Here is a 54,191-nt window from a genome sequence, read left to right as displayed (position 1 = left end):
GGCCTGGGCCAGCTCCTGAAACACCTCGGCGGCATGCTTCGCACCGACGTTGCCCTCACCCAGTTCACCGCCCATCTCTACAACAGCAGCACCGAACCGCCCGCGGCAGACACCTGGGCCTCCTTCCCGATTCCCACCGGCCGCCGCGATGCCTGCACCCTGTGGGTCCGCCAGCCCTTCGAGGATTCCGGCATCATCGGCTACGCCCAGAACCTGATCAGCGTGGAGCTGAACAACATGGGCAAACAGCGCCAGGCCCGGCGCGCCCTGTGCGGCCAGGTCCTGGAGGACGTCATCCACGGCGCTCTGGAGACCAGCGAGGCCCAGCGCCGGCTGGCGGGCGTAGGCCTGAACAGCACCCGCAGGAACGTGGTGTTGCTGGCGGTTTCCGCCGCGCATCACAAGGCCCTGGTGACCACCTCCGTGCCGCAGGTTCTGGAGAACGCGGCGGCCGCCGTCGTCGGGCAGGACCTGGTGGTTGTGGTGCACGACGACGGCGGCGCGGCGCCTGCGCTGGCGCGGCAACTCAGCGACCACCTGGCCGAGGCGGGGATCCACGCGACGATCGGCATCGGCGGCGCGTACATGAAGCCGAACGGCCTGCGCTGGAGCTATTTCGAGGCCCGGGACGCGGCCAGCCATGGCCTGCCGGTGAACGAACCGGAACGCCTGAGTTTGACGTCGCTGCTGCTGGCCAGCGAAGACGTCCCCCTGGCTGACATGGCCAACGAATCCCTGAGTCCGCTGCGTACCTTTGATGCGGCCCACGGCTCGGAGCTGATGACCACGCTGGAAAGCTACCTCACCAACAACGGGTCAGTGGCCGCCGTCGCCGAAGCCCTGACCCTGCACCGGAACACCGTCCGCTACAGGCTGGCACAGATCACCGAACTGACCGGCTACGACCCCGCCGTCACGGCGGACCGGGTGCAGCTGTGGCTCGCCCTGGCCGTGGCCAGGCTCGGCGCCCGGCAAGGCGGCTGACCTCCCTAACTACCTAACCAACTGCAACGCGGGGTCACTCCACGCCCAACAATGCCCCTCCAGGCGGCGTTATCTGACCCCGCGTTGCAGGAGGTGGCGGGACTCTTTGCGGGCTTTCCAATACTTGGCTTCGGCCTCAGCTGCCAGCTGGACCTGCCGGGCGTGGAGCGTGACGTAGGCCGAGGCGATGTCGTTGGAGAGGTCCGGGGCCGCGGTGAGCCTGGCGAGCAGGTCGCGGGCCACCACACTGTCCTGAAAATCGCCGAGGATCTTCTGCTGGCGCTGCGCGGCTTTGGCAATCTTCCTGGCGCGTTTGCCGTGCACGGGGACTACGGATTCCGCCACGTGCCGCAGCCGTTTGGCATCCTTGCGGACCTGGTGGAGGGCGGTCTCGTGCTGGGTTCCCCGGCGGGCACGCTTGGCCGTCCGGGCCGCGCGCTGCAACCGTTTGGCGGCTTTGCCTGCGATTTTGCCCGAAGCTGTGCGGGCCGGTGCTGCGGCGTCCGGCCGGACCGGAGGATGATCCCGGAACGCTTCGAGGTCATCCAGGAGCCGGAAGTACCGTTCGGAAAGCAGCGCTTTCTGGAGTTTCCGGTAGGCGGTGTCCAGGGCATTGCCGAGTTCCTGTTCCAGCCTGTCCGCCGCAGCCTTCGAGGCAGGCTCCGGGTGTAGCTCCGCCGCGTGCCCGCGGAGCCGGCCAAGCATCACTTCGGCGTCGCGCGGCGATCCCAGCACCTGCCCGAGCCATTTCAGTTCCTCGCGGAGCCGCCGCACGGTGACGGCGCTGTAGAGCCGCCGGTAGGCCGCGAGCACAGACCGGGCGCGGCGGGCGGCCGAGCGAAGGTTATGCACCGCTTCGGGCCCCTCCAGCCGCACGCCGGGATCGTGCGCCAGGATTTCGCTGATCTGCGCTGCCAGGTAGGCGATAGCAAGGTCCGAAACCGGTCCCTTCCTGCTTGGCGGTTTGGACGCCGGGCCGGGGGCCTGGGCTTCAGGGCCGGCCGCCGTGACCGCTCCCCGCAGGGCTTTCGCCAGCTTGGAACCGTGCCCGGCCGGGCGGGCCCCCGCGGCGGCCAGGATCTCCCCGGCGGCTGGGAACAGGTCCTGGCTGCCGTGCACCAGTTCGAGTTCCCACTCCCGCCACTGCTGTGGCTGGCGTTCCGCACCGGGCTCGGCGGTGCTTCCGAGGATCTGGGCGCTGACGCGGTCATCGGCCAGGTCCGCGAGGTGGACACCGTCGTCACCATAGAGCGGGTAGGTGGTGCGCCTGGTTTCCAGCCGGACCACCGGCGCAGGGGCGTCGCCACGGAGGTACGCCAGCACGTGTGCCAGCAGGCTGTCAGGCACGACGCCGGGCTGGCCCAGCGGGGCATGAAGCTCGCGGCGGCGCTGGGGTCCTGAAGCCGAGCCGGCGCTGCCCGAACCCTCGAAGTTCTCCAGAGGCAGCTTCAGGTGCCAGCCGGCGTCGGACCCTCCAGTGCGGCGGCGGAGCGTGATGCCGCGGGCTGCGAGGGCATGGCGCTCCGTGTCGAAGTAGACAGCTTCCAGGGTATCCTCGTGTGGTTCCCCCACGCGGGCCACACCTGGGACTTCCGCGAGGTCCGGCACTCCGGCGTCATCGCCGACGACGTACTTCTTTTCGACCTCAACTTCCCGGGAAGACATGCTCAGCCGTCCTTCCTTTTGGCTGGGGCCCACGGCTTAAGTTGGGCTGGCCCGAGTCTAATGCCCACATGAACAGCCGGGAGAGGTTCGCCACAGAACCCTAGACATCAAACGTCTAACGTCTAACCTTATGTAATGCCCGCCGCCGTTTCCGCAACCCCTGCCCTGGAATCCTCACCGCCCAAGCCGCGGTCCGCCGTCGTCCTCGGGGTCCTTGCGCTGGTGCTCATCGGATTGAACCTGCGCGCCGGGATTGCCGGCGCGTCTGCCCTCCTGCACGATCTGCAGCAGGTCCTGGGCTACGGACCGCTGGTGGCGGCCATCATTCCGTCCATCCCAACCCTCTGTTTTGCGGTGGCGGGGGCGGCAACTTCCTGGCTGACCGGACGGCTGGGTGTTGAGAAGGCCATCCTGCTGGCACTGGCATTCCTGGCCGGCGGGCTGCTGCTGCGCGGCATCCCTGCGACGGGCATGCTGCTGGCGGGCACGGTGATTGGGATGTCCGGCCTGGCGGTCTGCAACGTGGCGATGCCGTCGTTCATCCGCGAGCACTTTGCCCACCACACCTCGATGATGACGGCGCTGTACACCGTGACCATGACCACCGGCGCCACTGTCACAGCCGTGGCGGTGGTCCCGATGGCGCTGGCGCTCGGCTCACCCTCCTCAGCGATTGGCACGATCGGATTCCTGGCAGTGGCGGCGTTCCTGGGTTTCCTCCCCATGGTGCTGCACACGCACCGGAACCGCGTCCGCAGCACGGCAGCCCACATCTCGCCGTGGCCCCTGCTGCGCACCCGGAAAGGCCAACTGCTAACCGCGATCTTCACCCTGCAGGCGCTGCTCGCCTATGCGCTCATCAGCTGGTTCCCCTCGATGCTGATCAGCATGGGCCTCAATGCGGCGGACAGCGGCCTGCTGTACGCGCTGATGCAGCTGGTTTCAGCGCCCGCCGGCATGGTGATCATCGCCATCGGCTCGCGGCCCGGGATGCTGCGGCCGGCTCTGTACATTGTCAGCCTGATCATGGTGGCCGGCCTGGCGTCGCTGCTGTTCCTGCCCGTGGGCCTGGCCGTCATCCCCACTGTCCTGCTCGGCTTTGGCCTGGGCATTTTCCCGCTGGTGATGGTGATGATCAGCCGCAGCGGGACAAGCACCGCCGAAACGACGGCCCTGTCCACGCTGGCGCAGTCCACCGGCTACCTGCTGGCCACGGCGGGCCCCTTCGGCGCCGGCCTGCTGTACGGCAGCACCGGGAGCTGGACCCTGCCGGTGGCACTGCTCCTGGGCCTCGCGGTGGTCCAGGTTATGGTGGCCCACCTGATCTCGCGCAGCCCCATCGCCGCCCGGAAAAGGTAGGATTCCATGACCCTGAGCACTTCGCACCGCCAGCCCCTCGCCGACGAGGTCACGGCCAAACTCCGGCTGATGATCCACTCGGGCGAATGGCCGCTGGACCAGCGCATTCCCTCAGAGACTGAACTGGTCCAGGGCCTGGGCGTCTCCCGCGGCACGCTCCGCGAAGCCATCAAGGCCCTGGCCCACAGCGGGATGCTGGAAGTCCGCCGCGGCGACGGCACGTACGTCCGGGCCACCAGCGAAATCTCCGGCGCCGCCCGCCGGATTTATCAGGACCACACCGACGAACACATTCTCGAAGTCAGGCTCGGCCTGGACACGCAGGCCGCCCGCCTCGCCGCCAGGAATGCAACGGCCGACGACGTCTCCGCCCTGCGTGCCGTGCTCGCCACCCGGGAGGTCGCCTGGAACGCGGCCGACTTCGAGGGGTGGGCCCGGGCGGACTGGGACTTCCACGCGCATGTGGCCCAGGCGTCCGCGAACCCGCTGCTGCACGAGCTCTACGTCAGCTTCGGCGACGTGTTCCACCAGGATATGCTCAATCAGCAACGCAGGGGCCGCCTGGATGGACTGACGAACGAGGGCCACGGCGCCCTGGTGGATGCCATTGAGGCCCACGACGCCGCCGCCGCCGTGGCCAGCGTCAGCCAGAACCTCAACTCCTGCGCGGAGTGGCTGCGGGCGTAGTCCAGCCTTTTGCTTCGGCCCCAGCCAGGTTGCGCGCCGAGCCCGCCTGACGGCCTCGCGGATTTCGCGCCGGCTCTTCAATGTCGACGCGCACATTCCCGGGCGCACTGGCTATATCAGGTGCGCCGGCGAATCTGCGCATCTCAGGCACATCTGTGCATCCCAGGCAACACGCACGACGGCGGCCCGGCACCCACGTGCCGGACCGCCGTCGCGCCTTATCGCGTTGAGAGCTGCTGCGGGTGCGCCGTAAAACGCTACGGGCGCAGCCCCGCGAACACATTTTTGGGCCGCTGCATCTCGCCGTGCTTGGCGCCGAGGATGATCACGGCGCCGGCGAAGGCGGGGATGGCCCACTGAAGGATTTTGAGCTGCTGCTGTGCCGTCTTCAGCTCATCGGACGCCTGCGGGCTGGGCTCAGTGGCGCCCCGCGCACCCTCGTCCGCGAGCTTCTCCACCTTCTTGCCGAGGATGCCCGCGTACAGTGTCACGGCCGCGCCCGCCACCGTGACTGCCGTCTTGACCACAGTGTCGCGGGCCACGCCGTCCTGCTTGGCGATACGGTCCTTGTTCTCCCAGGCAATGGCGAGGTCGGCCGCCAGATGGGAGGCGAAGGCCGCCGTCTGGACCGGGGCCCACTTCATCCAGCCTTCACTGGAGAGACGGGTACGTTCGGCCGGGTCCTTGGCCTCCGCAGCCGCCCCATTCAGCCCGATAGCGCCCATCAGTGACCCGCCGAACCACGCCGCAGCCGTCAGGTCGTGGACGGAGCGGGCAATAAGATTTCCTGCCATGGTGTATTCCTCACGTTGTACTGGTTCCGAAATGCCGCTGGTGCGGTCTAACTGGTCCCTTGTAGGTCAAGCTCATGCCATCGTAAGCACACTTACTAATGTTACGAAACCCTGTCTTCAGCAGCGGATACGCGTAACATCGTCGCCATGGGAACAGGGACGTTGTTCGGCTGGGCGTTTGGCGACCCCGTCCGGGAAAATGACGGCGGTGACTTGGCAGGCCTGGAACGCGAAGCCTCGGAGAACGCCAGGGCGACGGCCCAGGCCAAGGGGGTCGCCGTGGTCTCGGGCTCTGAAGTCCTCTCCGCACTGAGTGCGGACGACAGCCTCGCGGAACTGGATCACGCCCCGGGCAAGCTGGTGGTACGCTGCACAATCCATGTTGAGGGTCCCGGCGCCGGCAAGCTGCACGCAGAGGGGCCCATGAACGGCTAGGCCATGGCAGACGGGGAATCCAGCATCAGGGAGGCGGCAGACGCCGTCGAGGAAGCGTCGGATACCAAGGCGCTGGACATTGTGGCGCGCTCAGGATTCGCGGTGATGGCCCTGCTGCACATCATCGTCGGTGCCATTGCCATCTCCCTTGCCTTCGGGCAGCCGGGCCAGGCGGAAGCTACCGGGGCCATCGGGCAGCTGGCCGCAAACCCGTGGGGACCGGCTGTGCTGTGGTCGTGTGTGGTGGGTTGCTCCGGTCTGGCGTTGTGGCAGCTGAGCGAAGCCACTGTCCGTGCCCGGCACTTGCCCCGGGCGAAACGGCTCGGGAAGCTGGTCTCCTCCGGATTTCTGGCCGTTGCCTACGGGAGCGTGGGGCTCAGCTTCGCGGGGTTCGCCGTCGGCATGCGAGGCGATTCGGGCGACACCACACGTGATTTCAGCACCGCAATCCTGAACACGCCATTCGGGCTGCCTGTGCTGGTGGCACTCGGCCTGACCATCATGGGCGTGGGCATCTACTTCGTGATCAAGGGGCTGCGGCGCGGGTTCAAGGAAGAACTTTTCCGCTTTGAGGGCACCCGCCGCGGAAAACTGATCGATTCCCTGGGTGTCACAGGGCACGTGGCCAAAGGCATCGCGCTCAACTTGGCCGGGCTGCTCTTTGTCATCGCCGCCGCGAAGCACACCCCTGAAGAATCCACCGGGCTTGACGGCAGCCTGAAGGCACTCCGCGACCACCCGTTCGGCCCGTATCTGCTCGTCGCGATCGGGGCCGGCTTCATCTGCTACGGCCTCTTCGCACTGGTCCGGGCCCGGTTCGGGCGGATGTGACCACGGATGTGGCCGGCGCGGCTGCGTGCAGGCCCTGCCGGGCGTGCCAAGTCCCACCACCGAACGAAGGAACGCAAATGTCCACCGTGAACCGTTTATTCAACTCCCCGGCCGAGGATGTCTGGAACGTGATCGCCGCCGGGTGGCTGTACTCGGGCTGGGTGGTGGGCGCGTCACGGATCCGGGCCGTCGACGCGCACTGGCCCGGACCCGGCTCAAGGCTCCACCACTCCGTGGGCGCCTGGCCGCTGGTGATCAACGACAGCACCCGGGTGTCCGCCGTCGAATCCGGCCGCTCGCTCGAACTGGTGGCGCGGGGGTGGCCATTGGGCGAGGCCAAAGTGGTGATCACTTTGGAGGACCTGGGCACCCAATGCCGCGTCACCATCGCCGAGGACGCCATCCGCGGACCCGGCAAGCTGGTGCCGAAAGCGGTCCGAAACCCCCTGATCGACCTTCGGAACCGCGAGACGCTCAAGCGGCTGGAACTGATGGCCGCAGGCGGGGCGGGACGCTCAGCCGGGCGTTGAACGCCACGCCGCTTTAAAGCAACGCGGCGTCACTTACGGCCCAATAAACCCCCTTCGGGTGGGCAGGAAGTGACCCTCCCCACCCGCACCCTAGCCTCGCGAGCTCGGCCAGGGAACCCTGCGGGCGTGGGCCCCGTTGCACTGTTTTGTCCGGAACGGCGCAGGCTTTAGACGGAGGCAGCTACGCCGTCCCGGGAGATGGCAACCATGTCCTCGCGCGGCACCACCTTGATGCGCTCACGCTTGACCTCAACGCCGTGCGATCCGCCAGCCTCGGTGGCTGCGGCACCCAGCGCCAGCTCATGGGCGTCCAGGGCCAGCCAGCCTTCCCAGCTGGTGAACATCACGCCGCGGGCGTCCAATAGTTCGACGACGGCGTCCGCCTCGGGTGCCTCGGCCACCGGAAGGTTTTCGCGGTCTTCCAGCAGGTAGGTCACGGTTTCGAGTGCGTCGCCCTTCGTGTGGCCGATGAGACCGACAGGTCCGCGCTTGATCCAGCCGGTGGCGTAGATGCCCGGCACATGGGTGCCGGCGGCATCCAGGACGCGGCCGCCGTCGTTCGGGACAACACCCTTCTTGTGGTCGAATTCGATCTCCGGCAGGGCGGAACCGAAGTAGCCGATGGCCCGGTACACGGCCTGGACCGGGTAGTCCACGAACTCGCCGGTGCCGCGGGCGTTGCCGGTGCCGTCCAGCTCGGTGCGCTCGAACTTCATGCCCGCAACGCGGCCGGGGGTGTCGGCGTCGTCGTAAATTTCAACGGGGCTGTGCAGGAAGTGCAGGTGCAGGCGGCGGGAAGCCGTGAGCTCGGAAAGGTCCTCGGGCTGCTCGGCGATCCAGTTGGTGAGGGTGCCCACCATGGTTTTGGTCTGGTTGTTGCTCTGGATCTGGCGGTCCGATTCCTCGTCGAACTCGAAGTCCTCGGCGTAGAGGATGATGTCCACGTCCTTGGAATGGGACAGCTCGCGGAGCTCCAGCGGGGTGAACTTCACTTGAGCGGGGCCGCGGCGGCCGAAGACGTGGACGTCCGTGACGGGCGAGTCCTTCAGGCCGGCGTAAACGTTGTCCGGAATTTCCGAAACCAGCAGGTCATCGGCGTGCTTGGACAGGACACGGGCCACGTCCAGGGCCACATTGCCGTTGCCGATCACGGCGATTTCCTTGGCGTCCAGCGGCCAATCGCGGGACACGTCCGGGTGTCCGTCGTACCAGGAAACAAAATCCGCGCCGCCGTATGAGCCGTCCAGCTCGATGCCGGGGATGTTCAGGTCCGCGTCCTTGATGGCGCCGGTGGCGAAGATGACGGCGTCGTAGTGGGTGCGGAGGTCCTCGATGGAGAGGTCCGTGCCGTAGTCCACGTTGCCGAAGAACCGGATGTCGCCGCGGTCCAGGACCTTGTGCAGGGCGTTGACGATGCCCTTGATGCGCGGGTGGTCCGGGGCCACGCCGTAGCGGATCAGGCCGTAGGGTGCCGGGTAACGGTCAAAGAGGTCGATGCTCACGGTCAGCTCGCCGCTCTTGACGGCTTCGCTCTTGGTGAGGATGTCCGCGGCGTAGACGCCGGCCGGGCCGGAGCCCACAACGGCAACGCGCAGCGGACGCTCGGCAGATCCTACGGAGGTGCTTGATGACACGGCTGTGTTCCTTTTGTTCGTTCCGGCCCGACTAGGTGGTCAGGACTCGGGGGCTGTTCGGGGCGATGGTGCTGTAATTGGCGGTCCTGAAGTGCGACGGCGCGAACGGGCTGACGCGGACGACGTCGCCAATCACAATCACGGCAGGATTTGCGACGCCGGCGGCTTCCGCCTGGTCAGCGATGGAACCGAGGGTGCCAATCGTCACGCGCTGATTAGGCAAATAGCCGTTTTCAACAATACCAACCGGGGTGTCCGCGGGCAGACCGGCTGTGCCCAGGGCGGACGCCGACTCCCGCAACTGGCCCACACCCATCAGCAGCACAATGGTGTGGTCCGCCCGGGCCGGGACCTCGGAGAGTTCCTCGTGGCCGGTGACCACACTGAAGCCCTTGGCCAGGCCGCGGTGGGTCACGGGGATGCCGGCCGCCGCGGGAACGGAGATCGCGGACGTAACGCCGGAGACCACTTCCACTTCGACGCCGTGCTGGCGGCAGTATTCGGCTTCCTCGCCGCCGCGGCCCAGCACAAACGGGTCGCCACCTTTGAGCCGGACCACGCGGTGGCCTTTGAGCGCCTCGTCCACCAGGATCCGGTTGATCTCAGCCTGCGGTACAGGGTGATGGCCGGGGGTCTTGCCTACTTCGACCACGCGGACGTCCGGTGCGAGATCGTTAAGCAACTCGCGTGGGCCGAGGCGGTCCGCGACCACAACGTCGGCCTGGCCCAGGAGCCGGCGGCCTCGGACGGTGATGAGGCCGGTGTCGCCGGGGCCGCCGCCTACGAGGGCGACGGACCCACGGTGGGCCCGACGTCGACGCAGCGGGAGGTCGCCGGTTTCCAGCGCGGTAGCGACGGCATCGCGCAGGGCCATGGCGCGGCGCGGGTCTCCCCCGGCGTTCACGGCGATGTGCACATCATCAACTACAGCGACGGCGGGAGTCCACGCGGCGGAGGCTTCGTGGTCGGAGGCGTTGACGCACCAAACCCGCTGCGCCTCGGCGTCGGCCGCTACCTGGGTGTCCACTGCGGAATCCCCGGTGGCCGTCTGGGCGAACCAGACGCCGTCGATGTCGGTGCAGAGGTAAGTGCGCTGCGTCCAGGTGAGGAGGCCGGCGTCGGCCAGTTCGCGGAGCGCGGCCGAGGCAGCGGGAGCCACGACGGTGACCTGTGCGCCGGCGTCGAGCAGGCCCTTGGCGCGGCGCGAAGCCACGGGGCCGCCGCCCACCACCAGCACGGGACGGCCGAGCAGCCGCAGCGCCGTGGGGTAAATATCCTGGATTGCCATGGATCAACGGTAGGGCCGCGGCACATTCACTAACAACGACGCGGAAACACCAGTTCACGCGGGGTAATCCTGCGTCACATTGCGAGCTGGCGTGGCAGGGGTGCCGTCGTGGGGCACATTGAAGGTGACTGAACCCCGCAGCGGCTCGAGGTGCGGCGTGTCCGTGTCAAAGCGCCCCGGTTAGGCGCATTATGAGGCGGGCGGCGGTCCTTGCGTCAAAGCCTGATTAAGGAGAGCGTTGGCCGACCATCGCATCGATGCGACGGCATCCGCCCTGCTCAGTCCGCCCACATCGGTCAGCCAGACCAAGGATTCGATTCCGATGGCGCTGCGCACCGCCAGCACTAGCCGATGAATCTCATCGTCGGACAGGTCTCCCTGCAGCGGGGCCAACGCCTCGGTAATCCACGCGATGGCCCGTCCCTGACGCAACGGCAGGCTCCGCTCCTGTCCATCGGCCGGCTCCAGCGACAGTCGAAGCATGGTCCGCTGCTGGGCCTCGGTTTCCAGGATCATGCCAGTGAATTCGACAACCACGGCGTCCAGCCGTTCCGCCACCCCTTCAGGCGGATCAGCCGGAAGCATCGATGTACGCGCGGTTTCCGGGTGGGCGGCAGCCAGCAGTTCCCGCTGGCCGGGAAAGTAGCGGTAGGCCGTGCTTCGGGCGATCCCAGCTGCCTGTGCCGCCTCATCAACAGTGGGTGAGATCCCGGCGGCGACGAGGCTTCGGGCAGCGTTCACCAGAGCGTCGCGTGTGCGGTGCTTCTGGCTGGTTCTCCCGCCGTCGGTATAAGGCCTTGACACGGTTCTCATGGTACATCAGTCTTGTTATGGGACATCAATCCCACGAGTCTAAATTATCGGGGCGATCAGCATGGATTCGACGAATGAGCCAGTAGTTCGCCAGCCTGGCGAAGGCGATAAACGGTGGTTTTTCGGCGGCGGCGTGCACACGTGGAAGGCAACGCGTGACGAGACAGCGGGCGCGTTCCTGCTTTTCGAGGACGCGATGGCCCTCAACAAGGTCACCCCGCTGCATACCCATCCGCACTCCGACGAGACACTGTACATCTTGGCCGGGGAGATCCTGCTGAACATGGACGGGACCGAGCACCGGCTGGCCGCAGGCGGGATGGCCATGGCTCCGCGGGGTGTTCCGCATGCCTTCAAAGTGCTGCAGGACGGTACGCGGATGCTGTGCCTGCAAACCCCAGGTGCGGCCCAGTCCTTCTATGACGGCGCCAGCGAGCCACTCGGCGACCATGACGCCGCCGGTGTCGTTGACTTTGACCGGATCCGTGAATCAGGGCGGCTGAACGGCGGCATCGAGATCTTGGGACCACCGCCGTTCCCCTCACCTTGGCCCGTTGGGACCTGACCTTTGGTGGCGGGCCACGGTCGGACGCCGTCGCGGGGCACATTGAGGGTGATCGGCCGCCGCAGCGGCCCGAGCTGCGGCGTGTCCGAGTCAAAGTGCCCCGGTTCGGCAGCCGGAAGACAGCAGAGCCCGACGGCGGGACTAGCCGTTGGGCTCTGCGTGAAGCTGGTGTGCCGAAAGGGTTAGCGGGTGCTGCCGGCGAGGAGGCCGCGGCTGCGGAGGAGGCGCTTCTCGATCGGCGCGAACACCAGAAGCTCGATCAGGATACCGACGGCCAGGATCAGCAGGATCGCGGCCATCACGATGGTCATGTCCGACAGGTCGCGGCCCTGGTTTAGCATGGAGCCCAGGCCGAAGCCGATGGTCCCGCCGACTGCGATGATTTCCGCGGCCATAAGGGACCGCCACGAGAACGCCCAGCCCTGCTTGAGGCCACCGAGATACCCGGGCAGCGCGGCCGGCAGGACGATCTGCAGGGCCATCTGCAGCCGGTTCGCACCCAGGACTGTGCCCACGCGGCGGTACTGCGGCGGGATCTGGTCCACGCCGGAGATCAGGCCGTTGATGATGGACGGAATCGCACCCATAAACACCACGAAGTAGACAGTGGCGTCGGTCAGGCCGAACCAAATGATCGCGGCCGGCACCCAGGCCACGGATGGCAGGACCTGCAGTCCTGAAATCAGGGGTCCGAAGGCGCGGCGCAGCGGGGCAACCTGGGCGAGCAACAGCCCGACAGGAGTGGCGATGGCCACGCTGATCAGGAACCCCACGATCCCGCGTTCCAGCGAAGTCCACACAGCGTCCTGCAGTTTGGCGTCGCCCCAGAGGACACCGAGCTGGCCGAGCACGTCGAGCGGCCCGGGGATCTGGTCGCGCCGTTTCAGGCCAAGAGAGACGTAGAACTGCCAGATCAGGATCAGGACAGCCAGTGCGCCCACCGGCAGGAGCACGCGGCTCCAGTCGATCCGGTGCTTGCGGGCAGCGTCAGACTGGAGCGAATCGAGCCCGGCCTCCAGCTCACGCAGGTCCTCATGCCCGGTGGAGGTTCGGGTCAGTGCCGCAGTGATGTGCCTGGTCTCGACAAGCTCAACCACCGGCTTGGTCTCGACCGGTTCAACCACCGGATTGGGGAACTTACTTGGCATGGCGGCGAATCTCCTCACGCAGCCGGGCGGTGATGACCCCGGTCAGCTGTCCGGCCAGGCCGGCGTCGGTTCGGTGTTCCTCGGTGACGGCCCACTCCTGGACCACCCGGCCGGGGCGGGACGACAGCAGCAGCACGCGCTGGCCGAGCCGGACAGCCTCACGGACGTTGTGCGTGACAAAGACGATGGTGCGCCCTGTTTCCTTCCAGATGCGTTCCAGCTCGTCGTGGAGGAGGTCGCGGGTGATGGCGTCGAGGGCAGCGAAGGGCTCGTCCATCAGCAGCAACTGCCGGTCCTGCGACAGCGCCCGGGCGAGGGCCACGCGCTGGCGCATGCCGCCGGAGAGTTCATGCGGACGTTTGTCCCCTGCCTCGCCAAGGTGCACCAGGTCCAGCAGTTCACCGGCTTTACTCCGGCGTTCAGCCTTCCCCACCCCGCGCATTTTCAGGGCCAGCTCGATGTTCTCCCGCGCGGTCAGCCACGGGAAGAGCGCGGCGTCCTGGAACATAAACGCGGCACCGTCGCTGGGTACTTCGAGGGCGCCCGACGTCGGGACCTCCAGTCCCGCCATGATGTTCAGAAGCGTGGATTTCCCGCAGCCGGAGGCGCCGAGGAGCGCGACGAACTCGCCCGCGCCGATGGTGGCGTTGACATCCTCCAGCACCGGGGCGCCGTCGCCGAAGCGCTTGCCCAGCTGTTCCAGTACGACTGGCATGGTCCCGTCCTTAAATAAGGGGTGATGCGGTGGCTGCGCGGTCAGTCCTGGCCGAGGTCAGCGGCGGAGATGGAACCCCCGGTGACTTCGTTCAGGGCGCGGAGGTCGAACAGTCCGGTGATGTCGGCCTGCTTGGTGGTGCCGGCGTCTGCGCCGTCCTTAAGCAATTTGGGATAGGTTCCGGCGAGCGGGTCCACGGTGAAGATGACGTTCTGCAGCGAGCGTTCCAGGACATCGGCGGGAAGTGCTGCGCCCGCCGATTCCTGCAGGGCGGAGTTGATGACGCTGGACTTTTCCCCGGCGGGAGCTGTGTTCAGCCACGCCACTGACTCGGCGTGGCCGCGCAGCAGTGCTTTCACGGTGTCCGGGTGTGCGGCGGCGAACTGCTTGTTCACGATCAGGATGGTGGTGGGGAACTCGCCGGCGTTGCCGGACAGCGAACCGTCCCAGAGATCCTTTTCATCCACCAGGACCTTGGCTCCGGCCTGGAGCACCAAACGGGACGCCCACGGCTCAGGCAACCATGCGCCGTCGAGCTTTCCGTCCTGGAACAGCTTCAGCGTCTGCGCGTTCTCCGTGGGGTTGATGGCCACGTCCCCGCTGCCATCAACATTGGTTTTGTAGCCCTGCGCGGACAGCCACGCCCGCAGTGCCACATCCTGCGTCCCGCCAAGCTGCGGCGACGCCAGGATCTTGCCCCTCAGATCCGCGGCGGAACTAATCTCCGGGCGCACCACCAACTGCGCGCCGCCCGCGGCCGCACCGGCGATGATGCTCACCGATTCGCCTCGGCTCTTGACGAACGAGTTGATCGCCGGGTTCGGGCCGATATAGGTGGCGTCGATGGCGCCGGCATTCAGGGCCTCGATCGCGGCAGGCCCGGCATTAAAAGTCTCGGTGCTGAGCTTGGTGTTCCCCAGGTTGCGGGCAAGTATCCCCTGCTTGACCCCCACCAGTGCCGGCGCGTGGGTCAGGTTTCCGAAGTAGCCCAATTTCAATTCTGCGGCCGGCGTGGGCGCCGGAATCGCAGCCTCTGCCGACGCGTCCCGGGAAATATTGGAGGCCACCACGGCACCAACGGCAATCAGTAAGACGAGTCCGATGGCCAGGGCAGCCTCGATGGCACGCTTGCGACGGGGTACTGCGCTTTCGCCTGCCACGATGCGGGTCATCCCGGGCTTGGAACTTGTCATGGTTTCACCATAGGGAGTGGCATAAACCCATTCAATGAAGCAGAAACGGGGGGTCACGCGGGTTCACGCGGCGTCACATTGCCGACGCCGGAGGACGCGGCCAACAGCCGGGTCAGTCCCGCTTCGACGGTGATGAGCTGCCACAGTTTGTGGCGAACCTTGACGGGGTGCGCGGCTTCTCGTCCAGGATCAAGGCGAAGAGACCCCATGGCACTGTTCCACCGGCTTCAGGTGGAGTAGGTTGCACGGATGGAACACACATACCAGGTCATCGTGGTCGGGGGCGGCTTCGCAGGCAAAACGGCCGCCAAAACACTGGGTCGCAAGGGCGTGAACGTCCTGCTTGTCGACGCCAACAACTACCACCAGTTCCAGCCGCTCCTCTATCAGGTGGCGACATCCCAGATCGGGGTGTCGGCTATTGCCCGGCCGCTTCGGTCCGTCTTCCGGCGCGTCCGGAAGGTGCGGGTGCTGACCGCGGAAGTGGCAGGGATTGATGCAGCCAACCGAACCGTGAGCACCGTCGATGGTGACACGTTCGAGGCGCAGATTCTGGTCATCGCGCCAGGCGCAGTCCCGAACTTCTTCAATACCCCGGGCGCCGAGGAACATGCCTTTCCGCTGTATTCGGTCACCGACGCGACCCGGCTGGGAACCAGGCTCACCCACCTGCTGGACGTCGCGGATCGGGAGTCAGGAGGCTCCGTCGACGTCGTCGTCGTCGGCGGCGGCCCCACGGGTGTGGAAACCGCCGGTGCCATGGCGGAAACCGTAAAGTTCGTGGTGCCGAAATACTTTTCGCCGGAGCTCGCAGGCCGGTGCCGCGTCCACTTGGTAGACATGGTTCCGACTGTCTTGAGTGCCTTTTCGGTGAAGTCGCAGGAGTACACCAAGAAACGCTTGACTAAGATGGGCGTCCAGCTCCACTTGGGGGTCGGCGTGACAGAGGTCAGGGCCGACGGCGTGACGCTGGCCGACGGGACGGCCATACCAACCCGTGTGGTGGTGTGGGCCGGTGGCCTGAAGGCCGGCGACATCATTGCCCGCTCGGGCGTGCCGCAGGGCAAGGGCGGACGCGTCGACGTCAAACCGGACCTGACTGCGCCCGGCGTCGAGGGCGTGTACGTCCTCGGTGACGCCGCCAACATGACCGATTCCACCGGGACAAGATTGCCGCAGCTGGGTTCCGTCGCGCAGCAGGCAGGGAAATGGGCTGCGGGCAACATCTATGCCGACCTCACGGGCGGTACCCGGCGGCCTTTCAAATATCTTGACAAGGGGTACATGGCGATGATCGGCAGGGGCGCGGCGGTTGCTGAAATCGGGCGCCAGCGAATCCAACTTCAGGGTCCGCTCGCCTTCGTGTCCTGGCTCTTGGTCCACCTGGCGCTCCTGTCCGGATTCCAGCAGAAGGTGCGGGCACTGTCTTCCTGGCTGACCGGTTATATCACCCACAGTCCCGCACAAGTGGTGGTCGGCCGGCCGGATTAACTGGTAGCCGCCCCAACCCTGAAGCACGCAAGAACGGCTCTGCCCCGCATAATCGGTGCTGGGCAGCACCAGTTATGCGGGGCAGGGCAGTTCAAGCTGGACTCAGATGGAGTAGCGCTCGTCCTCGTGGTCGCCCGGGTGGTCCTTGACCAGGCCGGCAGCCAGCGTGTTGCCGTCCTGCGGGTCGATCACCAGGAACGCGCCCGTGCGGCGGTGGTGCAGGTAGTTCTCCAGCGGCAGCGGCGCGGCCAGCCGGAGCTGCGCGTGGCCGATGTCGTTGAGCTCCAGGCTGGACGCGCCCTCAAGCTTGAAGGAGGCCAGGTCCAGCTTGCCGCTGACGCTGCGGACCAGCGCCTGGACCGTGCGGGTGCCGTGCTTCACGAGCACCTTGGCGCCTTCCCGCAACGGCTTGGGCGAAAGCCAGCACAGTGCGGCATACAGGTCAGCGGAGGCTTCGCGGACAGTGCCGGCGGCAGCAATCGTGTCACCTCGGGCGACGTCGAACTCTTCGGCCAGGCGGATCGCCACCGACTGCGGCGCAAACGCTTCCTCCAGCGATTCCCCCGCGAAATCGATGCCGATGACCGTCGTGGTCCGCGGCGACTGGCCCGGCGTCAGCACGGAGACCTTGTCGCCCACCTTCACGGAACCTTCGGTGATCTGGCCGGCGTAGGCGCGGTAGTCGCGGTAGGCCTCGACGTTCAGGCCGGCGGCCAGGGCGTCGGGAGCCAGCGCACCCTGCGGCCGGATGACCAGCTGCACGGGGAAGCGGAAGCTCTCCAGTTGCGTGTCGATCTCGTCCGCGGCGGGCAGGGTTTCGAGGACCTCCAGCAGGGCCGGCCCGTCGTACCAGGGAGTGCGCTCGGAACGGTCCACCACGTTGTCGCCGTCGAGGGCGGACACCGGGATGACCAGCAGGTCGTCGAGGTGGTCCGCGGTGCCCAGTTCGGCGGAGCCAATGCCCAGTTCCCGGGCCACCTGCTGCACGTCTGCCTGGATTTCACGGAATACGGACTCGCTGAAGTCCACCAGGTCGATCTTGTTCACGGCCACAATCACGTGCGCCACGCGCAGCAGCTGCAGCACGGACAGGTGCCGGCGGGTCTGCTCCAAGACACCCTTGCGGGCGTCAATAAGTACGACGACGGCATCCGCCGTGGACGCGCCGGTCACCGTGTTTTTGGTGTACTGAACGTGCCCGGGGCAGTCCGCGAGGATGAAGCTGCGCTGGTCCGTGGCGAAGTAGCGGTAGGCCACGTCGATGGTGATGCCCTGCTCGCGCTCGGCACGCAGGCCGTCCGTCAGGAGGGCCAGGTCGATCGCTTTCGTGCCCGTGGCTCCAGCCCCGCCAAAGCCGCGGTCCGCGGAGGTGCGGGCAACGGCGTCGAGCTGGTCTGCGAGGATCGCTTTGGAGTCGTGCAGGAGGCGGCCCACCAAAGTGGACTTCCCGTCGTCGACCGATCCTGCGGTGGCGAACCGGAAGAGGGTGGTGGGCAGTGCTGCCTCGAGCTCGGTGATTGAGCTGGTCGAAATCGTGGACGTCATTAGAAGTACCCATCCTTCTTGCGGTCTTCCATGGCGGCCTCGGAGATGCGGTCATCTGCGCGGGTGGCGCCACGTTCGGTGATGGTGGAGGCGGCAACTTCGACGACGACGTCGCTCACCGTTGCGGCGTCTGATTCGACGGCGCCGGTGCAGGACATGTCGCCCACAGTGCGGTAGCGGACAGTTTTGATGATGACCTCTTCGTGCGGCAGAGGCTGGGAAACGTCGCCCACCGCCCGCCACATGCCGTCGCGGGAGAATACTTCGCGGTCGTGGGCGTAGTACAGGCCCGGCAGCTCGATGTTCTCGCGTTCGATATAGCGCCAGATGTCCAGCTCGGTCCAGTTGCTGATGGGGAACGCGCGGACGTGCTGGCCCACGGTGTGGCGGCCGTTGTAGAGGTTCCACAGTTCGGGGCGCTGGTTGCGTGGGTCCCACTGGCCGAATTCGTCCCGCAGGCTCAGGATGCGCTCCTTGGCGCGGGCCTTGTCCTCGTCCCGGCGGCCGCCGCCAAACACGGCGTCGAATTTGTTCTGCTGGATGGCGTCCAGCAGCGGGACGGTCTGCAGCGGGTTGCGGGTGCCGTCGGCGCGTTCGGCCAGTTCGCCGCGGTCAATGAACTCCTGGACGGAGCCGACAACCAGCTTCAGGCCCAGGCGCTCCACCGTGCGGTCGCGGAACTCGATGACCTCGGGAAAGTTGTGGCCGGTGTCCACGTGCAGCACGGGGAACGGGACCTTGCCCGGCCAGAACGCTTTGGTGGCCAGGTGCAGCATCACCACGGAATCCTTGCCGCCGGAGAAGAGCAGCGCAGGCTTCTCGAACTCGGCAACAACCTCGCGGATGATGTGGATGGCTTCGGATTCGAGGGTGTCCAGGCTGGAGAGGCGCGTGGGGATCTCGATGGTTGAGCCTGTCGAAACCGAGCCTGTCGATACCAGAGTGTCGTTAAGGGTGCTCATACGTGTAGTCCGCATTCTGTCTTGTCGGAACCGGCCCAGCGGCCGGCGCGGGGGTCATCGCCGGGCGCCACCTTGCGGGTGCAGGGCTGGCAGCCGATCGAGGGGTAACCCTGGGAAAGCAGCGGGTTGACGGGCAGGAGGTTGTCTTCGGAGTACTGGACCAGCTGGTCGAACGTCCAGGCGGCCACCGGGTTGACCTTGACCAGCCCGTTCTTTTCATCCCAGCCGACCAGCGGGGTGTTGGTGCGGGTGGGAGCCTCGTCGCGGCGGACGCCCGTGAACCAGATCTCGTAGCCGGCCAGGGTGCGCTGCAGCGGGGCCACCTTGCGGAGGGCACAGCACTGGGCGGCGTCGCGGGCGAAGAGGTCCTTGCCCAGGAGCCGGTCCTGCTCTTCAACCGTGTTCTCGGGGAGCACGTCCACCACGTTGACGCGGAGGTTCGCGGCCACTTCATCGCGCGTGGCGTACGTTTCCTTGAAGTGGTAGCCGGTTTCCAGGAACAGGACGTCGACGCCGGGCATCTGGTCCGCGACGAGGGCCGGCAGGACGGCGTCGGCCATGGAGCAGGCAACCGCGACGGCGGGCAGGTCGAAGTTGCGCCCGACCCAGGCGATCACGTCCCGGGCGGGGGCGTCCCAGCCGAGCTCGGCGGCGCCGGCTTCGGCGAGTGCCTTGAGTTCGTCGTGGGTGCGGAGGGCGGCCTTGGTTTCGACGGTCGCACCCACCGGGGTCAGCTCAACCACCGGGTCGACGCCGAGGGCGTGCTTGCTCACTGGAGGGCCTCCTCTTCTGCTGCGTGGGCCCATTCGGCGAAGGTCTGGCCTTCGACGCGCTGGGCAACGAAGGTGCGGACGACGCGCTCCACATACTCCGGCAGGTCCTCGACGTACACCTTGAGGCCGCGGACGGTGCGTCCCAGGCCAGCCTCTTCGCGGTCGGACGAAGCCAGCCCGCCGCCCAGGTGGACCTGGAAACCCGGGGAGGGATCGCCGTCGGGCGTTGGCAGCATCATGCCCTTAAGTCCGATGTCCGCGGTCTGGATGCGGGCGCAGGAGTTGGGGCAGCCGTTGATGTGGAGGGACAGTGCGTGCGGCAGTTCACCGGAGGCGGCGAGGTCTGCCAGGCGGCGTTCGAGGTCGGCCACGGCGGTCGCGGCGGTGACCTTCGTTTCCACGATGGCCAGCTTGCAGTATTCGATGCCGGTGCAGGCGATGGTCCCGCGCCGGAACACGGACGGGCGGGCGGAGAGGCCCAGCGCATCCAGCTCGGCAACCAGCGGCTCAACCTGGTCCTTGGCAACGTCCAGGACCACCAGCTTCTGGTGCGGCGTGGTGCGCAGGCGGTAGGAGCCGGCGGCCTCGAGGGTGTCCGCGAGCTTCACCAGCTGCGCGCCGGAAAGGCGGCCGGCCAGCGGGGTGGCGCCGATGAAGAACTTGCCGTCCTTCTGTTCGTGCACGCCGATGTGGTCGCCCGGGGAGGTGGGCTTGGGTGCGGCGGGACCGTCGGCCAGCTTATAGCCCAAGTATTCGTCCTCCAGGATCTGGCGGAACTTCACCGGGCCCCAGTCGGCCAGCAGGAACTTCAGGCGCGCCTTGGTGCGCATGCGGCGGTACCCGTAGTCACGGAAAATGCTGGTGACGCCGAGCCACACGTCGGCTGCTTCCTCCGGCCGGACAAACGCGCCGAGACGCTTGGCCAGCATCGGATTGGTGGACAGCGCACCGCCCACCCAGAGGTCATAGCCGGCGCCCAGTTCGGGATGGACCATGCCCACCAGGCCGAAGTCGTTGATCTCGTGGACCACGTCCTGGCTGGGGTGGCCGGTGATGGCCGTTTTGTACTTGCGCGGCAGGTTGGACAACAGGGGGTTGCCGATAAACCGCTCCCCCAGTTCCGCGATCAGCGGCGTGGGGTCGATGATCTCGTCCTTGGCGATGCCGGCCACGGGCGAGCCGAGGATGACACGGGGAACGTCGCCGCAGGCCTCGGTGGTGGACAGGCCAACACCTTCCAGCCGGGCCCAGATCTCAGGGATGTCCTCCACCCGGATCCAGTGCAGCTGGATGTTCTGCCGGTCAGTGAGGTCGGCGGAGTCACGGGCGAAATCAACGGAAATCTGGCCGATGACGCGCAGCTGCTCGGTGGTGAGCGCGCCGCCGTCGATCCTCACGCGCAGCATGAAGTACTTGTCCTCCAGCTCGTGCGGCTCGAGCGTTGCGGTCTTGCCGCCGTCGATCCCGGGCTTGCGCTGCGTGTACAGGCCCCACCAGCGGAAGCGTCCGTGGAGGTCCTCGCCGGGGATGGCGTCGAAGCCGTCCTTGGAGTAGATGGTCTCGATACGCTCGCGGACGTTGAGGCCGTCGTCTTCCTGCTTCCAGGTTTCGTTGGCGTTCAGGGGGGTTTTGCCGTCCACTTTCCACTGCCCGTGCGGCTTTGCGGCGGGTCGGGAGGGGCGTGCAGGGCGCTTGGCGGCTGCGGGGTCCGCGGACGCTCCGGCTAGAGCTGTATCAGTCATGCATCGACTGTAGGTGCCCCCGAATTGCGTCACAAAGGGTCGGGAAACGCTGAGTCACCTAGGGAAACATTTCGTCACGAACCACCGGCGAGCCTTGAAGAAGCCCTACTCCTGTGATTCGCCGCACCGTTGTTTTCAGGGGCGCCCGGGGCCCCGTTACTGACCGCGTGCGACGGCGAAGTCGAACCGTTCCAGCGCAATCTCCGCGAGCACGTCCGACGGCAGCAGTGGTTCCGTCACGAGGTCCGCGCCCGCCTTGGCGAGCTGGTTGTGGAAGAACCCCGGCGCGAGGAGGTAGGAGGCGATGACCACGCGGCCGCCGTCGTCCACGGCTCCTGCGGACTCTCCTGCCCCGGCACCTCCGGCCGCTTCCTCGCGGAGCATGGCGACGGCGTCGGGCACTGAGGGTTTGGCCGAGGCACCATAGGCGGCCACAGTCCGGTTCCGCCGCAGTTCCCCGAGCTGGGCAGCGAGTTCTTCCACGCTGACCGCGGCATTGGGGTTGGAGGACCCGGCGGCGGCGAGGACGATCGCGTCGCGGTCGGTGACGCCGGCCTCACGGAGTCGCTCGTCGAGCAGGGCGGCGAGGCGGGGATCGGGCCCGAGCGGCGCGGCTGCGAGGCTCCCCGGCCTGCTCTTCACGGCCCGTGCGATGTCCACTTTGACGTGGTACCCCACGCTCAGCAGCAAAGGCACCACCACGGCTTCGGCGCCGTCAGGCAGGCCTGCCACGACGTCCACGAGGTCCGGCTGCTGGACGTCCACGTAGGCCTCCCGCACATCAAGGCCCGGGCGCAGCGCGGCGATCGCGGCACGCAGGGCGTTGACCTCAGCGGCGCCCTGGCTGCTGGACGTCCCGTGGGCACAGGCGATCATGATCGGGTTGTTCATAGGAGCTAGCGTAGCGTTGGAGCCGCCCTGTCCGCCCACTTTAAGAAGCCGGGATGCCCATGACATTCGCCTTTAACAACGTTCCTGTGTGGCTGGACCTGGTGGGCGTTTTCTTCTTCGCGGTATCCGGCTCCCTCCTGGCGGCGCGGAAGAACATCGACATTGTGGGATCGCTGCTCCTGGCATCCCTCGTGGGCCTGGGCGGCGGTCTGATCCGCGACCTGATTCTCGACGACGGCCCGCCGGCAGCGTTCAGCAACCCTGCCTACCTATTCCCGCCGTTGCTGGCCACCGTCCTGGTGTACTTCCTCTATACCAGCGTCCGACGGTACACCTCGCTGCTGCTCCTGTTCGACGCCGGCGGGCTGGCGCTGTTCTGCATGACGGGGACAGTCAAGGCCCTAGCGGCAGGCATGAACCCTGTAGCGGCGGTACTTCTGGGAGTGATGACGGCGGTGGGAGGCGGCCTGCTGCGCGACGTCACCGCCAATGAGGTGCCCGAGCTCTTCAACCCGAAGGACATCTATGCCCTCCCGGCTTTCCTGGGGGCGGCGCTGACCGCCGTCCTGTGGGTTGCGGGCGCCTTTAATGTCCTGACGGCTGTCGCAATCGCCGCCGTGGTGTTCACCTTCCGCGTCGTGGCGTGGCGCCGTTCCTGGCAGGCCCCGCTTGCCGTGCGCGGCTGGCACCGGCGGGGTGTGGGGGGCGGCTCTGGAGGCGGCCGCGATTAGCTAGGATTGGGACCATGACTGACATGTTCCTCGAGAAGTTCCGCTCGCTTGTTCCGAAATATCTCGAGGACGAATGGCAGGAAGAAGACGGCCTGGCCACGGACGAACTGGACGCGGCCCTCGCCGAACACCAGTTCCAGGTTCCGCTGGTGCTGAAGGAGTTCTACCAGGCCGTTGGCGGCTGCGAGGACCTCATGGAGGCCTACCACTACTTCTGGGACCCCGAAGAGCTGGAAGTTGATGACGAAGGCTTCCTGATGTTCCTCGAAGATGAAGAGGAACAGTTCACCTGGGGCTTCCGCGTGGGCGACCTCAGCGTTCCCGATCCCATCGTGTACCGCCGCAACAACGCCCGGGCCCAGTGGAAGAGCGAAGAAGGGACATTCTCGGAGTTCGTCTTCGACATGTTCGAGTGGGCCTTCAACGACGAAGAGGACTGATTTGTTCGGCTGGTCCTAGGCCGGCCCGCCCCCCGGCCGGGTTTGGCAGTGTCTACCGGCCTAATCGGGGCACTTCGACACGAACCCGCCGCAATCCAACCCCATTTCTGCGGCTATGAGGCCCGGAGTGCCCCACGACGGCGGCCCTAACTGCTGCCGAATGCTCCCCGCCGGGACTGCTCCAGTACTGCCAATACCTCGCCTACCATCCGCTCGGGGTGATGGACGACGTCGTCATAGCCGAATCTGAGGACGAGACGTCCGCCGCTGACCGTGGCGTTGTTGCGCTTGCGATCCTTCTTAACTTGCCGTGGTTCCAAATGAGTACTTCCGTCGGTTTCCACCACCAGGCACTCCTCAATGAAGAAGTCCACTTCGCCCACGCCTGGAATCGGGACATGCCGGCGGACATGCAGCCCGGCCCGCCGGAAGTGGTAATTGGCCAGCACCTCAAGCAGGGAATCCGCCCGCGGGATCACGCTGTCCAGGACCGACCTGGCGCGGGCGTTTCGGTTTCCGGGCAGCTTGCGCCGCAGGAAATCCACCGTCACGTCCCCCCGCTGGGCAGCGCACTGGACCATGACGAGCGCCTCTACCTCGGGCAGGCAGCGCAACGCGTGTATGAGGACGTCCGCCAGCCCGGCGATCGGCAGCCAAGGGTGGACTGGGTGGGGGCAGCGGCCGTGGGTCAGCGTCCCCGGCGGTGTCCTCTTGTGACCCGGGCTCAGGTGCACGGCGCCGGCCTTATGCACCGTCCACAACTGGTACATCGGCGCGGCCGATAGACACGTCAGCAGAGAGTTGTGCCGCAGGGCCAATCCCAGCACGCCGGCCTGCTTGGGCAAGCTGTAGATGCCTCGCCGGATGCGAACAATTCGCCCGGCGGTCAAGGCTTTGTCGAGGGAAGTCCGGGAAAACCCGGCTCGGCGCAAAGAACCTGCCCGGGCCACTCCCGCGCGAAGGTTGAGGAAAGTCTCAATATCCATGGGCCCAACGGTGCCCCTGAACTACGCTAGGCGGCAGATCCGGGCTGCGCCATGTGGACAACCCCGCCGTCGTGGGGCACTTCGACACGCACACGCCGCTCCCCTGTCCGGGAAGGCGCATACCCGCCCGCGATCTGCCCCACGAAGGCGTGGGTGCATATGACACGGGCAATAACATCAGGCTTGCATTCTGTGACAGATCTGTCATATGCTGTTCATGGATCCGCTAAACGCCTCCGGCGGGTCTGATGCGAACGGAGATATAGCCCCGGTTCTCAGCAACGTATGACTCGTAACGTTGCTGAGAACCGGGGCTATTGCATTTAAGCCAAAGGCCGGCCGTTGCTGAGCAGACGCAAGGAAGCCCGGCACCTTTTCATTCGAGGAGCCGGGCTTCGGGGCATCCAAAAAATCAGCTGGCGCGGTCCACCACGGCCAGCGCGAAGTTGGACAGCGAGGCCTTCACCACACCCTCAGGAAGCGGCGCCAGGGCGGCGATGGCTTCGTCCGCCCAGCGGCGCGCAACCACCCAGGATTCGGCGGTGACCGGGTGTTCGCGCAAACCGGCCACGGCAGCGGCCAGCGCGGAATCAGAGGTCAGGTCCCCGTCAATAAGCTTCAAAAGTTCGACGGCGGACTGGTCGCCTGCGGCGGCATCCCGGCGCAGGAACAGGACCGGCAGCGTGGGGACGCCTTCACGGAGGTCGGTACCCGGGGACTTGCCGGACTTGACCTTGACGCCGGTGACATCGATGACGTCGTCGGCCAGCTGGAACGCCACGCCCACCTTCTCGCCATATTCCACCAGCAAATCCTCGTAGGCCTCATCGGCGCCGGCGAAGATCGCACCGAGCTGGCCGGAAGCAGCAACCAGCGAACCGGTCTTATCCGCGATGACGGACAGGTAATGCTCCACCGGGTCCTCGTCCGGGCGCGGCCCTACGGTTTCGTGCAGCTGGCCCAGGCACAGGCGCTCGAAAGTACGGGCCTGGATGCCCAGCGCACGGGAACCCAGCTCGGACACCAGGATGGACGCGCGGGCAAAGATGAGGTCGCCGGTAAGGACGGCCACGGAGTTGCCCCAGACCTCGTGGGCCGTGGGGGCGCCGCGGCGGAAGGGAGCAGAGTCCATCACGTCGTCGTGGTAGAGCGTTGCCAGGTGGGTCAGCTCCACCACCACGGCCGCCTGAACAACAGCAGGGCGGGATGCGTCGCCGAGATGGGCGCACAGCAGGGTCAGCAACGGCCGGACGCGCTTGCCGCCTGCTTCCACGAGGTGGCGCGACGTTGCGTCAGCCAGTGGATCGGAGTTGGCAATGGCCTCGCGGAGCTTCTTCTCCACGCGGGCCAGGTTGGTGGTGATGGCGGGGCCCAGCTCGGCGTCCTCCGCGATGGCCGCGAACCCGGCGGGAAGCTGCAGTCCCGTGGCGATCGCGGTGGTGTTGAGGCTCGGTTCGGAGTCCTGCAGGCCGTGCCCGGCGTGCGTCCAGCTGTGGTCTGCGGAGTTAGTCACTGGTTAACCCTAACTTTATGTTGCGGATACCGCTGGTTCGAAGCCGAATGGGTGTTGGATGTGGCCGGAACCAACGATTCCAAAACACGGATCACCCGGTCCTCAAAGCCCTTCGCGGCCGGATCGGTCAGGTTGGCGAGCAGCCGCACCACAAAGCGCATCAGCACGGGGATAGGCATCCCGGTCCGCAGCGCGAGTTTCATGACGGCAGGTTTTCCGATCAGCGCGGCAAAGGCCCGTCCCAGTGTGAAGTGCGATCCCCACTGGCCCCGCACATAGTCCGCGTACCCGGCGAGGTGCGCGTCGGCGTCGTACGGTGACCCCGCCGCGAAGGACCGCGCGGACGCATCAATGATGAACTCCGCCGCGAACCGCGCCGACTCCATCGCGTAGGAGATGCCCTCGCCGTTGAACGGGGACACCATGCCGCCGGCGTCGCCCAGGAGCAGGAGTCCGGGCGAGTAGTGCGGTGTGCGGTTGAAGCCCATGGGCAGCGCGGCGCCGCGGATCTCCCCCACCTGGTTCTCCGGCGTGAAACCCCACTCGGCCGGCATGGCCGCGGTCCATTCGCGCAGGACCTGCTTGTAGTCCAGCTTGCCGAATTCCTTGGACGAGTTCAGGATGCCCAGGCCCACGTTTGAGGTACCGTCGCCCACGCCGAACACCCAGCCGTAACCGGGGAGCAGCTTCCCGTCGCGGCCGGGGAGCTCCAGCCAGCCTTCCATCCAGTCGTCATCGCTGCGTAGGGACGTGAAGTAGGTGCGCACGGCGACGCCGAGGGGGCGGTCATCACGTTTCTGGATGCCGAGGGACACGGCGGTTCGCGTGGAGTTTCCGTCTGCTGCGAGTACGACGTCGGCGCTGAAGTCGCGCGTCTCCCCCGTCTTGCGTCCGGACTCGTCCAGGAGCGCTGCGCGGACACCGGTCACGCGGCCGTCGTCGTTACGGAGGGCTTCGGTGACGCTGTGCCGTTCCAGGATCTCGGCGCCGGCGGCCTTCGCGTGCCGGGCCAGTTCCTCGTCGAAGCCCAGGCGGGTGCGGATCAGGCCGTACTGAGGGAAGTCGGACACCTCGGGCCAGGGCAGTTCGATGGTCCGGCCGCCGGCGATAAGCCGCAGACCCTTGTTGCGGCGCCAGCCGTCCGCTTCAGGGTGCGGCAGTCCCAGCTTCTGGATTTCGCGGACCGCGCGCGGGGTAAGGCCGTCGCCGCAGACCTTCTCGCGCGGGAAGCTGGTTTTCTCCAGGACGGTCACTTCGAGGCCGGCTTTGGCAAGGTAGTACGCGGCGGTGGAGCCGGCCGGCCCCGCGCCGACGATCAATACATTCACAGGTATCAGCGGGTGATGTTGCGGCGGAGCTTGGCCACGGGTCCCTTGTGCGCGGCAATTGCGGCCGCACCGCCGTCCGGGGTTGATTCGAGGGGCTTAGTGGCCCGGTGAACGGCCACAATCCCGCCGGTCAGGTTGCGGTAGGTGACGTTTTCCCAGCCCGATTCCTGCAGCCACGCGGCCAGGTGGTCCTGGTCCGGCCAGGCGCGGATGGACTCGGCGAGATAGACATAGGCGTCGGGGTTGGACGCGACCTTCACGGCGATGGCCGGGAGGGCACGCATAAGGTATTCGGTATACATCGTGCGCCACAGCGGCACAACCGGCGCGGAGAACTCGGCGATGACCAGCTTGCCGCCGGGCTTGGTGACGCGGAGCATCTCGGCCAGCGCCTTCTTCGGTTCGTTGACGTTCCGCAGCCCGAACGAGATGGTGCTGGCGTCAAAGCTGTTGTCCGCGAAGGGCAGGTTGGTGGCGTCACCGGCAACAAAGTTGATGTCCGGGCGGCGGCGCTTGCCCACCTTCAGCATGCCGAGGGAGAAATCGCAGGCCACCACCTCTATGCCTGCATCGGCATATGGCTCGCTGGAGGTACCTGTTCCGGCAGCGAGGTCGAGCACCCGCTGGCCCCGCTTCATGTCCATGGCGTCCACCACGATCCTGCGCCAACGGCGGGTTTGCCCCATAGAGAGGACATCGTTGACGACGTCGTACTTAGGTGCGACGTCGTCAAACATCGTGGCTACTTCGTCCGGACGCTTTTCCAAGGATGCTCGGTTCACCATGCAATTGTCTCAGACAAACTTGAGAAGGACTTTCGACGACCCCGTCCCCCGGTCCGAAGCCACGGCAAACGCCTCAGCCACGTCACCGGCGTCGAACGTGTGCGTCAGCAGCGGCTCAACGTCCAGCCCGTCCGCCAGGTAAGCGAGGGCGTCATCCAGCTCGTCCGCGAAGCGGAAGGTCCCGCGGTAATCAATCTCCCGGAAAACAAGTGCGGCGAGCTCGGCCGTCACCGGCCCCGCCGGCAGGTTGCCCACCTGGACCACGATGCCGCCGCGACGCACGGCCGCGAGGACACCGCCCAGCGCGCGGGCAGCGCCGGAGGCCTCGAACGCAACATCCACCTCGGGAAGCTGCGCGCCGGAACCCACCAGCACGACGTCGTCGGCTCCCATTCGCTTGGCGATCGCCAGCGAAGTCTCCGAGAGATCGCTGGCGACGACGCTGGCAGCGCCGGCACGGCGGGCGGCGGCCACCAATAGCGCGCCGATGGGCCCGGCGCCGTTGACCAGAACGTCCTTGCCGGCGAGGCTGCCGGCCCGGCCGACGGCATGGATCGCCACCGCGAGCGGTTCGGCGACGGCGGCCTGGCGGGTGGTGACGCCGTCGGGCAGGCGGCGGAGCTGGCCCGCCGGGACGGCCTTGCGGGAGGCGAAAGCGCCGTCCGTGTGGGGCCGGTGCGCGGCGCTGCCGTAGTAGGTGACCTGCGGGCAGAGGTTGGTGCGCCCGGCAAGGCAGTCGGTGCATTTGCCGCAGGACACGGCCGGGTGGACGGTCACGGCGTCGCCCACCGCGAAGCCCTCCACGCCTTCGCCGAGCTTGGAGATCCGGCCGGCCACCTCGTGGCCCAGCACCATGGGATCGGCCAGGACGCTCAACCCGGAAGCGCCGTGAGTGACATAGTGGAGGTCCGAGCCACAGATCCCGCCGTATTCGACGTCGACGATCACCGAGCCGGCCGGGCAGGCCGGATCCGGACGGTCCTCGAGCCGCAGGTCTCCAGCGGAATGGACAACCACGGCTTTCATACTGCGTCCTCCACGAGGGTCAGGTCGCGTCCCTTGGTTTCAGGGGCGAAGAAGGTGGCTACAAAGGCGACGGCGGAATAGAGGACCATCATTCCGGCGACCGGCCACCACGAGTTGGTGAAGAGGGCCAGCAGGCCTGCGGCGATGATGGGGGCCAGTCCACCGGACAGCACGCCGCCGATTTCCTTGGCCATGGCCAGCTGCGTGTAGCGGTTGCGGGAGCCGAAGAGTTCGTTCACGTAGGCGGACTGGACGGAGAACATGCCCAGCACGGAGACGGACAGGCCGATGATCAGGGCCAGCGAGACCAGGAACGGATCGCGGGACTGCATCATCAGGAGGGCCGGGATGGCGAAGAGCATCTGGAAGCCGGACAGTGCGCGGTACATGGTGCGGCGGCCGAGCTTGTCGGAGAGCCAGCCGGCCAGCGGGACCGTGGCGAAGCCGAGGAACGAGCCGATCAGCAGGGCAAACGTACCCACGCTCTTGTCCATGCTCAGGCCGGTGACGATGTAACCGATGAGGAAGGTCTGGATCATTGCCGAGTTGCCGGATTCGCCGATCCGCAGGGCCATCGCCAGGAAGAAAGCCTTGCCCTTGCGCTTGGCCTTGACGGCCGGCGCGGGCTGTCCGACGGCGGTGCCGGACTCAGCGGCGAAGGCGGCAGCAGCGGCGTCGGCGATTTCCTGCTCACGGGCGGCCTCGAAAACCGGGCTCTCCTTCAGGTTGCGGCGCATCCAGAGGGCGTACAGCGTGATGCCGATGCTGGCGATGAACGGCAGGCGCCAGCCCCAGCTCATGAGCGCTTCTTCGGGCAGGAGGGTCAGCAGGACCCACAGGCCGGAGGCCAGCAGCGTGCCGGAGTTGGTGCCAAGGCAGACGAAGGAGGCGATCAGGCCGCGCTTTTTGGGCGGGGCGTATTCGGCCAGCATGACCGACGCTCCGGAGAGTTCGGCGCCGGCGCCGAAGCCCTGGGCGAGGCGGAGGAGCACCAGGATGATCGGCGCGGCCAGGCCGATCTGGGCGTAGCCGGGCAGGAAGCCGATGAGCATGGTGGACACGCCCATCATCATGATGGTGATGACCAGGACCTTCTTGCGGCCTACACGGTCACCCATGCGGCCGAAGAACCAGGCGCCGACCGGGCGGGCCAGGAAGCCCACGCCGTAGGTGATGAAGGCGATCAGCAGGCCCACAACGGGGTCGAAGTTGGGGAAGAAAATTTTGGGGAAGATGATGGCTGCTGCCAGCGAATAGAGCTGGAAGTCCATGTATTCCATGGCCGTTCCGAGCCATCCGGATACTGCAGTTCTGATCAGGTCTTGGGATGAGCGCTGGGTGGCGCCTGCCTTGATTGTTGCCGTCATGAACCCCTCTGTTCTACGGGTCTGGGATGCACAGCTTCAATGATGCGGCATGGCCAGACGTCTTTCTTGTCCCTTCATCGGAACAACGACTGCCATTCAAGCACTGCCATACCAGTGTGTCAAGAGCTGGCGTAACTCTGTTTTGGAGCCCCGGGCTGACGGTGCCGGCACTCGGCGGCACCGCTACTGTGGAAGCATGGCAGCCCCCGACACCACCCCGCGCACTTCCGCCCGGATGATGGCGTATGCGCAGATCCGTGAGCGCATCATCTCCGGCGAGGACGCGCCGGGGACCCTTCTTTCCGAGAACGAGCTCGCGCACCATCTGGGCACCAGCCGCCAGCCCATCCGCGAGGCACTGCTGCTCATCGCGCAGGAAGGGCTCGTGGAGATCCGCCCGCAGAGCGGCACTTACGTGACCTACCTCGACCCGCACATCGTGGCGCAGGCCCAGTTCATCCGCGAGGCCATCGAGGTCGCGTCGCTGGCCGACTGCGCCCGCAACATCACCCCGGAAACCGCAGCCGCGCTCTACGAACTCCTGGACCGACAGGACGCATGCACCACCCGCGAGGAGTTCTACCCGCTGGACGAGGACTTCCACCGCACGCTGCTGGCCATCGCCGGCCACGAAACAGCCTGGGCCACTGTGTCTAACGCCAAGGGCCACCTGGACCGCGCCCGCTACCTGGGGCTCAGCGGCTACCGCGGCATTACGGAGTACGCCGCCGATCACCGCCACATAATGGACGCTATTCTCGCCGGCGACCTTTCGGCTGCGGAAGACGGCCTTCGCAGCCACCTGCGCTTCATCCTGGACGACGTCGCGAGCATGCGTGCACTTCGGCCGGAACTGTTCACGGCCCCTTCCGGGCCCGAGCGACGCACCGGCCGGCCGGCCCGGGTCTGAGCCCGGGGACGCCCCGGCACCGCCCAGCGCGGCCGCACGCACCCGCGGGAGTACTGTTGTCTCATCATGACGAGCACGTTCCGCACCCTCACAGTCCCCCTGGACGGCAACGGATATGCCGGCGGACTGCCGCAGTTTCTGGTCCGGGCCGACGTCCTCTGCTGGACCCGCCGCGAAGCCGGCCTGGTGGGTTTCGGCGAACTTAAGCGCTTCACCGCAACCGGCCCGGACCGCTTCCTCGAGGCCGACATCTGGTGGCGGCACCTCGTCCTCGAAGCGGACATCACCGACTCTGTGGAACTGCCCGGCACCGGTCCCGTGGCCTTCGGCTCCTTCGCCTTCTCCAAGAAGTCCGCGCACGAATCGCGCCTGATTGTGCCCGAAATCGTGGTGGGCGTCCGCGACGGCCAGTATTGGCTCACCCAGTTAACGTTCGACGACGGCGACCTCACCGAAGCGGGCGCCCTCGCCGCCCTGGAGGGCTGGCTGAGCGGGGGCAGCATTCACAGCGACGTCGCCGAAGAACCGGACGCCGCCGTCGTCCGTCCTTTGCCTGCTGCTCCCGGAGCAACATTGCACACGGGGTCGCTCAGCGAGGAGGACTGGATGGCTGCCGTCGCCGCGGGGGTGGCAGAGATCCGCACCGGGGCGCTGGAGAAGCTGGTGCTGGCCCGGGACATAGTGGCCACGGTGCCGTCGGGCGTGAACGCAGCGAACGTGCTGCGTGAGCTGGCCATCCGGTACCGCGAATGCTGGACTTATGGTGTGGACGGACTGGTGGGTGCCACCCCAGAGATGCTGATCCAGGTGGAGGGCCGCACTGCCCAGGCGCGCGTGCTGGCGGGGACACTGGACCGCCGCGACGCCCACGGCCAGGACGGGATCCCGATGGACTACGCCGAGCGTGTGCTGGCCGGGTCCGAGAAGCAGCGGCACGAACACGAAATCGCCATTCAGTCGCTGACCTCGCAGCTGGCGCCGTTTTCCGAGGCTATGAACGCGCACGACGAGCCCTTTATTCTGGAGTTGCCCAACGTGTGGCACCTGGCATCGGACGTTAAGGCGGAGCTGGCCGAGGTGGAGGGCCACGTGCCCACGTGCCTGGCGCTCATCAACGCGTTGCACCCCACGGCCGCCGTTTGTGGCACGCCCACGCTGGTGGCCGGAGCCCTCATCCGGAAGCTGGAGCACCTGGACCGCGGCCCATACGCGGGTCCGGTGGGCTGGCTGGACGCGGCCGGCAACGGCGAGTGGGGCATTGCTTTGCGCGGCGCGGTCATCGAGGATGCTCACACCGTGCGGTTATATGCCGGCTGCGGAATCGTGGACGGGTCGCAGCCCGAGGCTGAGCTGGCTGAGACCTGGGCGAAGTTCCGCCCCATGCTGGAATCGCTGGGCTTCGGCAACTAGAACACAGGTTTTGGGCGCTCCATCCACCATTAACGCTGCGGGCCATGCGCCGTCCGGGATTCCGGACACTGCGTGGCCCTAGACTCTTGTCTAAAGCGGAGCGTTTGTTATCCAATAGTGAAACTAAGTTTCGTGTGATGCACATCTCTTATTCGGCGATACACTATGAACCGATTTAGTACCGCATACCCCTGCAACAAAAGGTAAAAAACATGCAGCTCAAGTCCCTGGCCCAGGCCAAGATCGCCGCCAAGGCAGCAGCAATCCTTGCCGCCGGCGCACTCACCCTCACTGCCTGCGGCGGTACGTCCACCCCGGCAGCATCCGAGGGCGGCGTCCAGCTCATCAATGCAGGCAAGCTCACCGTCTGCTCGGACGTCCCCTACGAGCCCTTCGAATTCCAGAAGGACGGCAAGATCGTGGGCTTCGACATGGACATCGCCAACGAAGTTGCCAAGGACCTCAAGGCAGAACTCAGCGTGGTGGACAGCTCCTTCGAAGCCATCGAGACCGGCACCGCCCTGACCGGCTGCGATCTCTCCATCTCTTCGGTTTCCATCACGGACGTCCGCAAGTCCGTGATGGACTTCTCCAACCCGTACCTGGACGATGACCTGACGCTCGTAGCCACCACTGCGTCCGGAATCTCCGACATCAACAGCGCCAAGGGCAAGAAGGTTGGCGTCCAGCAGGCCACCACCGGCGCCAAGTACGCCTCCGAGCACGGCATCGACGCCCAGCAGTTCGAGGACAGCGGCCTCCTGGTCCAGGCCATCCAGGCCGGCACCATCGACGCCGCCCTGGGCAACCAGTCCATCCTGGCCTACGCCATCAAGGATGACCCCAAGTTCAAGCGCGTGGAGGACTACACGTCCGGCGAGAAGCTGGGCATCTCCATCAAGAAGGGGAATACCGCCATGGCCGAGAAGGTCAACGCAACCCTGAAGCGCATCACCGACGACGGCAGCCTGAAAAAGTTCCAAACCACCTGGTTCGGCGAGGCCGCCAAGTAAAGCATTTTCGGACTGAGACTTTCACAGCCCTGAGAATTACGCCGCTGGGGCCCTTGACGAACTGCACCGCCTCTTTGCACCGCAGTACGTCCGGGGCCTCAGCCACGCAAATGAATGTGAGCACTCCATGGCAATGACCGCACGTCAACGGGCCAGAGTAAGCCTGTATGTCCAAATCGGCATCTTCGTTGTGGCCGTGGCCGCGCTGATCCTGGCCACGGACTGGAAGACTATCGGCAACAGTGTCTTCAACTTCGGCAAGATCGGCCCGATGTTCCCGGACATCTTTCTGGTGGGCCTCAAAAACACCCTCGTTTATACGTTCCTAGGCTTCGTGGTGGGCCTTTCCGGTGGTTTGCTGCTGGCCCTGATGAAGCTCTCCAGCTTTCCGCTGTACCGCTGGATCGCCACCGGCTATGTCGAATTCTTCCGCGGCGTCCCCGCACTGCTGGTCTTCATCGCGTTCGGCTACGGTGTCCCGCTCGCCTTTGGGGTCCAGTGGAACGTCACCCTGATCGTGATGATCTCGCTGGGTATGGTGGCTTCGGCATATATCGCTGAAACGCTCCGGGCCGGCCTGCAGGCTGTGCCCAAGGGACAGCTCGAGGCCGCCCGATCGCTGGGCATGCCGCAGTGGCGGGCCATGGTGTCCATCGTGATCCCGCAGGCTTTCAAAATTGTGCTGCCGCCGCTGACCAACGAGGTCATCCTGCTCACCAAGGACTCCTCGCTGATCTACGTCCTGGGCCTGACCGCCTCGCAGTACGAGCTCACCAAGTTCGGCCGTGACGGCATCTCCAGCCTGGGCGCCGGCCTCACTCCGCTCCTCGTGGCCGGTGCCTTCTACCTGGTCATCACCATCCCGCTGAGCCTCCTGGCCCGGAAGTTCGAAAGCCGCTCCGCGCGGACCAAGCGATAGGCAGGGAAGCCATGAACGACGTCGTAAATTCCTCCGCCGGCAACCCCGGCACCACCGGCACCATCAACGCCGCCGGCGTGTCCATCAAGGACCTGCGCAAGTCCTACGGCTCCAACGAGGTCCTCAAAGGCATCAGCCTGGACGTCGCACCGGGTGAAGTGGTTTGCCTGATCGGCCCCTCCGGCTCCGGCAAGTCCACCCTCCTGCGCTGCGTCAACCTGCTCGAGCAGCCCAACGAGGGTGCCATCCACGTGGGCGGTTTCGAGGCCACGGACCCGGACGTGGACATCGACAAAATGCGCCGCAAAGTGGGCATGGTGTTCCAGCAGTTCAACCTGTTCCCGCACCTGGACGCCAAGCGGAACTGCACCATCGCCCAGACGAAGGTCCTGAAGCGGTCCCAGGAAGAGGCCGACAAGGTGGCCGAGCACAACCTGGAGCGCGTGGGTCTGGGGCACCTGTCTGACCGTTTCCCGGACCAGCTGTCCGGCGGCCAGCAGCAGCGCGTTGCCATTGCCCGTGCGCTCAGCATGGACCCGGAACTGATGCTCTTCGACGAGCCAACCTCAGCGCTGGACCCCGAGACCGTTGGCGATGTCCTCTCGGTCATGCGGAACCTGGCCAAGGAAGGCATGACCATGCTGGTAGTGACGCACGAGATGGGCTTCGCCCGCGAAGTGGCCGACCGCGTGGTGTTCATGGACGGCGGCGTGGTGGTGGAGGAAGGTGTGGCCGAGCAGGTCATTTCCGCACCCACGCAGGGCCGCACCAAGGAATTCCTGCGCCGAGTCCTGGACCCGACCCACATCGACATCGAGGAATAGGCCGGGCCCGCTGCCTTCGACGCCCACTCGGCTCTGACGCGCATCTGGTTCCAGGACACGCAAACGGTCCGGTGACACCTGTTAACTGGTGTCGCCGGGCCGTCATGGCGTCCCCGGCCGTTGTCGCGTCCCACGGAAGGCCGACGGCGGCGCGGAACCCCGGCATCGGACAGCTTGCGTTCAAGTTCGCCGGCCGTCCACAGATCCGACCAAACCCAGCGCACCACATTGCGGCCGGTCGCCCGGATGTTGTCCTCCCGCATCTTCTCGGCCACCACAACCTGCCCGGGTGTTCTGCCCTTGAGATATTCGGCCTTCTCGTACTTCGCGAACCCGTCGAATTCGCCGACAGTGCGGCTGTGCTCCCAGTAGAAGTCCGACCAGCCGATCCGGCCACGGCTGTTGCGGATTTCGTACTGAAGGGTTGGTGCCGCGAACCCCGCCAAGTGAATGAGTCCGCGGCTGTACGACTCACCAGCAGAGCCCGACTCCGGGCTGGCGAATTCTATGGCTGCCCGGACCCGCCTCTCCGCCGCCGGCGTGTACCTAGCCGGCAGGGCGTCGAGCAGTTCCTCCTTGCTAAGAGGCGGCAGGCTACGGCCTGGATCGGGTTTTAAAACGTGGTCGAGGGGTACCAAGGCCTCGGCGAAGGGGACGAATGCCGCGAGGTCCAGGACTGTCTGGATCCGTGAGGTGATCAGCAGCCCGTCAGCTTCGTGGGCATCTATGGTTCCGGCATCAACTAGGTGCCGGCGGATTCCGGCCCGCGACCTTCCACCTCCTCTGAAAGTGGTCAGTGCGTGTACAGGTTGGCCCCGTTCAATAGTGGGAATGCCCATGGTGGTGGCAGCAGAGTGATGGGAAAAGATCGTGGGCGAATGACAGGTTTCCCCTGCGGCCACCACCCTGAGCCTGTACTGTTCCCACGGCTTCAACCCGTTCCAGGCGGCCGCGTCGACATACACGCCTTGGCGGACCCGAACGAGCACACCGGCCCTGACTGCCGCGGGCAACTGGCGGGTGCCGGCGCCGATCGAGGCCAGATCCCGCGTCAAAACGAGCTTGGGGAGTGCCGTCATGAACCCAAGATTGCACTCGCACGCCGCGCAGTGAAGGCCGCCAACAGGCTATGTGGACAACACCGTCTCCGGCCTGAGGACACGGGTTCGGCCCGCAGACCCGCGATCGGCACCGGGACACGCGGAAACGGGTGTCCCGGCGCCGAAAGTGCGTCCGCCAGCCGAAGCCGCGTCGGGAATCAGCCGCCGAGCACACCTACCACCGCTGCAGCCACGGCGGCCACAATGCGGGCATGCAGGTCCCGCAGGCCAACCCGGTCGGTACGGACCTCCACGATGGTGCGGCCCGCAACAGGTGCGGCAAGCGCTTCGGCAAGCCCCGCCGTCGTACTGACTGAGCAATGCCCGACGCCGTACGCTGCGGCGAGTGCCGCGAGGTCCACTGAGTGGGGGGTGCCGAAGAGGCGCTCGACGGCGTCCGCGTAGCCGCCGGCTTGGCGCACCGCACCGTGTTCCAGCAGGTCAAAGATGGCGCCGCCGGCGTCGTTGAGCACCACGATCCTGAGGTCCGGTGTGCTCTCGCCGGCACCGAGGAGCAGGCCGCCGGCGTCGTGCAGGAACGTGACGTCGCCCAGCAGCAGGGTGGTTTCCTGCCGGCCGCCGAGGGTGATTCCGGTGGCAGTGGAGATGGTGCCGTCTATCCCCGCGAGGCCGCGGTTGGCGTAGACGGTGGCTGCGGGTTCGGCGGCAGGCAGGCCGGCCAGGTCAACGTCGCGGATGCCGTTCGAGGAGCCCAGCATCAACTGGCTGCGGGCATTGCGCCACACGAGCGCAGCCACGGCCGGACCGGTGGCGGCGGGCTCTGCGGCGAGGACGACGTCCAAGGCGTGCTGCCCAGCGGACCCGGCCAGGAGCCACGTGTCCAGCCAGTCGGACGGACCGCGGCCGGCGAATTCGGCGAGGTCGGCCAGGCTTGCCAGCGGCAATTCGGTGCGCCGGCCGGGCTCATACCAGGCCACGGGAACCGGCTGGTACAGGGCGGAGGGCACGTCGGCACGGGCCAGCAGGGACGCTACCGGCCGGGAAAGTGTGGGCCGGCCGAAGAGCACTACCCGCTCGATGGGCTGCGCCGAGGCAGGACCAAAATGCGAGAGCAGCAGCCGGTACGGGCCCACGGCATTGGGTCCGAATCGGGAGTTGGACGACGGCTCGGCGAGCAGCGGCAGGCCGTGGGCGCGGGCGAACGCCTCGGCGACAGGCCCGGCGTCGTGCCCTGCCAGCACCACCGTGCGTCGCTCGTCCAGCCCCGAAGCGGCGGGGGGCAGGTTCATGGTGAGCGGCTCGGTGCCGATGCGGAATTTCGGCCGGCCGGCCGCCGTCGGAAGCGCCTCCCCCGCCGCCGGCACCAGCGGATCGCGGAACGCAAGGTTCAGCTGCACGGGACCGGGCGCGAGGTCGGAGAACGCGCCGGTAGCTGCGGACAACGCCGTTTCCACGGCCCGGCGCGGGCTGTTGCCAGCCGGAACATCGGCCGCGAACCTGACGTGCTCGCCGAACAGGTCCAGCTGGATGGTGGTCTGGTTGGCCCCGGTCCCCAGCAGTTCCTCGGGCCGATCGGCGGACAGCACCACCAGCGGGACGGCAGCGTGGTTCGCCTCCATTACAGCCGGCATAAGGTTGCCGACTGCGGTGCCGGACGTGGTGAGCACGGCCGCCGGTGAGCCGGTGGACAGAGCCAGGCCCAGGGCGGTGAAGCCGGCGGACCGCTCGTCGATCCTGACCAGCAGCTCCACCCGTCCCGCCGCGGACGCCTCGGCCAGTGCGTACGCCATCGGGGCCGAACGGGATCCGGGCGAGACCACCACATACTCCACGCCGCCGCCGATGAGGGCCTCGACGGCGATCCGCGCGGCCGCAATGGCGGTCAGGGGTGTGGCCGGGGAGTTGGTTTCGGGGTCCGGGTCATCCAGGGAAGTCACCGGTCCAGTCTGCCACGGACACGGGAAAGGCCCTGAGACACAGAATCGGCCGGCGGACTCCCGAAAACGGGTGTCCCCCGGCCGATTGCGTGGCGCCGGACCTGTCAGGTGTCCTGGAAAACCTGGACCACGGATGGACGGGGCGCGCGCGCCTGGCCGGGTGCCGGCGTCGTACCTGCCGGGACGTAGTCCGGGAAGTATGAGTGCGGCGCCTCGAAGGTGCCTTCCTCGCCCGGGTGCTGGACGGCAACAAACACAGTGCGTTCGTCATCGTGGATGATGGGGCCGCAGGTCTCGGCGTCGCGCGGGACGGCGAGGAACTGCTCCACTTTGCCGCGCTCTGCACCGTCCAGGGTGACCTTGAACAGGCCGTCCGCGTAACCGATGCCGGAGGGGGCGCCGTCGGTGGAGATCCAGAGGTTGCCTACGGAGTCGAAAGCCACGTTGTCCGGGCAGGAGATGGGCGAGACCTTGTCCACCGGGTAGCCGGAGAAGTAGGTGACGTCGCCCTGGGCCGGATCGCCACAGACCATCAGCAGGTTCCAGGCGAACTTCGTGGAGGTCTGGTCCCCGGTCTCGGTGATTTCCACGATGTGGCCGTCCCGGTTCTCGTTGCGCGGGTTGACCTCGGTGGCGCCTACCTTGCCAACCTTGCCGCGGTCGGAGTTGTTCGTGCAGACCACGTAGACCTTGCCGGTGTGGAGGCTGGGCTGGACGTCCTCGCAGCGGTCCATCTTGGTGGGACCAACCTTGTCGGCGGCGAGGCGGGTGTAAACCAGTACCTCCTCGACGGACATACCTGCCACGGCGGACTTGCCGCCAACCACCAAGGGCAGCCATTCGCCGGAGCCGTCGAAGGCGCCGTCGGACGGGAGCTTGCCGGAACCGTCGATCTCTGCCGCCGGCGAATCCCCGGTGAACTTGGCTACATAGAGGTCGCCCTGGGAAAGGAGTCCCATGTTGTGCTTGCGGTCGCCCTCGCGGTACTTGTCCGCAGAAACAAACTTGTAAAGGTAATCGAACTTCTCGTCGTCGCCCATGTAAGCCACCACGTGCCCGGACTCTGCAACGATCACGTTGGCGCCCTCGTGTTTGAAGCGGCCCATGGCGGAATGCTTGCGCGGGGTGGACAGGGGATCGAACGGGTCAACTTCCACGATCCAGCCGAAGCGGTTCGCCTCGTTCTCGTACCCGGCGTTCCGGGTGTCGAAGCGCGGATCGTCAAGCTCCCACTTGCGGGCGGTGGCCTTGGAGGTCAGGCCGTAGCGCTTGTCGCCGGCGGAGGTGCCCGGGGAAACGAAGTAACCGTTGAAGTTCTCTTCGCCGGAGAGGATGGTGCCCCACGGGGTGGTGCCGCCGGAGCAGTTGCCGAAGGTGCCCTTGATGGCGCGGCCTGAGGAATCCGCCACGGTCTTAACCAGCGGCGAACCGGCTGCGGGGCCGGTCAGTTCGTAGGTGGTGTCGGCGAGGAAGCGGCGGTTCAGCGGTGCGCCCTTGACGTAGCCCCACGGCTTGGTGGTGTTCTTGCGCTCGAGTTCCACGACGGCCAGGCCATGGGCCGCGCGGCCGATTGCGCGGGTTTCCGCGGCGTCGTAGCCAGCGGGCACCATGATGCCTTCGTTGGTGTACTCATGGTTGGTAAAGAGGACAGCGCGGCGGCCCTTGGTGTCCGGGATTTCCAGGATGTCCGTGTAGTCGTTGTTGTAGCCGAACTGGCGGGCCTGGGCAGCTGCGGTCTGGTTGTTCAGATCGAAGTCCGGGGAGTCGTTGAACAGCGGGTCACCCCAGCGGATGATCGGCTGCCACGTGAAGCCCTCAGGAACAGTGAAGGCGTCAACGGCTTTGTTCACCGGAGCGATCGGCGTGAACTGCAGCTTGGATTTGCCAAAACCTTCCTTCGCGGCCTTGGACAGGCCTGCTGCGGAGGCCGGCTCCGCGGAGGTCATGGCGCTGCCGAGTACGACGGCCAGCGCACCGGCGGCGCCGAAGCCCAGGGCGGCGCGGCGGGACATGGTGGCGGACGCGATGTCCCGGAAATAGCTGTTGGAGCTGGTGTTGCAGACGTCGCCGGCGCAGGCGTTGTCGCACTTTAGGGCGCAGGTAACGGCACTGCGCTTGCCCTTCGTATGGCCAAGCATGGTCAGCAGGGTGAATTTGCGGGCGGTCGTTTCAGACATGGGGGACCTTCCAGGGGTGAGATGCGTTCCCGCCCACGCTGTCAGCGCTACCCAAAAACGAGAGTACGCTCCGGTTAATCCCAAGTTAACAACAGTTGGCCGTAGACCCGTCGGAGCCGGTCCAGCCACCAGTTGCGGCGGTCGGCGGAAGCCGCAAAGTGCGACAGCAGCCCGGCGTCGGCGGAAACATCGCGGAGGCGGATGGCGCCGTCGTCGGCCACCAGCGGATCCAGGGTGATGTCCGAGGTGAACAGGGAGACCGTTGCCAGCCCGCAGGCATAGGGCAGCTCCGGCAAACAAGCGGCAAGGGCGAGTCCGGCGCGGATCCCCACGGACGTGTCCAGCGCGGAACTGACGACGGCGGGGAGCCCGGCCTGTGCCACGATGTCCAGCGCGCGCCGCACTCCCCCGAGCGGCGCGACCTTGACAACCAGCAGATCGGCGGCGCCGGCCCGGGCCACGCGCAGGGGGTCCGACTCCTTGCGCACGCTTTCGTCGGCGGCGATCAGGACCGGCGTTCCGGCGTCCCGCAGCTGGCGCCGCACCTCGGCGAGCCCTTCGATGGTGGGCACGGGCTGCTCAGCATATTCAAGCCCGACGGCGGCGAGCCGGGTCAGTGCCGCCACCGCGGCGGGCACGTCCCAGCCTCCGTTCGCGTCGACGCGGATGGCGGCGCCGGGCAGGGCGGCCCGGACGGCAGCGACGCGGGCGGCGTCATCGTCGAGAGTTTGCCCCCGTTCGGCCACTTTGACCTTGACGGCGTCAACCCGGCCGAACCGCGCCAGGACTTCCGGCACCCGGTCTGCCGAAACAGCAGGGACCGTGGCATTTACCGGAATCAGGGACCGCAGCGGCGCGGGGAAGCCGTGCCAGCCGGCCTCGATGGCGGCGGCGAGCCAGCGGCCGGCCTCGGCGTCGTCGTATTCCGGGAAGGGGCAGAACTCGGCCCAGCCCACGGGACCGCGCAGCAGCAGGGTTTCGCGCTCCAGGATGCCGCGGAACTTCACCCTCATCGGCAGGCTCACCACATGGGCGCAGGCCAACAGTTCATCGAGTTGCGGCAAAGCGGGGGGAACAGGAAGCGGAACCGGGGAAAGCATGCGTTCACTGTACAAGCGGGCGGCCCTCACCGGCCGGACTAGATCCACTTGTTGTGCTTGAACGTCCAGAACAGGACGAATCCCATGACCACCATCAGACCGAGGGCAAAGGGGTACCCAAACAGCCAGGTAAGCTCGGGCATTTCGTGGAAATTCATGCCGTAGATCGAGGCCACCAGGGTCGGTGCGAACAGGATGGCGGCCCACGATGAAATGCGTTTGACCTGCTCGTTCTGCGCGTAGCTGGACTCGGTGAGGAGGCGCATTTCGTCGTTCTGGCGCTGCGCAACCAGGGCTGCGTTGACGGCCAGGGCATTCTGCAGCAGCGCGCGGAACGACGCAACCCGTTCGTTCAGCCGGATCGCGTGGTCCAGGACGTCGCGGAAATGGTCCCGCAGCTCGGCTGACTGTTCGCGCTCAGGTGTTCCTGCGATGAGAACCTGGAGGATCCCGACCAGCGGACTGGTGGCGCGCTGGAAGGTGATGACCTGGCGGGACAGTTCGTAGATCCGGCGTGACACCTCCGGATCGGCACCGAAGAGGTCGTCCTCGATCTCGTCCACGTCGTTCTCCAGGCCGGCGGCGACGGGCTCGTATTCGTCCACTACCTGGTCAAGGATGGCGTACAGCACGGCGTCCGGTCCCAGGGTCAGGAACTCCGGCATCGATTCCATCCGGCGGCGCACCTTGGCCAGGTCCGGTGATTCCGCATGCCGGACGGTCACTACGTAGTCGGCGCCGACGAAGACGTGGATCTCGCCGAAGTCCACCTTTTCGAGGTCGTCCAGGTAGCGCGCGGGGCGAAGCACCAGGAATGCGCACTCGCCGTAATGCTCCAGCTTGGCGCGCTGGTGTCCGGCCAGGGCGTCCTCCACTGCCAGCGGGCTCAGGTCGAATTCCTCGGCCACCGACTGCAGCTCCTCGGCATCGGGGCGGTACAGCCCGATCCAGGCCATGCCTTCGCGCTGGCGGAGGAGGAAATAGGTCTCGTCCAGGTCCTCCGGATCCGCAGTCCGGACCCCGTCCACATACACCGCGTTATCGATGATGGTCATGGCTGTGACGTTAGACCTTTGCAGGCCCGGCGCCAACAACCCTTCCATCACATATCCATATGGGTATACAATCGCCGTATGGCTCGGGCAGCAACAACAGCAGATGCGTTCAACGCGGTGGCCGAGCCGCGCCGTCGCGATATCCTGGACGCCCTCGCCCACGGCGAGCGCCCGGTCGGCGAGCTGGTTGACCTCCTGGACCTGGCGCAGCCGCACGTGTCACGGCACTTGCGGGTGCTGCGCGAGGTGGGTGCCGTCGTCGTCCGCGATGCAGGCCGGCAGCGCCTCTACCGGCTGAATCCGCAGGCACTCAAGCCCATCCACGACTGGGTTGCCAGCTACCAGCACCTCTGGGAGGAACGGTTCGACCTCCTCGACGACGTGGTGGATGACCTCAAGCTGGAAGTCGAGCACTGATAAGGAGCAAGGCAATGGCACAGGCACGCAGCGGGACCCTGGACGTGACGTTTCCCAGCGACACCGAAATCCTGATCACCCGCACGGTGAACGCGCCCCGGCACCTCGTGTACCGTGCCTGGACTACCCCGGAGCTGGTGAAAAAGTGGTGGCCGGGCCGGCGCGGTGAGATGACGGTGGCGGACATGGACCTTCGGGTGGGCGGCGCGTGGCGGTTTGTCATGACGGCGCACGGCGAGTTCCAGGTGGCATTCCACGGCACATACCGCGAGATCGTGCCCACTGAACGGATCGTCAACACCGAGGTCATGGAGAGGCCGGGCGCGGCGACGGCCAGCGAGGAGGGTGCAGTGCTCAACACCGTCACCTTCGAGGACACGCACGACGGCGGCGCTACTTTGGTCAGCATCCGCACGGAGGCGGGCAGCAAGGAAGTCCGGGACATGATTGCGAAGTCCGGCATGGAGGGCGGCTTGCGCGAACAGTTCGAGATCATCGAGGAGCTGGCGGCCTCGCTCACCTAAGGCTTTGGGCCCCCAATCACCCCAAGCCCAGGGCGCCGCCCCAAGTAAGTAGCAGCAAATGTCGTTTGGGCCCTCATAATGACATCTCCTGCTACTTACTTGGGAGGAAGGAAGTGCCCGTCATGATCGGCGCCGAAAGACTGCAGGCCCGCACCGCCACCGTCCCGCTGTACGCGGCAGGATTCGTCACCGCGTTCGGTGCCCACAGCATTGCCGCCGGCCTGGGCGCGCAGAGCGCAAACATCGGCCTGACACTGCTCAATCTGGGCATCCTGCTCGCCCTCTATGACGTTTCCGAGGTCTTCCTTAAGCCAGTCTTTGGGGCCCTGAGCGACAGGATCGGCACCAAACCTGTGATCGTCAGCGGGCTCCTGGCCTTCGCGGCACTGTCGCTGATCGGGCTCTGGGCGGCCGATCCCCTCATGCTCGGACTCGCGCGGCTGGGGCAGGGCGCCGCGGCGTCGGCCTTCTCGCCGGCGTCGTCGGCCATGGTGGCGCGGCTGGCGGCGGGCAAGAAAGCCGGGACGTACTTCGGCCGGTACGGTTCCTGGAAAAGCCTGGGCTATGTCATAGGCCCGCTGCTGGGTGCGGGCCTGATTCTCGCGGGCGGATTTGCGCTGCTGTTCGGCGCCCTGTCGGTTCTGGCGGCGGCCACCGCGGTATGGGTGATGGTGTCCGTTCCCGGCCTGCCGCCGCTCCCCCGGCAGCGGTACACCGTGGTGGACCTTGCCCGCCAGGTCACCGAACGGCGCTTCCTGGTTCCCACGCTGGTGCTGGCGGCCTCGACGGGCGCGCTCGGCGCGGCGATCGGCTTCATTCCCGCTCTGGCAACGCGGCACGGCCTTGGCCCTGTTGCCGGAACGGCCGCCGTCAGTGTCCTGGCCATCACCTCCGTGCTTATCCAGCCCAGGATCGGCAGGCTGCGGGACGCTCGCCGCATCAGCGACAACCACGGAACGACGGCGGGACTCCTTCTCACCGCCGCCGGTGTCGCACTCATCGCACTCATCCCCGGGCCGGTCACCCTTTTCCTTGCCGCCGCAGCTATCGGGGCCGGCATTGGCCTGGCCACACCGCTCGGTTTCGCTCATTTGGCAGACACCACGCCGCCGGAGCGGATGGGCCGGACCATGGGGTCCGCGGAGCTCGGGCGCGAACTCGGCGATGCCGGCGGGCCGCTGCTGGTGGGCGGGATCGCCACCCTCACCGCGCTGCCGTTCGGACTCGGGGCGCTGGCGTTGCTCATTGCGGCGGCCAGCCTCCCGCGCCTCCCGGACGCCGCGGTTCCCGAAGTCCCGCCCCAGTAGCCGCTGCCCGACCAAGTAAGCAGCGCGGACTGTCGTTCCGAAGCTTGAAAACGACAGATCGGGCAACCCGGTTGGGTCACGGACCCACAGATTTGTGTGACACCCTTAACTGATGACGCTTTCACCACCCGCGCGCACCAGGACCCCCACACGCCCAGCCCCGGGCTCCGGCTTTATGTTCTCTTTCGCCACGCTCGCCTGCGTTGTGGGTCTGATCGCCACGTACTACTACTTCGTCCAGACCACCACCGGCCAATTCATCGACGAGTCCGCGCTGGTTGAGGCCGTTGACGTCCATGGGCCCGCAGGCAAGGCTGCCACCGAGTTCCTGGATTGGCTGCCCACCATCTCCCTGGTGATGGCCGCCGTCGTGGTTCTGTTTGTCACGGTGATCCGACGGCGGTGGTCGGCTGCCGGGATCGCCATCACGGCCTGCATCGGCGCGAATATTGCCACCCAGGTCCTGAAGGAGGTGCTGCCGGCGCGGCCCGACACGGGTGTGGTCACGCTGGAACTCAACTCGCTGCCGTCCGGGCACACCACGCTGGCGGCGTCGGCTGCGGCTGCGGTGTTCCTGATGTCCTCGCCGCGGTGGCGTCCGCTGGCGGGTTTTGTGGGCGGCACATTCGCGATCGCGTCCGGCGCGTCCACGCTGATCAACCAGTGGCACCGGCCGGCGGACGTGGTGGCCGCCTTCCTCCTGGTTGGGGCGTTTATGATCCCCGCCGGCTGGCTGATCCTCAGGTGCGGCGGGACATGGAATGTGTGGGACGGGTTCGGCAGGCACCTTGGCTCGGCCCGGATCTGGCTTCAGCTGCCGGTGGCTCTCGGGCTGGCGTCGGCCGCGGTGGCGGTGTATTCGCTCGCCAAGATCGCGCCGGGCCCGCTGCAGGAAGGCAGCACCACCAACTACTTCTGGGCCGGCATCGCACTCATTGTGATCGCCGGGTATCTGGCCACCGTGGCCACTACATCGCTGTTCTCATACGCCGCACGACGGCGGGACTCACCGAGGAGGTAGTCCCCCCTGGGTGAGTCCCGCCGTCGTGCTTCAGGACAGCGTCGCCGATGGCGGGGTGGCGGCGAGGTCCTCGGCGAACTGCGGGTCGATGACTTCGTGGACGACGCAGTCGCAGCCCCGGACCCAATCGATCAGGTTCTCGCTCACGCCGGTGTCGCCGGAAACCACCACCGACCCCATGCCGCAGATAAGGCGGGCCGCCATGAGCATATTGATCAGGGCGTTGTCGGCGACGGCGAAGACCGCGAGAACGGGAAGATCCTGTCGATCGGGAAGTCCGGCGATCCCTTGTGCACCACTTCAAGCAAGGCGGCGCCTTCAGCCTCGCGGCGGCGTGCTGCATAACGGACCCGCGGGTCGGGCTTGGCAGGTGCCAATCAGGATGGCAGCCAAGGACGCTCTTGAACGTACGCTACACGGGTCTTTTCCACGATTGAGGTTCTATGGCGAGAATGCAGATGTCGACGCGGCCTGGGGTTAGGCCGGTGTGGCTGATCCTCTCGCGCACGCGTTGTTGTACTGCTTCGGCGACGGTGAGGGCGGTCCAGGCGATGTCGGTAGCGATGTCGAGGTGGACGTGTGCGGTGCCGTCGCTGATCGTGGCGGCGACGCCGTCGTGTCGGTAGGTGCCGTTTTGGCTTCCGGGGTTGCGGAAGTTTTGCAGTGCGGCGGGGCCCAGGCGGGCCAGGAAACCTTTGATGGTGGGTTCGAGCCTGAGGACTCCGCGCGTTTCCAAGGCGGTGCGGGCGGCGAGGGAGGCGATCAGCTGGCTGGTGATTACTTGGCCGTGGAGGGTTGGGTCAGACATCGTAGAGGTCCTCGACTGTGATGTTGATGGTTCCGGCACTGATGCCGACACCGGCCGGAATGGCGTTGCCGATCTCGTGCCGCAGCGCGGCAACGGTTCGGGGGATGTCGATGCCCGCGGCGGCGGCAACCCTGAGATTGACTATGAGGTGGGGGCCGGCAGTGGTGGTCGTGCGGATGTTTCCGGTCGGGTTGTACTCAGCGGACAGGCTGTCGGCGGCGGAGCGTATTTCGATGCGGCAGCGCCGTGAGTGAATTCCGGGGATCGTCGTTGCTGCGAAGCGGATGAGGGAGCTTAGGGCTTGCTCGCTGATCTCGGTTGCGCCGTTGTCTGTGCTGTGCAGGAGTATCCGTTTGCTGCGGCGGATCTCGGCGCGGGCAACGTCCATGATGGCGTTCGTTACTCCGGGGCGCGGTTTGAGAGCGGGGTTGTGCAGGTCGCGTTCGCGTAGTGAACTCGTTGCCTCACGGAGTCCTTTGAGCCGGGTCCTGGCCGTTTGGCATTGATCGCACTGCGCTTCGTGCGCGGTGGGCGGCTCGTTGATGGTGGCCCAAATCCCGTCGATGCTGCGCCCGCAGCCCAGGCGGGGGATGTCTTCTAACGCCATTGGCTCATCCCTTCTGCTATCTGGTGCCGTGCCCGGGCGAGTGTGCCGCGGACCGCTGTCGGGCTGATCTTCAGTGTGGCACCAATTTCGGCGTAAGTGCGGCCGTGCATTTCCCTTAGCAGCCAGCAGGCCCGTTGTGTTGGGGGGAGCGCGTTGAGCGCTGCAGTCAGGCCGTCTTGTTGGGCGGACCATTCGGCCTCCTGAGCCGGGTCCGTTCCGGCGGCCGCCCGGTTGGTGCCGGTTTCGGTGATGGAGCGGATGTCGTCCGGGTTGGTAAGTTTCTCGGCACGGGTGGCTCGTTTGCGCAGGAGGTCCAGGCATTTGTTGGTCGCCAGCCGGTAGATCCAGCCGCCAAAAGCGTTGACGTCAGCGAGCATGTGCAGGCCGCGCCAGCTTGTTGTCAGGGTCTCCTGCACGATGTCTTCGGCTTGTCCGCGGTCGTTGAGCATCCGATACGCCAGCCGGAAGACTCTGTCCTGATAGGTGATCACCAGGTGTTCGAATGCTGCCACGTCGCCGTCTTGGGCGCGGGCAACGATACTTCCTTCATCCAGGTCCGGTTCGGCTTCGAAGGCGGGTCCATGATCATCCATGCGCTGTCCGTCCCGTCCGGTGCTGTACCGGCGCTTGGCCCCAATATGCCATAGCCGGGCATCGGCTGGGAACCTTCCCTGGTTGCGTCCTCTCTGGAGAAAAATACTTCGCGCCACGGCGTGACGTTTCAGGATCGGCTTCGTCTTTACCTATGTAAGCACGATCACGATGTTCGAGAAGGAGCTGTTTTTCATGGCAGAGTCACCCAATACCCCCGGCGCTTCCACCGGCGTTGTCGCCACCTCCGAGGAGCAGAAACGCAACGCATCGGTGGAGCAGCCGAAACGGCATGATGCGCTGCACACGGACCGGGGCGATACCACGATTGAGGAAACCGTAGTGCAGAAGCTGGCCGGCATGGCCACCCGTGAAGTACCGGGCGTGTACGCCATGGGCAGTGCGGGGCGGCGGGCGTTCAGCGCCCTGGCCGAACGTATCCCGGGATCGCAGACCAATGTCAGCGGCGGCGTTAGCGTTGAAAAAGGTGAACGCCAGACAGCCATCGACGTCTCGATCGTCGTGGACTACGGCATCTCGATCGTGGATGTCAGCCAGGGCATCCGCCGCAACGTTATCCAGTCCGTCGAGCATGCCACCGGGCTGGAGGTGCTGGAGGTGAACGTCAACGTCACCGACGTGCACCTGCCCGATGACGACCAGCAGGACCAGCAAGGCCAAAAGGACCAAAAGACCGAACTTCAGTAAGTCCACAGCACCGGGCGGCAACCCCCGGCCGGTGCGCGAGTAAGGCCGAAAAGGAAAAGGATGGCTATGTCTACTACACGGTGGTGCCTGGCGATAGGACTGGTACTCGGAATTGTTTTGGGTTTCGGCGGCTGGTGGGCTCTGGTGTCCGCGATCGCCTTGGGCTTCATCGGCTTGGTGGTTGGCCGGGTAGCGGAGGGGAAGCTGGACATGGCGGCCCTTTTCGGTAAAGCATCGAGCCGATGAATCCGCAAGGCGCCCACCCGCTGCCGTCCACCGCAGGCGATGACACCGGCAAAGGTGACATCGACTCCCGCGGGCAGACCGTCCTGGCCGATAAGGTGATCGAGAAAATCGCCAGTCAGGTCGCCAGTGATGAATCGGTGGCCGGTGGTTCCTCCGGTGGTTTCCTGGGCATCGGAACCCACGCGGACCTCTCTGCCCGTCCCAAGGCATCGGTGGAACTGAGCGGAAACATCGCCACCCTCAGCGTCGAAGTCGGGATGCTCTACCCCGTCCCGTTACGGCAGGCAACCGAGGCGTTGCGGGAGCGGATCCGGGCCAAGGTGACGGAACTGACCGGCGTGGAAGTCCGACAGATAGATATCAGAGTTTCATGGCTGACGACCGACCGTGGTGACGGCAGCGGACGAAGGAGGCTGCTATGAGCCGGAACAACGGACAATCGACCCGGCTTCGACGCCGGCCCAGCCGGACCGTTCCGGCGTCGATCGTCGGAATCCTGCTGCTGGCCGCCGGCGTCGCCCTGGTGTGGTTGACTGTCGCCCGGTTGATTGACGGCACCTGGTCCACGCTCCTGCTCGGACCCCGTGACTGGCTCACGGGGCTGGCATGGAACGCTCCGGATGTGTGGGGTGTCGGGATAGCCGCCGGCGTGGTGGGTTTGATTCTGCTGTTGTGCGCCCTCATCCCGGGCAGGTTTAGCGCCCTGACGGTCCGGAGCGCCAGTGGCGATGACGCCGAGGGGCGGGAGACCGTGATAACCCGCAGTGCCGTGGCCCATCTGGCGAAGGCACAGTGTGTGCAGATCGACGGTGTCAGTTCGGCTTCAGCAACCGCCACCAACAAGCGCGTGCACTTGAGTGTGAAGACGTCCCTGCGGGACGCCGGTGATCTGGGTACCCGCGTCACCGATAGTGTCCGCGACCGCTTGAAGGCGATCGGGCTTGACCCGGTACCGCGTGTTACCGCCACGGTCGAATCCAAGAGTTGAGACCCACGTCCGCTCCCGCGCTCCATTTACCGAAGGAAGGCTTCCAATGCGACAGATGGCAGGAACCTTGAACCGCACGTGGCTGACGATTGTGGGAATCATTTTCCTGGCCGGCGGCATCGCGTTGCTCCTGCAGTCTGCCGGGGCACTGCAAAGCCTCGCCAACACCGCACCCGCGGGAGCGAAGGTCGTTTCGGATGATTTGTATCCATTCTTTGCCCAATTATGGGCGGTGGTACTTCTACTGGTCATCGGCGCCATTATCGGTGGGCTGGGGTTGCTGTGGGTCGCCGCGCAGATTCCGCGGAAGAACCCGGCCGCCGCGTACCGCCTACACGCCGGCGGCGCCCAAGGCCGCACCATCTGCGAGCCGTCCGTGCTGGCCACGGCGGTCGAGAAACAGGTCAACACCCTGCCCGGCGTGCTTGGCTCTTCGGCCATCCTGCGCGGGACCGCGGAAGAGCCGGACTTGACCCTGAAAGTCACCGTCAACGACAGGGCCGACGTCCGGGAGCTGCTGCGCCTTCTCGAAACATCCACTCTTCCCGAACTGTCCACCGCCCTGGAGGCACCCCTTCAGCGGCGCCGGTTACAAATCGACATCAGCGGACGCACCCTAGGCACCGGAACAGTCGTGCCCTCCACCGGCACCGTCCTCAAATAGAAAACCCGCCCCTCGTGAGAAATACATAAGCGAGCACCACTGACGACATCGAGATGATCATGAGAATCCCTCACCGTGCATCCGTTGAGCCCCCAGTCGCCGCTCTCCAGCACCGCGAGACCCCGCTTGAATGATGCGGCTACAGGTGAGGTGTACTAGTGATGTGAGACACAGTTTGAAGGGATTGTGACTATGTCTGCGTGACCAACCTATTCCGATGAGTGCAAGACCGATGCGGTACGGCTCCGGACCTTGACAGGCTATCGGATGTCATGCGGGGAGCTCCATCTGGAAGCCGCATTGGCAACGCAGTACCCGGGTTGTCAGGTAAACGTCCAAGGCATCCAGCTTCGCCCGGTCGGTGAAGGCGGAGGCAGGGAGCCAGCGCAGGTCTGAACCCACTTTCTGCATCGGCTCGCCACAGTGAACGTAATCCCCGCCGACGGCTCGCAGGGCATAATCGTTGGAGCCATACGGATGGATAGACATCGTTACGCTGCAGCCGGGTAGCTGGACAGGATGTAATCCGCGGCGGCCGGGCCCACCATCCGTAGCCGGCTGTTATGGACATCGATGCCGGCCCGTTGCATGGCCGTTCGGAAAGTGTCATCGGGTTTCGCCTTGAGCCCCTGAAGGAGGCACCAGCTGGTGTACAGGCCGTAAAGACAATCGGCGGACAGGGGACAGTCGGTATCGAAATCCGCAACGGTGGCTTCAGAAAGGAACTTGGTGAAATGCGAGGTAGCCATGATGGCACTCTTTCGCTGATGTGCATTTGGCCGCCGGCTTGCTACAGCGGTATCTCCTGAAGGCCCTGCACGACGCCAACGAGGGGAACTCCATCCAAAGGATGTGACGAGTCCCACCTCGAATGTACGCACAACCTGTCCCGCTGTCCAGCCGGCACTCAGTAATTCCGCCGGTGCCGCAGCCTGGGCAGCACCACCGCGAACACGCCGGCCGCCGCGAACCCCAGGAACCCGGTGGCCGAGACGCCCGCACCCAACGTCGCCAAGGCCGTGACCCCGGAGAGCAGGACAGGCCCGCCGGTGGAACCCGCGTCGGCAATGAACCGCCACAGCCCAAGGAACTGCCCGCGGCCACGGTCGGGCGAGAAGTCGGCGCCGAGCGTCATGATCAGCCCGGAACTGATGCCGTTCCCGAAACCGACCAGCAAAGCAGCCAGCAGCAGTCCAGTAAACGAGGCAGACAGCGGAATCAGCAGCATCGCGATGCCCATAATCACGGTGGACGGGATGGCCACGAACAGCCTGCCCCGCCGGTCCATCACCTTGCCGGCAGGGTAAAACACCAGCATGTCGATCGCCCCGGACAGCCCGTAAATCACCGATGCCTGGGCCGGATCCATCCCCAAATGGTCGGCCCACAACGGGATGACCACCTGGCGCGACGCGCGCAGCGCGCCGAGCAGCAGGATGCCCACCCCCAGCGTCAGGAACACGCCGGCATGCGAGACCGCGACGGTCCGCAGCGTCGGCTCCGGAGTCCTGTGTCCGCCGTCGGGCGCTGGCGGAACCACCAGGTCCGGGATGGTGACCGCCAAAACCGCGGCCGCCGCCATGCCCACCACGCCCACCCAATACGCGCCGGCGATCCCCGCGAACTGCATCACAAAGGCACCAATGAACGGCCCAACAAACACGCCGATCCGGCTGACCCCGCCCAGCGTCGACAGCGCCCGCGCCCGGAATTGAACGGGCACGGCCTCGGTGAGGTACTTCTGCCGCGCCAGGCTGAACACGCTGGCGGCCATTCCGACGACGATCATCGCCACCGCCAGCAGCCACAGTCCGTTGGGAATCCAGGAAGACATCGCGGCGGCTGCGAGCGCCAGGGCGCCAACTGCGGCAGCACCAACAATCGACCACCGTTCGCCGAACTTGAGGGTAATCAGCGACGCCGGCAGGTTGAAAAACCATGAGCCGAGCCCGATCAGCGTGACAATCAGCGCGGAGACCGCCACCGAGGCGCCGAGGTCTCGCGCGGAGAGGACCACCACGGGAAGCACGGCGCCTTCGCCGATGCAGAACAGCAAGGGAGGCCCAAACGCGGGTATTGCGATGCTTCGGAAGTTGAACGGCGGCGAGGTTCCTGGCGAAGTCATCAGATTTATCTTATGCCGCGGGAAATTCCCCAGCATTCAGGGGGTCACAAGCAGCTCCGCGAGGACTAACGTTTGCCTTGTGGGGCGCTGCCACCCGCCCCTCACAGCCAAGGAGGTCTCATGGGTGAGGTGTGGATCCGCACCATCAGCAACAGCCTGGTCCGGGCGGACAAAGTCACGGAAATCGCGTCCACCCGGGGGTCGCTCCACGACGACCAAGGCTACTCGCTCAAGGTCATCGTGGACGGAAAACCCCACGTGGTCATTGACGACGGCGGGCTCCCGGGCTCGTCCACCGAGCGGCAGGATTATGCGCGGCACCTCGAGGATGCCCTGCTGTTTGCCCTCGATGAGGCAAGCGAGTCGGGCGCCTCCGTAGTGGTCTGCTTCCAACCGGACACTGAGCGCTGGGCTCTCGCTCCGGCGGCGGAGCTGGCCGGCGGACTTCCCGCCGTCGGGTAACGGCCGTTAATGCCCGACGGCGGGACTCCCGCTGGGAGAGGGTTCCGCTGAGGGCAGGATTCAGGCAGCCGCGCGGAGCGGGACGTGATCGGCACGGCGCGGCGGGAGGATGCTCAGCGTGCACCGGGTCTGCTCCGGGTCAATCCTGGCCGGCAGGTGATGGGTTGCGGAGCAGGCCTCCAGCTGGCGCAGCGCTTCGGGGTCGACGCGGGCATTCCGCATGTCCAATTCCAGTTCAAGGTTGTGCTTCAGAGCATTGGCGCGCTTCACCACAACGTAAAGGGCCTGGATGCTGTGGACGGTGACGTGGCCCTTGGCGAGAACCTGGGCCCTAGCGTGGTCGAGGTCTACACGGACAAGAATGCTGAGCTTATCGTTCAAGGTGAAATGCCTTCCTTGCATGGCTGCGACGCTGCAACCCGGGAGGCCGCGACGCTGCGGCCAGTGGCCGCGCCTTCTGCAGCCACATTCAGGGTAGGCACTTCATGTGACCTGCGCAACATCTGGTACGGATTGTGTCGGCGCCCACTTCGCGCCCATAGCACTAGGTGCGTGGGTCGGTAGTGGTTTGACGGTTCCGCAGGTTTGAGCCGTGACGGCCCGGGGGCGGTCTCGTTTTTCTGGAAAGGGGGCGGGCCTTCTGGCATTTTGGCGGTAGGAGACCTGGAAGGGCTCCTGCGGGCCGCGGTTCGGTTCTGCAGGTTCGATCCCGGGGCACCGTCCCCGGTCGGGTTCAGGCGGTGGCGGTGCGGTAACTGAAGAGTTTGAGCAGGTTGTGGCAGCCAGCCATCAGCTTCCACTCCCCGGATGCTTTCTCCAGTCCGCGCAACAGCACATGCTTGCCTTGCCGGGTGTTGATCTGTCCGAAGACCGGTTCCACGATGGCTTTGCGCCGGGCGTAGACCGCCTGGCCCTTCTTCGTTTTCAGTTTCCGGGCCATCCGTTCGACCGGTGTCGCGTCCGCCGGGATCCTGCCCCTGGGCGATTCCGGGACCGGACGCCCGTGTTTCATCCGCCGGGTGGAGATGAAGAACTCCGTGGCGCCATCGGCTTCAAGGTCTTTGACGTGTTCGAGGTTCGCCGCCGAGCAGTACCC

At 66.2% G+C, this 54,191-nt stretch carries 58 protein-coding genes and 1 pseudogene (1 of these 59 running past the window's edge); 25 read left to right on the top strand and 34 right to left on the bottom strand.

Annotated elements, in window-relative coordinates:
* On the top strand, nt 1-984 hold the 3' portion of the coding sequence (locus ABIB45_RS13805; protein WP_354216430.1) for a PucR family transcriptional regulator. 453 nt of this gene lie to the left of the window's left edge; the window shows 984 of its 1,437 coding nt (coding positions 454-1,437); its start codon lies off the left edge, out of view; it ends in the stop codon at nt 982-984.
* Nucleotides 985-1,053: 69 nt separating this feature from the next.
* Here the strand turns inward: ABIB45_RS13805 and ABIB45_RS13800 are convergent, their stop codons facing one another.
* Entirely contained in the window at nt 1,054-2,649 is a 1,596-nt protein-coding gene (locus ABIB45_RS13800) for a CYTH and CHAD domain-containing protein (protein WP_354216429.1), read from the bottom strand.
* A 135-nt stretch (nt 2,650-2,784) separates the two neighbouring features.
* Between ABIB45_RS13800 and ABIB45_RS13795 the strand changes: the two genes are divergently transcribed.
* Nucleotides 2,785-4,008, top strand: coding sequence for an MFS transporter (locus tag ABIB45_RS13795; RefSeq protein ID WP_354216428.1), 1,224 nt, complete (start codon nt 2,785-2,787; stop codon nt 4,006-4,008).
* A gap of 6 nt (nt 4,009-4,014) precedes the next feature.
* Nucleotides 4,015-4,695 carry a FadR/GntR family transcriptional regulator gene (locus ABIB45_RS13790; RefSeq protein ID WP_354216427.1) on the top strand — a complete coding sequence of 227 codons (681 nt, stop codon included), beginning with the start codon at nt 4,015-4,017 and terminating at the stop codon, nt 4,693-4,695.
* 257 nt (nt 4,696-4,952) lie between these two features.
* On the opposite strand, the gene ABIB45_RS13785 is transcribed toward ABIB45_RS13790, so the two are convergent.
* Entirely contained in the window at nt 4,953-5,489 is a 537-nt protein-coding gene (locus ABIB45_RS13785) for a hypothetical protein (protein ID WP_354216426.1), read from the bottom strand.
* A 147-nt stretch (nt 5,490-5,636) separates the two neighbouring features.
* On the opposite strand from ABIB45_RS13785, the gene ABIB45_RS13780 reads away from it, so the two are divergent.
* The 3 genes from ABIB45_RS13780 (at nt 5,637) to ABIB45_RS13770 (ending at nt 7,285) form a co-directional block, all read left to right on the top strand.
* Nucleotides 5,637-5,924 carry a hypothetical protein gene (locus ABIB45_RS13780; protein WP_354216425.1) on the top strand — a complete coding sequence of 96 codons (288 nt, stop codon included), beginning with the start codon at nt 5,637-5,639 and terminating at the stop codon, nt 5,922-5,924.
* Between the two features lie 3 nt (nt 5,925-5,927).
* The gene (locus ABIB45_RS13775; RefSeq protein WP_354216424.1) at nt 5,928-6,755 is read left to right on the top strand and encodes a DUF1206 domain-containing protein; all 828 of its coding nucleotides are present in this window, start codon (nt 5,928-5,930) and stop codon (nt 6,753-6,755) included.
* 77 nt (nt 6,756-6,832) lie between these two features.
* The gene (locus ABIB45_RS13770; protein WP_354216423.1) at nt 6,833-7,285 is read left to right on the top strand and encodes an SRPBCC family protein; all 453 of its coding nucleotides are present in this window, start codon (nt 6,833-6,835) and stop codon (nt 7,283-7,285) included.
* Between the two features lie 167 nt (nt 7,286-7,452).
* Here ABIB45_RS13770 and ABIB45_RS13765 read toward each other — a convergent pair whose 3' ends face one another.
* From ABIB45_RS13765 to ABIB45_RS13755, 3 genes are all read right to left on the bottom strand, one after another.
* Complete coding sequence (locus ABIB45_RS13765; protein WP_354216422.1) at nt 7,453-8,919, bottom strand: FAD-dependent oxidoreductase; 1,467 nt, start codon at nt 8,917-8,919, stop codon at nt 7,453-7,455.
* Nucleotides 8,920-8,950: 31 nt separating this feature from the next.
* Complete coding sequence (gene cobA / locus ABIB45_RS13760) at nt 8,951-10,207, bottom strand: uroporphyrinogen-III C-methyltransferase (protein ID WP_354216421.1); 1,257 nt, start codon at nt 10,205-10,207, stop codon at nt 8,951-8,953.
* Nucleotides 10,208-10,396: 189 nt separating this feature from the next.
* Entirely contained in the window at nt 10,397-11,020 is a 624-nt protein-coding gene (locus tag ABIB45_RS13755) for a TetR/AcrR family transcriptional regulator (protein WP_354216420.1), read from the bottom strand.
* 61 nt (nt 11,021-11,081) lie between these two features.
* On the opposite strand from ABIB45_RS13755, the gene ABIB45_RS13750 reads away from it, so the two are divergent.
* On the top strand, nt 11,082-11,585 hold the full coding sequence (locus tag ABIB45_RS13750; RefSeq protein ID WP_354216419.1) for a cupin domain-containing protein: 504 nt from the start codon (nt 11,082-11,084) through the stop codon (nt 11,583-11,585).
* Between the two features lie 182 nt (nt 11,586-11,767).
* Here the strand turns inward: ABIB45_RS13750 and ABIB45_RS13745 are convergent, their stop codons facing one another.
* The 4 genes from ABIB45_RS13745 to ABIB45_RS13730 form a co-directional block, all read right to left on the bottom strand.
* Nucleotides 11,768-12,733, bottom strand: coding sequence for an ABC transporter permease (locus ABIB45_RS13745; RefSeq protein WP_354216418.1), 966 nt, complete (start codon nt 12,731-12,733; stop codon nt 11,768-11,770).
* Complete coding sequence (locus ABIB45_RS13740) at nt 12,723-13,448, bottom strand: ABC transporter ATP-binding protein (RefSeq protein WP_354216417.1); 726 nt, start codon at nt 13,446-13,448, stop codon at nt 12,723-12,725. The genes ABIB45_RS13745 and ABIB45_RS13740 overlap by 11 nt, the downstream gene beginning before the upstream one ends.
* 41 nt (nt 13,449-13,489) lie before the next feature.
* The gene (locus ABIB45_RS13735) at nt 13,490-14,620 is read right to left on the bottom strand and encodes an ABC transporter substrate-binding protein (protein ID WP_354216503.1); all 1,131 of its coding nucleotides are present in this window, start codon (nt 14,618-14,620) and stop codon (nt 13,490-13,492) included.
* A gap of 74 nt (nt 14,621-14,694) precedes the next feature.
* Nucleotides 14,695-14,850 (bottom strand): hypothetical protein, encoded by a 156-nt coding sequence (locus tag ABIB45_RS13730; RefSeq protein ID WP_354216416.1) that lies wholly within the window; start codon nt 14,848-14,850, stop codon nt 14,695-14,697.
* Between the two features lie 40 nt (nt 14,851-14,890).
* Between ABIB45_RS13730 and ABIB45_RS13725 the strand changes: the two genes are divergently transcribed.
* Entirely contained in the window at nt 14,891-16,132 is a 1,242-nt protein-coding gene (locus tag ABIB45_RS13725; RefSeq protein WP_354216415.1) for an NAD(P)/FAD-dependent oxidoreductase, read from the top strand.
* Nucleotides 16,133-16,234: 102 nt separating this feature from the next.
* Here the strand turns inward: ABIB45_RS13725 and ABIB45_RS13720 are convergent, their stop codons facing one another.
* The 5 genes from ABIB45_RS13720 to ABIB45_RS13700 form a co-directional block, all read right to left on the bottom strand.
* Nucleotides 16,235-17,677: a sulfate adenylyltransferase subunit 1 gene (locus tag ABIB45_RS13720; RefSeq protein ID WP_502909221.1), complete on the bottom strand. Its 1,443-nt coding sequence runs from the start codon at nt 17,675-17,677 to the stop codon at nt 16,235-16,237.
* Nucleotides 17,677-18,639: a sulfate adenylyltransferase subunit CysD gene (cysD, locus tag ABIB45_RS13715; RefSeq protein ID WP_354216414.1), complete on the bottom strand. Its 963-nt coding sequence runs from the start codon at nt 18,637-18,639 to the stop codon at nt 17,677-17,679. Before cysD ends, ABIB45_RS13720 begins: the two co-directional genes overlap by 1 nt.
* Nucleotides 18,636-19,412 (bottom strand): phosphoadenylyl-sulfate reductase, encoded by a 777-nt coding sequence (locus ABIB45_RS13710; RefSeq protein WP_354216413.1) that lies wholly within the window; start codon nt 19,410-19,412, stop codon nt 18,636-18,638. The genes cysD and ABIB45_RS13710 overlap by 4 nt, the downstream gene beginning before the upstream one ends.
* Entirely contained in the window at nt 19,409-21,154 is a 1,746-nt protein-coding gene (locus ABIB45_RS13705; protein WP_354216412.1) for a nitrite/sulfite reductase, read from the bottom strand. Before ABIB45_RS13705 ends, ABIB45_RS13710 begins: the two co-directional genes overlap by 4 nt.
* Nucleotides 21,155-21,310: 156 nt before the next feature.
* On the bottom strand, nt 21,311-22,045 hold the full coding sequence (locus ABIB45_RS13700; RefSeq protein ID WP_354216411.1) for a sirohydrochlorin chelatase: 735 nt from the start codon (nt 22,043-22,045) through the stop codon (nt 21,311-21,313).
* A gap of 59 nt (nt 22,046-22,104) precedes the next feature.
* On the opposite strand from ABIB45_RS13700, the gene ABIB45_RS13695 reads away from it, so the two are divergent.
* Both ABIB45_RS13695 and ABIB45_RS13690 read left to right on the top strand, forming a co-directional pair.
* Nucleotides 22,105-22,776: a trimeric intracellular cation channel family protein gene (locus ABIB45_RS13695; protein ID WP_354216410.1), complete on the top strand. Its 672-nt coding sequence runs from the start codon at nt 22,105-22,107 to the stop codon at nt 22,774-22,776.
* Between the two features lie 14 nt (nt 22,777-22,790).
* Complete coding sequence (locus ABIB45_RS13690) at nt 22,791-23,216, top strand: hypothetical protein (RefSeq protein ID WP_354216409.1); 426 nt, start codon at nt 22,791-22,793, stop codon at nt 23,214-23,216.
* A 146-nt stretch (nt 23,217-23,362) separates the two neighbouring features.
* On the opposite strand, the gene ABIB45_RS13685 is transcribed toward ABIB45_RS13690, so the two are convergent.
* The 6 genes from ABIB45_RS13685 to ABIB45_RS13660 all read right to left on the bottom strand — a co-directional run bounded on the left by ABIB45_RS13685 (nt 23,363) and on the right by ABIB45_RS13660 (nt 30,221).
* Nucleotides 23,363-24,202: a DUF559 domain-containing protein gene (locus ABIB45_RS13685; protein ID WP_354216408.1), complete on the bottom strand. Its 840-nt coding sequence runs from the start codon at nt 24,200-24,202 to the stop codon at nt 23,363-23,365.
* A 412-nt stretch (nt 24,203-24,614) separates the two neighbouring features.
* A complete protein-coding gene (locus tag ABIB45_RS13680; RefSeq protein ID WP_354216407.1) occupies nt 24,615-25,715 on the bottom strand; it encodes a polyprenyl synthetase family protein in 1,101 nt (366 codons plus the stop codon).
* A complete protein-coding gene (locus ABIB45_RS13675) occupies nt 25,712-27,043 on the bottom strand; it encodes a geranylgeranyl reductase family protein (RefSeq protein ID WP_354216406.1) in 1,332 nt (443 codons plus the stop codon). The genes ABIB45_RS13680 and ABIB45_RS13675 overlap by 4 nt, the downstream gene beginning before the upstream one ends.
* 5 nt (nt 27,044-27,048) lie before the next feature.
* On the bottom strand, nt 27,049-27,825 hold the full coding sequence (locus ABIB45_RS13670; protein ID WP_354216501.1) for a demethylmenaquinone methyltransferase: 777 nt from the start codon (nt 27,823-27,825) through the stop codon (nt 27,049-27,051).
* A gap of 12 nt (nt 27,826-27,837) precedes the next feature.
* Complete coding sequence (locus tag ABIB45_RS13665; RefSeq protein ID WP_354216405.1) at nt 27,838-28,854, bottom strand: L-idonate 5-dehydrogenase; 1,017 nt, start codon at nt 28,852-28,854, stop codon at nt 27,838-27,840.
* On the bottom strand, nt 28,851-30,221 hold the full coding sequence (locus ABIB45_RS13660) for an MFS transporter (protein WP_354216404.1): 1,371 nt from the start codon (nt 30,219-30,221) through the stop codon (nt 28,851-28,853). Before ABIB45_RS13660 ends, ABIB45_RS13665 begins: the two co-directional genes overlap by 4 nt.
* 196 nt (nt 30,222-30,417) lie before the next feature.
* On the opposite strand from ABIB45_RS13660, the gene ABIB45_RS13655 reads away from it, so the two are divergent.
* The 5 genes from ABIB45_RS13655 (at nt 30,418) to ABIB45_RS13635 (ending at nt 35,297) form a co-directional block, all read left to right on the top strand.
* Nucleotides 30,418-31,131, top strand: a complete 714-nt coding sequence (locus ABIB45_RS13655) for a GntR family transcriptional regulator (RefSeq protein ID WP_354216403.1) — start codon at nt 30,418-30,420, stop codon at nt 31,129-31,131.
* Nucleotides 31,132-31,197: 66 nt separating this feature from the next.
* Nucleotides 31,198-32,541 carry an isochorismate synthase gene (locus tag ABIB45_RS13650; RefSeq protein WP_354216402.1) on the top strand — a complete coding sequence of 448 codons (1,344 nt, stop codon included), beginning with the start codon at nt 31,198-31,200 and terminating at the stop codon, nt 32,539-32,541.
* A gap of 212 nt (nt 32,542-32,753) precedes the next feature.
* Nucleotides 32,754-33,554, top strand: coding sequence for an ABC transporter substrate-binding protein (locus ABIB45_RS13645; protein ID WP_354216401.1), 801 nt, complete (start codon nt 32,754-32,756; stop codon nt 33,552-33,554).
* A gap of 127 nt (nt 33,555-33,681) precedes the next feature.
* On the top strand, nt 33,682-34,473 hold the full coding sequence (locus ABIB45_RS13640) for an amino acid ABC transporter permease (RefSeq protein WP_354216400.1): 792 nt from the start codon (nt 33,682-33,684) through the stop codon (nt 34,471-34,473).
* A gap of 11 nt (nt 34,474-34,484) precedes the next feature.
* Nucleotides 34,485-35,297, top strand: coding sequence for an amino acid ABC transporter ATP-binding protein (locus tag ABIB45_RS13635; protein ID WP_354216399.1), 813 nt, complete (start codon nt 34,485-34,487; stop codon nt 35,295-35,297).
* Nucleotides 35,298-36,555: 1,258 nt separating this feature from the next.
* Here ABIB45_RS13635 and menD read toward each other — a convergent pair.
* The 4 genes from menD to ABIB45_RS13615 form a co-directional block, all read right to left on the bottom strand.
* On the bottom strand, nt 36,556-38,295 hold the full coding sequence (gene menD, locus ABIB45_RS13630; protein ID WP_354216398.1) for a 2-succinyl-5-enolpyruvyl-6-hydroxy-3-cyclohexene-1-carboxylic-acid synthase: 1,740 nt from the start codon (nt 38,293-38,295) through the stop codon (nt 36,556-36,558).
* 104 nt (nt 38,296-38,399) lie between these two features.
* Nucleotides 38,400-40,472 carry a PhoX family protein gene (locus ABIB45_RS13625; protein WP_354216397.1) on the bottom strand — a complete coding sequence of 691 codons (2,073 nt, stop codon included), beginning with the start codon at nt 40,470-40,472 and terminating at the stop codon, nt 38,400-38,402.
* A 74-nt stretch (nt 40,473-40,546) separates the two neighbouring features.
* Nucleotides 40,547-41,572: an o-succinylbenzoate synthase gene (locus ABIB45_RS13620; RefSeq protein WP_354216396.1), complete on the bottom strand. Its 1,026-nt coding sequence runs from the start codon at nt 41,570-41,572 to the stop codon at nt 40,547-40,549.
* Between the two features lie 38 nt (nt 41,573-41,610).
* Entirely contained in the window at nt 41,611-42,627 is a 1,017-nt protein-coding gene (locus ABIB45_RS13615) for a magnesium and cobalt transport protein CorA (protein ID WP_354216500.1), read from the bottom strand.
* Nucleotides 42,628-42,705: 78 nt separating this feature from the next.
* Between ABIB45_RS13615 and ABIB45_RS13610 the strand changes: the two genes are divergently transcribed.
* The 4 genes from ABIB45_RS13610 (at nt 42,706) to ABIB45_RS13595 (ending at nt 45,896) form a co-directional block, all read left to right on the top strand.
* A complete protein-coding gene (locus ABIB45_RS13610; RefSeq protein WP_354216395.1) occupies nt 42,706-43,044 on the top strand; it encodes an ArsR/SmtB family transcription factor in 339 nt (112 codons plus the stop codon).
* 14 nt (nt 43,045-43,058) lie between these two features.
* Entirely contained in the window at nt 43,059-43,568 is a 510-nt protein-coding gene (locus tag ABIB45_RS13605) for an SRPBCC family protein (RefSeq protein ID WP_354216394.1), read from the top strand.
* Between the two features lie 122 nt (nt 43,569-43,690).
* On the top strand, nt 43,691-44,875 hold the full coding sequence (locus tag ABIB45_RS13600) for an MFS transporter (RefSeq protein WP_354216499.1): 1,185 nt from the start codon (nt 43,691-43,693) through the stop codon (nt 44,873-44,875).
* Between the two features lie 112 nt (nt 44,876-44,987).
* Entirely contained in the window at nt 44,988-45,896 is a 909-nt protein-coding gene (locus ABIB45_RS13595; protein ID WP_354216393.1) for a phosphatase PAP2 family protein, read from the top strand.
* Between the two features lie 30 nt (nt 45,897-45,926).
* Here the strand turns inward: ABIB45_RS13595 and ABIB45_RS13590 are convergent, their stop codons facing one another.
* From ABIB45_RS13590 to ABIB45_RS13570, 5 genes and pseudogenes are all read right to left on the bottom strand, one after another.
* Complete coding sequence (locus ABIB45_RS13590; protein WP_354216505.1) at nt 45,927-46,100, bottom strand: MBL fold metallo-hydrolase; 174 nt, start codon at nt 46,098-46,100, stop codon at nt 45,927-45,929.
* Nucleotides 46,074-46,225 (bottom strand): annotated as a pseudogene (locus ABIB45_RS13585) (amino acid permease); the annotation flags it as partial. The pseudogene ABIB45_RS13585 and the gene ABIB45_RS13590, both read right to left, overlap by 27 nt.
* 83 nt (nt 46,226-46,308) lie before the next feature.
* Entirely contained in the window at nt 46,309-46,704 is a 396-nt protein-coding gene (locus tag ABIB45_RS13580) for an Asp23/Gls24 family envelope stress response protein (protein WP_354216391.1), read from the bottom strand.
* Entirely contained in the window at nt 46,697-47,311 is a 615-nt protein-coding gene (locus ABIB45_RS13575) for an Asp23/Gls24 family envelope stress response protein (protein WP_354216390.1), read from the bottom strand. The genes ABIB45_RS13580 and ABIB45_RS13575 overlap by 8 nt, the downstream gene beginning before the upstream one ends.
* Entirely contained in the window at nt 47,302-47,904 is a 603-nt protein-coding gene (locus ABIB45_RS13570; protein WP_354216389.1) for an RNA polymerase sigma factor, read from the bottom strand. Before ABIB45_RS13570 ends, ABIB45_RS13575 begins: the two co-directional genes overlap by 10 nt.
* A 193-nt stretch (nt 47,905-48,097) precedes the next feature.
* Between ABIB45_RS13570 and ABIB45_RS13565 the strand changes: the two genes are divergently transcribed.
* The 5 genes from ABIB45_RS13565 (at nt 48,098) to ABIB45_RS13545 (ending at nt 50,508) form a co-directional block, all read left to right on the top strand.
* Nucleotides 48,098-48,610 (top strand): Asp23/Gls24 family envelope stress response protein, encoded by a 513-nt coding sequence (locus ABIB45_RS13565; protein ID WP_354216388.1) that lies wholly within the window; start codon nt 48,098-48,100, stop codon nt 48,608-48,610.
* A 66-nt stretch (nt 48,611-48,676) separates the two neighbouring features.
* Nucleotides 48,677-48,856 (top strand): hypothetical protein, encoded by a 180-nt coding sequence (locus ABIB45_RS13560; RefSeq protein ID WP_354216387.1) that lies wholly within the window; start codon nt 48,677-48,679, stop codon nt 48,854-48,856.
* Complete coding sequence (locus ABIB45_RS13555) at nt 48,853-49,278, top strand: Asp23/Gls24 family envelope stress response protein (protein ID WP_354216386.1); 426 nt, start codon at nt 48,853-48,855, stop codon at nt 49,276-49,278. Before ABIB45_RS13560 ends, ABIB45_RS13555 begins: the two co-directional genes overlap by 4 nt.
* Complete coding sequence (locus tag ABIB45_RS13550; RefSeq protein WP_354216385.1) at nt 49,275-49,844, top strand: DUF6286 domain-containing protein; 570 nt, start codon at nt 49,275-49,277, stop codon at nt 49,842-49,844. Before ABIB45_RS13555 ends, ABIB45_RS13550 begins: the two co-directional genes overlap by 4 nt.
* 46 nt (nt 49,845-49,890) lie before the next feature.
* The gene (locus ABIB45_RS13545; RefSeq protein WP_354216384.1) at nt 49,891-50,508 is read left to right on the top strand and encodes an Asp23/Gls24 family envelope stress response protein; all 618 of its coding nucleotides are present in this window, start codon (nt 49,891-49,893) and stop codon (nt 50,506-50,508) included.
* Nucleotides 50,509-50,778: 270 nt separating this feature from the next.
* Here the strand turns inward: ABIB45_RS13545 and ABIB45_RS13540 are convergent, their stop codons facing one another.
* The 3 genes from ABIB45_RS13540 to ABIB45_RS13530 form a co-directional block, all read right to left on the bottom strand.
* Entirely contained in the window at nt 50,779-50,997 is a 219-nt protein-coding gene (locus ABIB45_RS13540) for a hypothetical protein (RefSeq protein WP_354216383.1), read from the bottom strand.
* A gap of 2 nt (nt 50,998-50,999) precedes the next feature.
* On the bottom strand, nt 51,000-51,257 hold the full coding sequence (locus ABIB45_RS13535) for a hypothetical protein (RefSeq protein ID WP_354216382.1): 258 nt from the start codon (nt 51,255-51,257) through the stop codon (nt 51,000-51,002).
* Nucleotides 51,258-51,415: 158 nt separating this feature from the next.
* Entirely contained in the window at nt 51,416-52,633 is a 1,218-nt protein-coding gene (locus tag ABIB45_RS13530) for an MFS transporter (protein ID WP_354216381.1), read from the bottom strand.
* Between the two features lie 120 nt (nt 52,634-52,753).
* On the opposite strand from ABIB45_RS13530, the gene ABIB45_RS13525 reads away from it, so the two are divergent.
* Nucleotides 52,754-53,095: a hypothetical protein gene (locus ABIB45_RS13525; RefSeq protein ID WP_354216380.1), complete on the top strand. Its 342-nt coding sequence runs from the start codon at nt 52,754-52,756 to the stop codon at nt 53,093-53,095.
* Between the two features lie 60 nt (nt 53,096-53,155).
* Here ABIB45_RS13525 and ABIB45_RS13520 read toward each other — a convergent pair whose 3' ends face one another.
* Nucleotides 53,156-53,476, bottom strand: coding sequence for a hypothetical protein (locus tag ABIB45_RS13520; protein WP_354216378.1), 321 nt, complete (start codon nt 53,474-53,476; stop codon nt 53,156-53,158).
* Between the two features lie 352 nt (nt 53,477-53,828).
* Nucleotides 53,829-54,191, bottom strand: a 363-nt coding sequence (locus ABIB45_RS13515; RefSeq protein ID WP_354216377.1) for a transposase, incomplete at its 5' end; no start/stop codon positions are given.

It is taken from the genome of Arthrobacter sp. UYCo732 (genome assembly GCF_040547265.1).
Lineage (GTDB): Bacteria > Actinomycetota > Actinomycetes > Actinomycetales > Micrococcaceae > Arthrobacter.
This window is presented reverse-complemented; position numbering and strand designations above follow the sequence as displayed.

What these genes read in the sequence shown, in the direction of transcription:
- ABIB45_RS13735 (WP_354216503.1), bottom strand. Translation starts at nt 14,620, where the DNA reads ATGACCCGCATCGTGGCAGGCGAAAGCGCAGTACCCCGTCGCAAGCGT.
- ABIB45_RS13615 (WP_354216500.1), bottom strand. Translation starts at nt 42,627, where the DNA reads ATGACCATCATCGATAACGCGGTGTATGTGGACGGGGTCCGGACTGCG.
- ABIB45_RS13610 (WP_354216395.1), top strand. Translation starts at nt 42,706, where the DNA reads ATGGCTCGGGCAGCAACAACAGCAGATGCGTTCAACGCGGTGGCCGAG.
- ABIB45_RS13530 (WP_354216381.1), bottom strand. Translation starts at nt 52,633, where the DNA reads ATGACTTCGCCAGGAACCTCGCCGCCGTTCAACTTCCGAAGCATCGCA.
- ABIB45_RS13775 (WP_354216424.1), top strand. Translation starts at nt 5,928, where the DNA reads ATGGCAGACGGGGAATCCAGCATCAGGGAGGCGGCAGACGCCGTCGAG.
- ABIB45_RS13550 (WP_354216385.1), top strand. Translation starts at nt 49,275, where the DNA reads ATGAGCCGGAACAACGGACAATCGACCCGGCTTCGACGCCGGCCCAGC.
- cysD (WP_354216414.1), bottom strand. Translation starts at nt 18,639, where the DNA reads ATGAGCACCCTTAACGACACTCTGGTATCGACAGGCTCGGTTTCGACA.
- ABIB45_RS13690 (WP_354216409.1), top strand. Translation starts at nt 22,791, where the DNA reads ATGACTGACATGTTCCTCGAGAAGTTCCGCTCGCTTGTTCCGAAATAT.
- ABIB45_RS13540 (WP_354216383.1), bottom strand. Translation starts at nt 50,997, where the DNA reads ATGTCTATCCATCCGTATGGCTCCAACGATTATGCCCTGCGAGCCGTC.
- ABIB45_RS13565 (WP_354216388.1), top strand. Translation starts at nt 48,098, where the DNA reads ATGGCAGAGTCACCCAATACCCCCGGCGCTTCCACCGGCGTTGTCGCC.
- ABIB45_RS13780 (WP_354216425.1), top strand. Translation starts at nt 5,637, where the DNA reads ATGGGAACAGGGACGTTGTTCGGCTGGGCGTTTGGCGACCCCGTCCGG.
- ABIB45_RS13560 (WP_354216387.1), top strand. Translation starts at nt 48,677, where the DNA reads ATGTCTACTACACGGTGGTGCCTGGCGATAGGACTGGTACTCGGAATT.
- ABIB45_RS13655 (WP_354216403.1), top strand. Translation starts at nt 30,418, where the DNA reads ATGGCAGCCCCCGACACCACCCCGCGCACTTCCGCCCGGATGATGGCG.
- ABIB45_RS13570 (WP_354216389.1), bottom strand. Translation starts at nt 47,904, where the DNA reads ATGGATGATCATGGACCCGCCTTCGAAGCCGAACCGGACCTGGATGAA.
- ABIB45_RS13650 (WP_354216402.1), top strand. Translation starts at nt 31,198, where the DNA reads ATGACGAGCACGTTCCGCACCCTCACAGTCCCCCTGGACGGCAACGGA.
- ABIB45_RS13705 (WP_354216412.1), bottom strand. Translation starts at nt 21,154, where the DNA reads ATGACTGATACAGCTCTAGCCGGAGCGTCCGCGGACCCCGCAGCCGCC.
- ABIB45_RS13590 (WP_354216505.1), bottom strand. Translation starts at nt 46,100, where the DNA reads ATGGCGGCCCGCCTTATCTGCGGCATGGGGTCGGTGGTGGTTTCCGGC.
- ABIB45_RS13730 (WP_354216416.1), bottom strand. Translation starts at nt 14,850, where the DNA reads ATGGGGTCTCTTCGCCTTGATCCTGGACGAGAAGCCGCGCACCCCGTC.
- ABIB45_RS13770 (WP_354216423.1), top strand. Translation starts at nt 6,833, where the DNA reads ATGTCCACCGTGAACCGTTTATTCAACTCCCCGGCCGAGGATGTCTGG.
- ABIB45_RS13555 (WP_354216386.1), top strand. Translation starts at nt 48,853, where the DNA reads ATGAATCCGCAAGGCGCCCACCCGCTGCCGTCCACCGCAGGCGATGAC.
- ABIB45_RS13580 (WP_354216391.1), bottom strand. Translation starts at nt 46,704, where the DNA reads ATGTCTGACCCAACCCTCCACGGCCAAGTAATCACCAGCCAGCTGATC.
- ABIB45_RS13545 (WP_354216384.1), top strand. Translation starts at nt 49,891, where the DNA reads ATGCGACAGATGGCAGGAACCTTGAACCGCACGTGGCTGACGATTGTG.
- ABIB45_RS13660 (WP_354216404.1), bottom strand. Translation starts at nt 30,221, where the DNA reads ATGACGGCAACAATCAAGGCAGGCGCCACCCAGCGCTCATCCCAAGAC.
- ABIB45_RS13720 (WP_502909221.1), bottom strand. Translation starts at nt 17,677, where the DNA reads ATGACGTCCACGATTTCGACCAGCTCAATCACCGAGCTCGAGGCAGCA.
- ABIB45_RS13795 (WP_354216428.1), top strand. Translation starts at nt 2,785, where the DNA reads ATGCCCGCCGCCGTTTCCGCAACCCCTGCCCTGGAATCCTCACCGCCC.
- ABIB45_RS13665 (WP_354216405.1), bottom strand. Translation starts at nt 28,854, where the DNA reads ATGAAAGCCGTGGTTGTCCATTCCGCTGGAGACCTGCGGCTCGAGGAC.
- ABIB45_RS13640 (WP_354216400.1), top strand. Translation starts at nt 33,682, where the DNA reads ATGGCAATGACCGCACGTCAACGGGCCAGAGTAAGCCTGTATGTCCAA.
- ABIB45_RS13725 (WP_354216415.1), top strand. Translation starts at nt 14,891, where the DNA reads ATGGAACACACATACCAGGTCATCGTGGTCGGGGGCGGCTTCGCAGGC.
- ABIB45_RS13750 (WP_354216419.1), top strand. Translation starts at nt 11,082, where the DNA reads ATGGATTCGACGAATGAGCCAGTAGTTCGCCAGCCTGGCGAAGGCGAT.
- ABIB45_RS13620 (WP_354216396.1), bottom strand. Translation starts at nt 41,572, where the DNA reads ATGCTTTCCCCGGTTCCGCTTCCTGTTCCCCCCGCTTTGCCGCAACTC.
- cobA (WP_354216421.1), bottom strand. Translation starts at nt 10,207, where the DNA reads ATGGCAATCCAGGATATTTACCCCACGGCGCTGCGGCTGCTCGGCCGT.
- ABIB45_RS13745 (WP_354216418.1), bottom strand. Translation starts at nt 12,733, where the DNA reads ATGCCAAGTAAGTTCCCCAATCCGGTGGTTGAACCGGTCGAGACCAAG.
- ABIB45_RS13605 (WP_354216394.1), top strand. Translation starts at nt 43,059, where the DNA reads ATGGCACAGGCACGCAGCGGGACCCTGGACGTGACGTTTCCCAGCGAC.
- ABIB45_RS13600 (WP_354216499.1), top strand. Translation starts at nt 43,691, where the DNA reads ATGATCGGCGCCGAAAGACTGCAGGCCCGCACCGCCACCGTCCCGCTG.
- ABIB45_RS13625 (WP_354216397.1), bottom strand. Translation starts at nt 40,472, where the DNA reads ATGTCTGAAACGACCGCCCGCAAATTCACCCTGCTGACCATGCTTGGC.
- ABIB45_RS13755 (WP_354216420.1), bottom strand. Translation starts at nt 11,020, where the DNA reads ATGAGAACCGTGTCAAGGCCTTATACCGACGGCGGGAGAACCAGCCAG.
- ABIB45_RS13790 (WP_354216427.1), top strand. Translation starts at nt 4,015, where the DNA reads ATGACCCTGAGCACTTCGCACCGCCAGCCCCTCGCCGACGAGGTCACG.
- ABIB45_RS13695 (WP_354216410.1), top strand. Translation starts at nt 22,105, where the DNA reads ATGACATTCGCCTTTAACAACGTTCCTGTGTGGCTGGACCTGGTGGGC.
- ABIB45_RS13685 (WP_354216408.1), bottom strand. Translation starts at nt 24,202, where the DNA reads ATGGATATTGAGACTTTCCTCAACCTTCGCGCGGGAGTGGCCCGGGCA.
- ABIB45_RS13535 (WP_354216382.1), bottom strand. Translation starts at nt 51,257, where the DNA reads ATGGCTACCTCGCATTTCACCAAGTTCCTTTCTGAAGCCACCGTTGCG.
- ABIB45_RS13800 (WP_354216429.1), bottom strand. Translation starts at nt 2,649, where the DNA reads ATGTCTTCCCGGGAAGTTGAGGTCGAAAAGAAGTACGTCGTCGGCGAT.
- ABIB45_RS13645 (WP_354216401.1), top strand. Translation starts at nt 32,754, where the DNA reads ATGCAGCTCAAGTCCCTGGCCCAGGCCAAGATCGCCGCCAAGGCAGCA.
- ABIB45_RS13595 (WP_354216393.1), top strand. Translation starts at nt 44,988, where the DNA reads ATGACGCTTTCACCACCCGCGCGCACCAGGACCCCCACACGCCCAGCC.
- ABIB45_RS13700 (WP_354216411.1), bottom strand. Translation starts at nt 22,045, where the DNA reads ATGAACAACCCGATCATGATCGCCTGTGCCCACGGGACGTCCAGCAGC.
- ABIB45_RS13635 (WP_354216399.1), top strand. Translation starts at nt 34,485, where the DNA reads ATGAACGACGTCGTAAATTCCTCCGCCGGCAACCCCGGCACCACCGGC.
- ABIB45_RS13575 (WP_354216390.1), bottom strand. Translation starts at nt 47,311, where the DNA reads ATGGCGTTAGAAGACATCCCCCGCCTGGGCTGCGGGCGCAGCATCGAC.
- ABIB45_RS13740 (WP_354216417.1), bottom strand. Translation starts at nt 13,448, where the DNA reads ATGCCAGTCGTACTGGAACAGCTGGGCAAGCGCTTCGGCGACGGCGCC.
- ABIB45_RS13525 (WP_354216380.1), top strand. Translation starts at nt 52,754, where the DNA reads ATGGGTGAGGTGTGGATCCGCACCATCAGCAACAGCCTGGTCCGGGCG.
- ABIB45_RS13785 (WP_354216426.1), bottom strand. Translation starts at nt 5,489, where the DNA reads ATGGCAGGAAATCTTATTGCCCGCTCCGTCCACGACCTGACGGCTGCG.